This window comes from Thalassovita sp. ABM4_323 (genome assembly GCF_056158665.1).
This window is the reverse complement of the sequence record NZ_JBSWTS010000007.1, coordinates 3,085,132-3,140,716: the sequence shown is the minus strand read 5'-3', so window position 1 is coordinate 3,140,716 and position 55,585 is coordinate 3,085,132. Positions and strand designations below refer to the sequence as shown.

53 protein-coding genes, 1 tRNA gene and 2 pseudogenes (2 of these 56 running past the window's edge) are annotated in these 55,585 nt (G+C 60.7%); 21 read left to right on the top strand and 35 right to left on the bottom strand.

Translation table 11 applies throughout. The features are described 5' to 3' along the window. A protein-coding gene (locus tag ACXADQ_RS18020) for a VOC family protein (RefSeq protein WP_475324329.1) crosses the window boundary here: on the top strand, positions 1–388 show its 3' portion. 26 nt of this gene lie to the left of the window's left edge; the window shows 388 of its 414 coding nt (coding positions 27–414); the start codon falls outside the window, past its left edge; its stop codon occupies positions 386–388. 98 nt (positions 389–486) lie between these two features. Here the strand turns inward: ACXADQ_RS18020 and ACXADQ_RS18015 are convergent, their stop codons facing one another. Further along, a complete protein-coding gene (locus ACXADQ_RS18015; RefSeq protein ID WP_475324326.1) occupies positions 487–1,479 on the bottom strand; it encodes a hypothetical protein in 993 nt (330 codons plus the stop codon). A 101-nt stretch (positions 1,480–1,580) separates the two neighbouring features. On the opposite strand from ACXADQ_RS18015, the gene ACXADQ_RS18010 reads away from it, so the two are divergent. Beyond that, positions 1,581–2,093, top strand: a complete 513-nt coding sequence (locus ACXADQ_RS18010; RefSeq protein ID WP_475324322.1) for a hypothetical protein — start codon at positions 1,581–1,583, stop codon at positions 2,091–2,093. Positions 2,094–2,162: 69 nt separating this feature from the next. On the opposite strand, the gene ACXADQ_RS18005 is transcribed toward ACXADQ_RS18010, so the two are convergent. Then, positions 2,163–2,909: an IclR family transcriptional regulator domain-containing protein gene (locus tag ACXADQ_RS18005; RefSeq protein WP_475324318.1), complete on the bottom strand. Its 747-nt coding sequence runs from the start codon at positions 2,907–2,909 to the stop codon at positions 2,163–2,165. A gap of 106 nt (positions 2,910–3,015) precedes the next feature. Between ACXADQ_RS18005 and ACXADQ_RS18000 the strand changes: the two genes are divergently transcribed. Genes ACXADQ_RS18000 through ACXADQ_RS17985 form a run of 4 tightly spaced genes read left to right on the top strand, consistent with a single transcriptional unit; the run spans position 3,016 to position 6,494 of the window. Further along, complete coding sequence (locus tag ACXADQ_RS18000; protein WP_475324315.1) at positions 3,016–3,396, top strand: Rieske 2Fe-2S domain-containing protein; 381 nt, start codon at positions 3,016–3,018, stop codon at positions 3,394–3,396. Further along, positions 3,393–4,616, top strand: coding sequence for an aromatic ring-hydroxylating oxygenase subunit alpha (locus ACXADQ_RS17995; protein ID WP_475324311.1), 1,224 nt, complete (start codon positions 3,393–3,395; stop codon positions 4,614–4,616). The genes ACXADQ_RS18000 and ACXADQ_RS17995 overlap by 4 nt, the downstream gene beginning before the upstream one ends. 3 nt (positions 4,617–4,619) lie before the next feature. Next, positions 4,620–6,017 (top strand): glutamine synthetase family protein, encoded by a 1,398-nt coding sequence (locus tag ACXADQ_RS17990; RefSeq protein ID WP_475324308.1) that lies wholly within the window; start codon positions 4,620–4,622, stop codon positions 6,015–6,017. Positions 6,018–6,020: 3 nt separating this feature from the next. Next, positions 6,021–6,494, top strand: coding sequence for a hypothetical protein (locus tag ACXADQ_RS17985; protein WP_475324303.1), 474 nt, complete (start codon positions 6,021–6,023; stop codon positions 6,492–6,494). 26 nt (positions 6,495–6,520) lie between these two features. On the opposite strand, the gene ACXADQ_RS17980 is transcribed toward ACXADQ_RS17985, so the two are convergent. Further along, entirely contained in the window at positions 6,521–7,651 is a 1,131-nt protein-coding gene (locus ACXADQ_RS17980; protein ID WP_475324300.1) for a calcium-binding protein, read from the bottom strand. A 99-nt stretch (positions 7,652–7,750) separates the two neighbouring features. On the opposite strand from ACXADQ_RS17980, the pseudogene ACXADQ_RS17975 reads away from it, so the two are divergent. Continuing rightward, positions 7,751–7,930, top strand: a pseudogene (locus tag ACXADQ_RS17975) (transposase); the annotation flags it as partial. A gap of 271 nt (positions 7,931–8,201) precedes the next feature. Here the strand turns inward: ACXADQ_RS17975 and ACXADQ_RS17970 are convergent. After that, positions 8,202–9,107: a DMT family transporter gene (locus tag ACXADQ_RS17970; protein ID WP_475324297.1), complete on the bottom strand. Its 906-nt coding sequence runs from the start codon at positions 9,105–9,107 to the stop codon at positions 8,202–8,204. 91 nt (positions 9,108–9,198) lie between these two features. Between ACXADQ_RS17970 and ACXADQ_RS17965 the strand changes: the two genes are divergently transcribed. Further along, a complete protein-coding gene (locus ACXADQ_RS17965; RefSeq protein WP_475324293.1) occupies positions 9,199–9,606 on the top strand; it encodes a winged helix-turn-helix transcriptional regulator in 408 nt (135 codons plus the stop codon). Positions 9,607–10,035: 429 nt separating this feature from the next. On the opposite strand, the gene ACXADQ_RS17960 is transcribed toward ACXADQ_RS17965, so the two are convergent. Continuing rightward, on the bottom strand, positions 10,036–10,440 hold the full coding sequence (locus ACXADQ_RS17960; protein WP_475324289.1) for a helix-turn-helix domain-containing protein: 405 nt from the start codon (positions 10,438–10,440) through the stop codon (positions 10,036–10,038). 74 nt (positions 10,441–10,514) lie between these two features. Between ACXADQ_RS17960 and ACXADQ_RS17955 the strand changes: the two genes are divergently transcribed. Continuing rightward, entirely contained in the window at positions 10,515–11,942 is a 1,428-nt protein-coding gene (locus ACXADQ_RS17955) for an MFS transporter (RefSeq protein ID WP_475324285.1), read from the top strand. Positions 11,943–12,303: 361 nt separating this feature from the next. On the opposite strand, the gene ACXADQ_RS17950 is transcribed toward ACXADQ_RS17955, so the two are convergent. Further along, on the bottom strand, positions 12,304–12,531 hold the full coding sequence (locus ACXADQ_RS17950; RefSeq protein ID WP_475324282.1) for a hypothetical protein: 228 nt from the start codon (positions 12,529–12,531) through the stop codon (positions 12,304–12,306). Positions 12,532–12,588: 57 nt separating this feature from the next. Next, complete coding sequence (locus ACXADQ_RS17945; RefSeq protein WP_475324279.1) at positions 12,589–13,449, bottom strand: dienelactone hydrolase family protein; 861 nt, start codon at positions 13,447–13,449, stop codon at positions 12,589–12,591. Positions 13,450–13,538: 89 nt separating this feature from the next. Here ACXADQ_RS17945 and ACXADQ_RS17940 point away from each other — a divergent pair, with 89 nt between their 5' ends. Both ACXADQ_RS17940 and ACXADQ_RS17935 read left to right on the top strand, forming a co-directional pair. Beyond that, on the top strand, positions 13,539–14,123 hold the full coding sequence (locus ACXADQ_RS17940) for a TetR/AcrR family transcriptional regulator (protein ID WP_475324276.1): 585 nt from the start codon (positions 13,539–13,541) through the stop codon (positions 14,121–14,123). A 112-nt stretch (positions 14,124–14,235) separates the two neighbouring features. After that, a protein-coding gene (locus ACXADQ_RS17935) for an IS3 family transposase (protein ID WP_475324273.1) occupies positions 14,236–15,395 on the top strand; the annotation gives its coding sequence in 2 pieces (ribosomal slippage) (positions 14,236–14,485 and positions 14,485–15,395; 1,161 coding nt in all). 912 nt (positions 15,396–16,307) lie between these two features. Here the strand turns inward: ACXADQ_RS17935 and ACXADQ_RS17930 are convergent. After that, positions 16,308–16,391 (bottom strand) — tRNA-Tyr (locus ACXADQ_RS17930). A gap of 134 nt (positions 16,392–16,525) precedes the next feature. Here ACXADQ_RS17930 and rlmB point away from each other — a divergent pair. Together rlmB and ACXADQ_RS17920 are read left to right on the top strand one after the other, a co-directional pair. Continuing rightward, positions 16,526–17,302 carry a 23S rRNA (guanosine(2251)-2'-O)-methyltransferase RlmB gene (rlmB, locus tag ACXADQ_RS17925; RefSeq protein ID WP_475324269.1) on the top strand — a complete coding sequence of 259 codons (777 nt, stop codon included), beginning with the start codon at positions 16,526–16,528 and terminating at the stop codon, positions 17,300–17,302. Positions 17,303–17,549: 247 nt separating this feature from the next. Then, a complete protein-coding gene (locus tag ACXADQ_RS17920) occupies positions 17,550–18,023 on the top strand; it encodes a CoA-binding protein (protein ID WP_475324266.1) in 474 nt (157 codons plus the stop codon). 5 nt (positions 18,024–18,028) lie between these two features. Here ACXADQ_RS17920 and ACXADQ_RS17915 read toward each other — a convergent pair whose 3' ends face one another. The 5 genes from ACXADQ_RS17915 to hisA form a co-directional block, all read right to left on the bottom strand. Further along, positions 18,029–18,406, bottom strand: a complete 378-nt coding sequence (locus ACXADQ_RS17915; protein ID WP_475324263.1) for a hypothetical protein — start codon at positions 18,404–18,406, stop codon at positions 18,029–18,031. Between the two features lie 160 nt (positions 18,407–18,566). Continuing rightward, entirely contained in the window at positions 18,567–18,875 is a 309-nt protein-coding gene (locus tag ACXADQ_RS17910; protein WP_475324260.1) for a phosphoribosyl-ATP diphosphatase, read from the bottom strand. Continuing rightward, positions 18,872–19,651 (bottom strand): imidazole glycerol phosphate synthase subunit HisF, encoded by a 780-nt coding sequence (gene hisF / locus ACXADQ_RS17905; protein ID WP_475324258.1) that lies wholly within the window; start codon positions 19,649–19,651, stop codon positions 18,872–18,874. Before hisF ends, ACXADQ_RS17910 begins: the two co-directional genes overlap by 4 nt. A gap of 71 nt (positions 19,652–19,722) precedes the next feature. Then, the gene (locus tag ACXADQ_RS17900) at positions 19,723–20,211 is read right to left on the bottom strand and encodes a DUF2867 domain-containing protein (protein ID WP_475324255.1); all 489 of its coding nucleotides are present in this window, start codon (positions 20,209–20,211) and stop codon (positions 19,723–19,725) included. A 128-nt stretch (positions 20,212–20,339) separates the two neighbouring features. Further along, positions 20,340–21,062 (bottom strand): 1-(5-phosphoribosyl)-5-[(5-phosphoribosylamino)methylideneamino]imidazole-4-carboxamide isomerase, encoded by a 723-nt coding sequence (gene hisA / locus ACXADQ_RS17895; RefSeq protein ID WP_475324251.1) that lies wholly within the window; start codon positions 21,060–21,062, stop codon positions 20,340–20,342. A gap of 156 nt (positions 21,063–21,218) precedes the next feature. Here hisA and ACXADQ_RS17890 point away from each other — a divergent pair, with 156 nt between their 5' ends. Both ACXADQ_RS17890 and ACXADQ_RS17885 read left to right on the top strand, forming a co-directional pair. Then, on the top strand, positions 21,219–21,602 hold the full coding sequence (locus ACXADQ_RS17890; protein ID WP_475324248.1) for a DUF2147 domain-containing protein: 384 nt from the start codon (positions 21,219–21,221) through the stop codon (positions 21,600–21,602). A gap of 114 nt (positions 21,603–21,716) precedes the next feature. Beyond that, on the top strand, positions 21,717–22,103 hold the full coding sequence (locus ACXADQ_RS17885) for a DUF2147 domain-containing protein (RefSeq protein WP_475324243.1): 387 nt from the start codon (positions 21,717–21,719) through the stop codon (positions 22,101–22,103). On the opposite strand, the gene hisH is transcribed toward ACXADQ_RS17885, so the two are convergent. Genes hisH through ACXADQ_RS17870 form a run of 3 tightly spaced genes read right to left on the bottom strand, consistent with a single transcriptional unit; the run spans position 22,100 to position 23,855 of the window. After that, a complete protein-coding gene (hisH, locus tag ACXADQ_RS17880; RefSeq protein ID WP_475324240.1) occupies positions 22,100–22,738 on the bottom strand; it encodes an imidazole glycerol phosphate synthase subunit HisH in 639 nt (212 codons plus the stop codon). The genes ACXADQ_RS17885 and hisH overlap by 4 nt on opposite strands. Next, entirely contained in the window at positions 22,739–23,326 is a 588-nt protein-coding gene (gene hisB / locus ACXADQ_RS17875) for an imidazoleglycerol-phosphate dehydratase HisB (protein ID WP_475324237.1), read from the bottom strand. It abuts the gene before it with no gap. 58 nt (positions 23,327–23,384) lie between these two features. Next, on the bottom strand, positions 23,385–23,855 hold the full coding sequence (locus ACXADQ_RS17870; RefSeq protein WP_475324233.1) for an Lrp/AsnC family transcriptional regulator: 471 nt from the start codon (positions 23,853–23,855) through the stop codon (positions 23,385–23,387). 127 nt (positions 23,856–23,982) lie between these two features. Here ACXADQ_RS17870 and putA point away from each other — a divergent pair, with 127 nt between their 5' ends. The 4 genes from putA to ACXADQ_RS17850 all read left to right on the top strand — a co-directional run bounded on the left by putA (position 23,983) and on the right by ACXADQ_RS17850 (position 30,827). Next, positions 23,983–27,510, top strand: a complete 3,528-nt coding sequence (gene putA, locus ACXADQ_RS17865; RefSeq protein WP_475324229.1) for a bifunctional proline dehydrogenase/L-glutamate gamma-semialdehyde dehydrogenase PutA — start codon at positions 23,983–23,985, stop codon at positions 27,508–27,510. Between the two features lie 172 nt (positions 27,511–27,682). Continuing rightward, positions 27,683–28,693 carry a C4-dicarboxylate TRAP transporter substrate-binding protein gene (locus ACXADQ_RS17860; protein ID WP_475324226.1) on the top strand — a complete coding sequence of 337 codons (1,011 nt, stop codon included), beginning with the start codon at positions 27,683–27,685 and terminating at the stop codon, positions 28,691–28,693. Positions 28,694–28,782: 89 nt separating this feature from the next. Beyond that, complete coding sequence (locus ACXADQ_RS17855) at positions 28,783–29,427, top strand: TRAP transporter small permease subunit (RefSeq protein WP_475324222.1); 645 nt, start codon at positions 28,783–28,785, stop codon at positions 29,425–29,427. Continuing rightward, the gene (locus ACXADQ_RS17850; RefSeq protein ID WP_475324218.1) at positions 29,427–30,827 is read left to right on the top strand and encodes a TRAP transporter large permease; all 1,401 of its coding nucleotides are present in this window, start codon (positions 29,427–29,429) and stop codon (positions 30,825–30,827) included. Before ACXADQ_RS17855 ends, ACXADQ_RS17850 begins: the two co-directional genes overlap by 1 nt. A 47-nt stretch (positions 30,828–30,874) precedes the next feature. Here ACXADQ_RS17850 and ACXADQ_RS17845 read toward each other — a convergent pair whose 3' ends face one another. The 6 genes from ACXADQ_RS17845 to ACXADQ_RS17820 all read right to left on the bottom strand — a co-directional run bounded on the left by ACXADQ_RS17845 (position 30,875) and on the right by ACXADQ_RS17820 (position 36,206). Next, the gene (locus ACXADQ_RS17845; protein WP_475324215.1) at positions 30,875–31,954 is read right to left on the bottom strand and encodes a DUF1513 domain-containing protein; all 1,080 of its coding nucleotides are present in this window, start codon (positions 31,952–31,954) and stop codon (positions 30,875–30,877) included. A gap of 1 nt (position 31,955) precedes the next feature. After that, positions 31,956–32,963 carry an imelysin family protein gene (locus ACXADQ_RS17840; protein ID WP_475324212.1) on the bottom strand — a complete coding sequence of 336 codons (1,008 nt, stop codon included), beginning with the start codon at positions 32,961–32,963 and terminating at the stop codon, positions 31,956–31,958. Beyond that, positions 32,963–34,453 carry a di-heme oxidoreductase family protein gene (locus ACXADQ_RS17835; protein WP_475324209.1) on the bottom strand — a complete coding sequence of 497 codons (1,491 nt, stop codon included), beginning with the start codon at positions 34,451–34,453 and terminating at the stop codon, positions 32,963–32,965. The genes ACXADQ_RS17840 and ACXADQ_RS17835 overlap by 1 nt, the downstream gene beginning before the upstream one ends. A 106-nt stretch (positions 34,454–34,559) precedes the next feature. Next, a complete protein-coding gene (locus ACXADQ_RS17830) occupies positions 34,560–35,831 on the bottom strand; it encodes an imelysin family protein (protein ID WP_475324206.1) in 1,272 nt (423 codons plus the stop codon). Between the two features lie 31 nt (positions 35,832–35,862). After that, positions 35,863–36,024 (bottom strand): hemin uptake protein HemP, encoded by a 162-nt coding sequence (gene hemP / locus ACXADQ_RS17825; protein ID WP_475326102.1) that lies wholly within the window; start codon positions 36,022–36,024, stop codon positions 35,863–35,865. Positions 36,025–36,029: 5 nt separating this feature from the next. Beyond that, positions 36,030–36,206: a hypothetical protein gene (locus ACXADQ_RS17820; protein WP_475324202.1), complete on the bottom strand. Its 177-nt coding sequence runs from the start codon at positions 36,204–36,206 to the stop codon at positions 36,030–36,032. A 198-nt stretch (positions 36,207–36,404) separates the two neighbouring features. Here ACXADQ_RS17820 and mnmH point away from each other — a divergent pair, with 198 nt between their 5' ends. Continuing rightward, complete coding sequence (gene mnmH / locus ACXADQ_RS17815) at positions 36,405–37,472, top strand: tRNA 2-selenouridine(34) synthase MnmH (RefSeq protein WP_475324198.1); 1,068 nt, start codon at positions 36,405–36,407, stop codon at positions 37,470–37,472. Here the strand turns inward: mnmH and selD are convergent. From selD to ACXADQ_RS17750, 13 genes and pseudogenes are all read right to left on the bottom strand, one after another. Beyond that, positions 37,438–39,612 carry a selenide, water dikinase SelD gene (selD, locus tag ACXADQ_RS17810; RefSeq protein WP_475324195.1) on the bottom strand — a complete coding sequence of 725 codons (2,175 nt, stop codon included), beginning with the start codon at positions 39,610–39,612 and terminating at the stop codon, positions 37,438–37,440. The two genes, mnmH and selD, sit on opposite strands and share 35 nt — an antisense overlap. A gap of 102 nt (positions 39,613–39,714) precedes the next feature. Beyond that, the gene (locus ACXADQ_RS17805; RefSeq protein ID WP_475324192.1) at positions 39,715–42,375 is read right to left on the bottom strand and encodes a molybdopterin-dependent oxidoreductase; all 2,661 of its coding nucleotides are present in this window, start codon (positions 42,373–42,375) and stop codon (positions 39,715–39,717) included. Between the two features lie 89 nt (positions 42,376–42,464). Beyond that, a pseudogene (locus ACXADQ_RS17800) lies at positions 42,465–43,706 on the bottom strand (NAD(P)/FAD-dependent oxidoreductase); the annotation flags it as partial. Next, positions 43,703–44,179: a globin family protein gene (locus tag ACXADQ_RS17795; RefSeq protein WP_475324189.1), complete on the bottom strand. Its 477-nt coding sequence runs from the start codon at positions 44,177–44,179 to the stop codon at positions 43,703–43,705. The gene ACXADQ_RS17795 and the pseudogene ACXADQ_RS17800, both read right to left, overlap by 4 nt. 6 nt (positions 44,180–44,185) lie before the next feature. Continuing rightward, complete coding sequence (locus tag ACXADQ_RS17790) at positions 44,186–45,892, bottom strand: ABC transporter ATP-binding protein (RefSeq protein WP_475324186.1); 1,707 nt, start codon at positions 45,890–45,892, stop codon at positions 44,186–44,188. 5 nt (positions 45,893–45,897) lie between these two features. Continuing rightward, entirely contained in the window at positions 45,898–46,992 is a 1,095-nt protein-coding gene (locus tag ACXADQ_RS17785) for an ABC transporter permease (protein ID WP_475324182.1), read from the bottom strand. Between the two features lie 76 nt (positions 46,993–47,068). Next, a complete protein-coding gene (locus ACXADQ_RS17780; protein ID WP_475324177.1) occupies positions 47,069–48,436 on the bottom strand; it encodes a CmpA/NrtA family ABC transporter substrate-binding protein in 1,368 nt (455 codons plus the stop codon). Between the two features lie 261 nt (positions 48,437–48,697). Then, a complete protein-coding gene (locus tag ACXADQ_RS17775; protein ID WP_475324172.1) occupies positions 48,698–49,870 on the bottom strand; it encodes an ABC transporter substrate-binding protein in 1,173 nt (390 codons plus the stop codon). Continuing rightward, on the bottom strand, positions 49,867–50,451 hold the full coding sequence (locus tag ACXADQ_RS17770) for an ANTAR domain-containing response regulator (protein ID WP_475324168.1): 585 nt from the start codon (positions 50,449–50,451) through the stop codon (positions 49,867–49,869). The genes ACXADQ_RS17775 and ACXADQ_RS17770 overlap by 4 nt, the downstream gene beginning before the upstream one ends. Before the next feature lie 134 nt (positions 50,452–50,585). Continuing rightward, a complete protein-coding gene (nadC, locus tag ACXADQ_RS17765; protein WP_475324163.1) occupies positions 50,586–51,437 on the bottom strand; it encodes a carboxylating nicotinate-nucleotide diphosphorylase in 852 nt (283 codons plus the stop codon). Beyond that, on the bottom strand, positions 51,434–53,014 hold the full coding sequence (locus tag ACXADQ_RS17760; RefSeq protein ID WP_475324159.1) for an L-aspartate oxidase: 1,581 nt from the start codon (positions 53,012–53,014) through the stop codon (positions 51,434–51,436). The genes nadC and ACXADQ_RS17760 overlap by 4 nt, the downstream gene beginning before the upstream one ends. A 15-nt stretch (positions 53,015–53,029) precedes the next feature. Then, complete coding sequence (gene nadA, locus ACXADQ_RS17755) at positions 53,030–54,082, bottom strand: quinolinate synthase NadA (RefSeq protein ID WP_475324156.1); 1,053 nt, start codon at positions 54,080–54,082, stop codon at positions 53,030–53,032. Between the two features lie 106 nt (positions 54,083–54,188). Then, the gene (locus ACXADQ_RS17750; protein WP_475324153.1) at positions 54,189–54,668 is read right to left on the bottom strand and encodes a MarR family winged helix-turn-helix transcriptional regulator; all 480 of its coding nucleotides are present in this window, start codon (positions 54,666–54,668) and stop codon (positions 54,189–54,191) included. 146 nt (positions 54,669–54,814) lie between these two features. Between ACXADQ_RS17750 and ACXADQ_RS17745 the strand changes: the two genes are divergently transcribed. Further along, positions 54,815–55,585, top strand: the 5' portion of a protein-coding gene (locus ACXADQ_RS17745; RefSeq protein WP_475324149.1) for a cupin domain-containing protein. 267 nt of this gene lie beyond the right edge of the window; only the first 771 of its 1,038 coding nucleotides appear in the window; its start codon is at positions 54,815–54,817; its stop codon lies beyond the right edge, outside the window.

The window sequence follows — 55,585 nt, the reverse complement described above, 5'->3', positions numbered from 1 at the left end:
CAACGTGAATGACCTGAACGAGGCGCGCGCCTTTTATGGCGGGCTTCTGGGCGCGGCCGAGGGGCGCAGCACCGACACTTGGGTCGATTTCGATTTTTTTGGGCATCAGTTGAGCCTGCACCTGGGGCCGCCTTTTGTTACGGCTGAGACGGGCAAGGTCGGCGATCATATGGTGCCGATGCCGCATTTGGGGGTGGTGTTGGAGATGGCGCATTGGAAACAGCTGGCGCACCGGCTGCAATCGGCGGATCTGGACTTTGTCATCCCGCCCTCCGTGCGGTTCCAGGGGCAACCGGGCGAGCAATGGACCATGTTTTTCCGCGATCCGTCAGGCAATCCGATCGAGATCAAAGGGGTTGCCGATCTGGATCGCTTGTTCGAGACCTGATCCAAAGGAGCGCTGCGCGCGCTTTATATCTCGTCGTTGCCCCTTTGGGGCGCCTCCTCGGGTGGGGCCCGGCCGCGATGGTGTGGGAATGGTTTGGCTTAGCGCATCCAGAACCCGTTTTCCTTGATGCGTTTGCGGATGGCGCGTTCGGTCCGGGGCAGGGCGGATTGATCAAACAGGGCTCGGGTTTTTTCTCCGCGTCCGTGATAGACCATATATTTGATCGGGTCGTATTGTTTGAGGACTTTTTTCACCGCGTTGGGGCTGGCGATGTGTTCCAACACCTCGATGACCTTGTCGTTTTCGCGGGCGTAGAGCAGGGGGAACAGCCGGTAGTGGCAGGTCACGTTGCCATCCAGCAGGCCCGTGGGCAGTGTGTCGCGGCCACCGCCAAGGCTGTGGATCACCAGAGGCAGGGCGACCTGGTCCAGCCAGGGCCACAACGGTTGGCACACCAGTTCGGGGGGCGGCGCGTCACGGATTTCGGTGGCGTAATGCAGGAAGCGTTCGCCAAATTCGACCGGGCATTTGTAGAAGAACCAGCCGGCGTTGAAATAGAGGTAGCGGCGCCAGTATTCGTCGGGTTGGCTAAGGTCCAGCGAGCTTTCGAACTCCAACCCGAAGCGATCGTAAAGCGATTTCCAGATGGCGGTGTAGCCGGGGCCGTAGAGCTCGATCTTGGGCCAGGTGCCTTCGACTTTTTGCGAGGCGCCGGGGCGATCGAAATCGAAGGGGACGTTCATCAGATCATCCAGCACCAGCGTATCAGTGTCAAAGAACACGAAAGGTTCGCCCTTGGGCATCGCCAGCAGGGCCTGGATCTTGTTTCCGTTGGGATAGCCTTCGCCAAATTCGGGCGTGTCAAAGGGGACAATCTCGGCGCCCAGGCTTTCCAGCAGCTTGATCACGGATTTGCTGCGCAATGTGGGGGATTTTGACCAGAGCGGGCTGTGATTGGGGGTGGCCACGATCAGCCGACCCTGAAAGCGCGGGCTTTGCTGACGCAGCGAGGCGGCGAACAATATGGCTTCGTATTGCAGGCGATTGGCCTGCCCGACGATTACGATGTTAAACGGTGTCTCACTGGTCATGCGCCCGATACTACCCTGTCGTTCCCCGATTTTTTTGCGCTTTGTGATTTTCGTGGCAGTATGGTCGAAGGGTTGAGGATTTAAAAGAAGAGGATTTCATCATGTTGGATTGGTTGCTTTTGGGAATTGCCGCTGCGGCCGGTGGCGGCACTGGTGGCAGCGCAGGAGGGAGCGCCGGGCTGGGCGATGCGGGTATGGCAGAGGCGGTTGTCGAATCCGCTCCGCTGGTGCAGTTCGAGGCCGAGGATCAGACGCCTTCGGGCAAATTCACCACGGCCGGTGAAATCAAGATGATCATGACCGCGACCAAGCCCCAATGGATCGCGGTGCGCCTGTATGAAGGGCAGGATATTCTGTATTTCACGCAGTTGTTGTCGTGGCGCTGCGGGCTGCATCAGATCAAATACTCGGTGAATGGAGGCGCGATGCAGGTCTATGATATGCCGCCCTGCCATCTGGACATGGCGGCACCGAACGCGATGATCGACAATGATGCGATGCCGATCATGGGGCTGGCCCCGAACTCGGTGCAGTCGGTGGAAGTCGAGATTCTGTATGACGATCTGAGCACAGACAGCGCCAGCTATCAGCGCGGGCAAATTCTTATCCCCTAGAGGCCTCAAACACGCCTGTCGCCGACCAGAGTTCTCGGGCATCCCGTTTGATGCGCCATATAACAGACGCTACGAGCGCAAGCCCATCGCAGCGCGCCGCAGAATGTCCAGAATGCGATCCACCTCGTGCTCTTGTGCGAACTGGTTGGCAGTGGCGGAGGTGGACAGAACCGCCTGGGTGCCCGAGATATCCCGGATAGGCACCGCCAGGCCCGAAGCGCCGATTTCAAACTCGGCTGTGCTGAGCGCGAACCCCTGTTCGGCACAGCGCAGGATTGCCGCGCGAATGCTGGCGCGGTTCATCTGCGTGGCTTCGGTGTATTTTTCCAACGGACAAGCTTTGATCAGGGCGTCACGTTCCAAGGCTGGGCAGTTGGCCAACAACATGCGACCGACAGCGGTCGGCAACAGGGGCAGGGTGCTGCCGATTGAAAACCCAAAAGAGCGACGCGCGCTGGCCACGGCCGAACGCGCGATATAGATGGCGCGGGTGCCATCGCGCACGGCCAGGGCGATCTCGCCGTCCAGTTCTTCCGCAAACTGGTTCAGCACCGGCTGCACTGAGCGCCCGATGCCCTGCGCGGTCAGATATCCGCCGGCAACGGCCACCACTTTGGGGGTCAGGTTCAGGAACTTGTCGCGTTTGGACAGGTATCCGCTGCTTTCCAGGGTCAGGCACAGGCGGCGGGCGGTGGCGCGATCAAAGCCGGTGATCCGAGCGATCTCGGCCATGGTCAGATCGGTGCGCCCATCCGCAAAGCAATCCAGGACAGCAAGGCCCTTGGCAAATGTCGACGCGCTGGCGTTGTCACTCATGTTGACGGATGCCCTTCTGAAAGATATGTTCAATTAACGCATTAATGTGCGATAATCGCACAAAATGCGAAGTGACACAACCAGAATATGGAAGGTCCACGACAAAATGACAGACGCCGCCCCCTCCGCTGACAGCTGGCAGGTCATCGCGAAATCCTCGGATCTGGCAGGTGCCCGCCCTTTGGTTCCCATCGATCTGAAGGGCAAGCGCTATGTGTTGTTCCGGGACGACGAGGGCCATCTGGGCCTGATCGGGCGGCATTGTCCGCATCGCGGCGCGGATCTGTGTTTTGGACGGTTGGAAGACAACGGCCTGCGGTGTCCCTTCCACGGGTGGCACTTTGATCGCACCGGCCAATGTGTCGAACAACCCGCCGAGCCGGAGGGGTCCAAGATGTATACCCAAATCAAAGTTCCCATGATCCCCGTGCGCGAAGAGGACGGTGTGGTTTACGCTATGATTTCAGAACAAGAGGCCGTCGCATGATCAGCCAAGAGTTGAACGACCAGATCACCCGTATTGGACCGGGCACCGAGGCAGGCGCGGTACTGCGCCACTATTGGCAGCCCGCCGCGCTTGTTGACGAAGTTGAAAACGGATTTCCAGTTGCCGTGAACCTGATGGGGGAACGTCTGGCGCTGGTTCAGGGGGCGGATGGCAGCCTGGGCCTGGCCACCCGGATCGTCCCCACGGGCGCCGCCCCCACCGATTGCCCCCCTGCCGCTGAGATCGAGATTGATCCCGCAGGCCCCACCTACCAAGCGACTGAACGCAAAGGCATTATCTTCGCCTATATGGGCCCCAGCGAGGCGCCGCCTTTTCCAAATTTCGATTGCTTTCGTGCGCCCGACAGCCATGTCTTTGCCTTCAAGGGGCTGTGGCGTTGCAACTGGTTGCAAGCGCTGGAGATTGGCATCGACCCCGCACATGCTTCGTTCCTGCACCGCTTCCTCGAGGATGAGGACCCCGCTGACAGCTATGGCAAGCAGTTCCGCGATAAAGCCGCGCATACCGATATCCCGATCACTCAGGTTCTGCGGGAATATCCGCGCCCGGATATCAGCGTCGATGAAACCGATTATGGGCTCAAGATCACCTCTCTGCGTCACCTGAAAAACGGCCAGACACATGTGCGGGTGACCAACCAGGTCTTCCCCGAGGCGATCTGCATCCCCATGTCGCGCGAGATGACGATCACTCAGTGGCACGTGCCGGTGGACGACGAAAACTGCTATTGGTTCACGATCTTCACCAGCTTCCAGAACCCGGTTGATAAGGATCTGATGCGCGCCCAGCGACTGAAAGAGCACAGCCTGCCCGACTATGCGCCGCTGAAGAACGCCGAGAACAACTATCACTACGATCCCCAAGAGCAGGCGACCCAGACCTATACAGGCATGGGCATGGACATTAACGTGCACGATCAGTGGGCGGTCGAAGGCATGGGCGCCATTCAGGACCGAACCCAAGAGCATCTGGGTCTCTCGGATGTTGCAATCATTCGCTATCGTCGCATCCTGCGGAAGGCGATTGCGGATTTGGCCTCGGCGGGCGCTCAGGCGCTGCCAATGCAGACGGCGGCAGCGGAGTTGATTGTCGGGCCGTTGTCGAATGACGCCGTTGCGCAAACGGAACAGTGGCAACAGGCCAGCCATGCCGCAGATATGGCGCGTCGCGCGGATTGTCCTTGGGACGCTTCGGTATAGGGGATGCCGGTGAAAACAGATCGTATCGCGCAGGTTCTGGCGCAAATCGAGGCCGAAGGCATCGAAACCGTTCGGGTGATGTTCGTGGATCAGCACGGCATCCTGCGGGGCAAAACCATTGTGGCCGAGGCAATGGCCTCGGCTTTCAAATCGGGTATCGGGATGCCCTCGACCTTGCTGCTGAAAGACACCGCGCACCGCACGGTCTTTCCAGTCTGGAGCGCGGATGTCGAGGTTTCGGATCAGTCCTTTGGCGGGGCAGGGGATGTGATCCTGCGCCCCGATCCGTCGCAGTTCTATCCGCTGCCGTGGTCCCCGCATTCCGCCATCATCCTGTCTGACGTCGAGCAACGGGGCGGCCAGCCGGTGCCGATATCGTCCCGCTCGGTTCTGGCGAGTGCAGTTGCGGCACTGGAAGAGGCCGGCTATCGCGCGACCTTTGGCCTGGAGGTCGAATTCCAGGTCTTCCGCGTGACTGACCCGGCCTTGGATCATTCCCAGGCCACCATGCCGCCCGCGCCGGTGCAGACCCAGAACCTGACGCAGGGCTATCAATATCTGACAGAGACCCGCTATGCCGAGGCCGAAGACCTGCTGGACGCGCTGCGCCGCATGGCCCAAGGGCTGGGACTAGAGCCGCGCTCGATGGAAATCGAGATGGGGCCCAGCCAGTTCGAGTTCACCTTTGCCCCCTCGGACCCGCTGACCCAAGCCGACCGCTTTGTGCTGTTCCGCACCATGGTCAAAGAGGTCTGTCAGGCCCGTGGGTTACACGCCAGTTTCATGGCGAAACCCGGTCTGCCCAACGCCGCCGCCAACGGCTGGCATATGCACCAGTCCTTGCAGGATCTGTCGGGCGCTTCGGTCTTTATGCCCGGGCCGGATGGGGCCCTGACCCCGCAGGCCAGCAGCTGGATCGCCGGATTGCTAGAGCATGCCGAGGCCTGCTGCCTGATGACCAACCCGACGGTGAACAGCTACAAGCGGTTCACACCGTTCCAACTGGCGCCGAACCTCATCCAATGGGGGCGGGACAATCGCGGCGCGATGATCCGGGCCTTGCTGACACCGGGCGATGCGGCCTCGCGGGTTGAAAACCGGGTGGCGGACACGTCGGCCAACCCACATTTCGCACTCGCCGCGCAGATCCTGGCGGGGCTGGACGGGCTGACGCGCGGGCTCCAGGCACCTGCACCCACGGAAACGCCCTACGAAGGCGCGGCACGGCTGCCCATCAGCCTTTTGGCCGCCATCGAAGCCTTCGAGGCCAGCGATTTGGTGAAATCCGCGCTGGGCACGGGCTTTCAGTCCTACCTCAGTACGCTCAAACGCGCGGAATGGGATCGCTATTTGATGACCGTATCCGATTGGGAGCACCAAGAGTATTTCGGGCTGTTCTAGGGTATGACGGCAGCAACGATAACAGCGCTATATCCCTTCGAAGACGTCATCGACGGGTATTTCCCGCTGCAGGCCTCGTTGGATCAGATGATGGACCGGTTGGGTGTGTCGCAAGCCGTGGTCGAGATCAGATTTGCGCCGATCATGGACATTCCGAACCTTGCGCCGACTGATCCCGTGCCGTTGAATATTCGCGCGGGTCGGGCTGGAATTATCGATCAGCTTTGCCTGTCGATCCAAAATACCGATGGCGAAATCAGTGTCACCGGGACGGGGGATTGGCGTTGGTTGGATGGCGAGCACTGCACGGGTCCGTTCGATCCCATGACGCGCCTGGCCGAACCCGCGTTTCTGTTGGGTTGGAGCCTGAGCGCAATCTCGCATACCGGGCGCAGAACACTGAAATTGGGGTCAAATACGACGATCGATGCGCTGCCCACACGGCTGCGCGATCTGGCCGCTGGTCTGGTCAGCTAAGGGACAGATCAGGGCGGAACCGGTCGTCAGGTGATGAAGATACTTCCCGCCGTCAAGATCGGGGCCCCCTTGAACACGGCCACATCAACCGCAGCTCCCGCACCATCGCCATCCGCGTCATAGCGCAGCGTGGTGCCGTCGAACAAGAAGCGGTGGTCGGCGGTCTGGGCGGTGTCGCCCAGATGAAAAGCCTCCGCATCCAGCGCGCCGCTGGGCAGCTCGGTCAGGCTGCGCTTGAACAGCAGCCGGTCGTCGCCCACACCGAAATCGGTGATCGTGTCGATGTGGTTGGGGTTGAAATCGGTGGCAAAGACGAACGTATCATCCCCGGTGCCGCCGGTCATCGTATCCGCCCCGCCAAGGCCGTTAAGGTTGTTGTTATAGGCGTTGCCGGTCATGACATTGTGCCACTCATTTCCCACGGCGGTGAGGTTCTGCACCGGATTTCCGGTCTTGCCGATCATGTCCTGGATACGGATTTCCTCCATCCCCTTATCCATCCGGAAAGAGCCATGGGCGATGACAATGTCATGATCGAAGTAATTGTAGCTGCCAAACCTACTGTTATCCACCGCGACATCCCCCGGAGTGCGCAGATGGAACGTGTCGTTGCCACCACCGCCATAGAGGGTATCGACACCACGACCGCCGTCGAGGATGTTGTTGTCGAAACTGCCACGGATTTCATTATCGAGCCGGTTGCCCGTGCCGTACACCGCGCCTATGACGAGCCAAAGTCGTTCAATGCCAATACCATCTGTTGACAAATTGAAATCGATAAAGCTGATAACCAAGTCACCACCAGCTTCTCCCATGGCCCAACGCTCCCGCTCAACCACGACGTCACCAACGTCGTCGACGAAATACTCGTCATCGTTCGGGCCTCCGCGCATCAGGTCAGCACCAGTCCCTCCAGCCAATTGGTCCCGGCCCAATCCGCCGACCAGGGTGTCGTTGCCTTCTTCTCCGGACAAGACCGAGAATATCAGCTCCGTAAAGCGCCCGACCCGAAGAACGTCGTCTCCAGCGCCACTGAAAATTCGATTGTCCTGGCCACCGTAACCCCGGATGTCATCAGCAAGCGGTGTGCCGTGCCATTCGAAGTAAAGCAAACTTCCATCGGCACGGTTCACACGCTCAACAGTTGCTCCGGCCATATCCTAAATTTCCTCATTTGCATTTTTAAAATGCTTAAGATTACTTTAAGTTGACGCCACGTGGTTGGCAACAATGTGAGGCTGAATTGACCTGAGCCCCTGAATCTCCTCCAGTTTTGTGTAGAGTCCCCCCAACTTAAGGACGGACGAAAAAAGACGCAATTCACTGACGAACAGATCATTCAGATGATCAAGGAACAGGAAGCAGGCGAGAAGACGGCTGACGTGTGCAGGCGCCATGGGATCAGCCAAGGCACCTTCTACAAATACAAGAGTAAGTAGGGCGGCATGATGCTTGAAGAGACACGCCATGTCTGCTTCCGGCCCAAAGCCGACCTTCGCGCGACCTGAAGCCGCCGCCTTGCAGCGTGCCGAAAGCGGCCGTTGGCGACTAAGCGCAGCATCGTCCAACCCGTGAAGGTCAGCAACGCGGACTTTTCTTCCGTTGTAGGCTCCGAATCCAAGGTCGGCTTTTGCTATCCGCCCAATAGAGACACCTGCTGGAACGTCTGCTGAAGATCGTGACGGCGACGGACAGGGCTTGCCGTGGTCATGTTTGGCGTCTCCGCCCTAGCAACCCCGCGCTCAGCCCGATCCCCGCCAGCACCAGCGCGAGACCCAAGAGCAGCACGGGTTTGATCGCCTCGCCCAGAAGCAGCCCACCGAGAATAACGGCGGTTATCGGGTTCAGCGCAATGTAGATTACCGTAGTGGAAGGCGGCAGCCAGCGCAGCGCCCATGTGAAAAGTGCGAACTGTACCGCACCCGCGAAGGTCCCGAGGAAAATCAACGCGGCCCATCCGGTTCTGTCAATTGCGGGCCAAGTCGGGCGGCCTGAGGTGACAAACGACAGTCCGAGCAGCGCGGTAGCCCCGAACATCATAGCCAGCGAGGTGACGAAAAGCGGGCCATGCGCGCGTAAGCTGGAACGGCTGAACACGGAGTAGAGCGCAGCGCAGAACACGCCTGCGAGCATGTAGAAATCGCCGCGCCACAAGCTCGCTTGTGTTTCGCCGAGGGCGGCTGGGCCGAAAACGACAGCCACGCCTGCAAAGGCGAGTGCGACCGCCAAGAGCTTGCGCGCGCCCATCGCCTCCCGCCCGAAGAGGGCGGCAACAATCAGGGTTTGGATCGGGACGGTTGCGAGGCCGACAGCCCCGCGTGCGGCGGGTACAATTTCCAATGCCGCATTGAAGCCCCAGGTGAACAGGCAGAAGAACAGCACGCCCAACACGGCGATCATCCCGATGTCGCCCGCTTTCAGCCGGTGCGCGGGCCAGAGCATTGGCAGGACGGGCAGGAAGCAGGCCGAGCCGATCAAGTACCGCCAGAAAGCCAGCGAGATCGGGTCGATGTCCCCGACAACGAACCGGGTGGCGACGACGGCCGTGCCCGCGCTGAGGGCAGCTATCGCGGCAGCGGCATGGGCCAGGACCGTCCTTTTTGAATCTTCCATATCCGCTGTCTCTATTTAGTAACTTCACTTTTGCAAGTCACCTTATGTCAGAGTGGCTTCTATATTGCAAGTGACTATGTTATGAGAGGGCATGGCCCACACAAACCGACAAAATGACAATGAAAACGCGCCCGACTTCCGCTCGCATTGCTCTATCGCGCGTAGCCTCGACCTGATCGGGGACAAGTGGACGCTGCTGATCGTCCGGGATTTGATGTGGCACGATAAGGCGACCTTCCAGGCGCTTCAAAACAGCGAAGAGCGGGTGCCGACGAATATCCTCTCAACCCGCCTTAAGAAGCTTGTCGAGCTAGGTCTCGTGAAGAAGGAACCATACCAGAACCGGCCGGTTCGATACCGTTACGAGCTAACCGAAACAGGATGCTCGCTGGAGCCGGTTCTGTTATCACTTATGTCCTGGGGTCACGGCAATCTCGGCGGTGGGCGCTACGATCCCGTGACGGGCGAGAATACGCCGCCGCTATCATCAGCTTCGTAAGGCGCAGATGGGTCCACCCATGGTAAAATGGATTGTTTACCTGTTCGGCCGTTCTGACAGCGTCGTTCTGCGTTTCGGAAAGCTCCGGCGAGCTGGCCAGGAACCTTAAAAATCAGCGTGCGGCGACTGGTGTGGATCACTGAAGCAGTCATTCCTTCACCGCGCAGCATTGGTCAAAATGGGCTCCAAGCCGACTTGCGGCGGTGCAGCAGCAGGTCTGCCGCAATGCGGCAAGCCTCGCGAGATGCCCGATGTCCGCTCCCAGCCCGAAGCTGCCGTTCGGCGATGCTCCCAAATTCTGCGACCGCAGCCCGTATTTCCGACATTCGCTGCAAGCGCATAATCTGGGCCTGGTCGAACTCACAGTCTGCGGACAAATGGAGGCTTTCGCTGCACATGCTCCAATGTCTGCTCCGCGATTTCCGCATTTCAATTGGATTTAACTCGGGTGGCAACTTTCAACAGTTTCTGGAAACGAGAACATTCAAAATGGTCCTCATAGGGGCAGTTCGCAACATGACGCATCATGTCGGCAAGAATGACCAATCGTTTGGCTTGATCTTCCAGATTGCTGGCCTTGTCGATCAGCGCGTCGCGAGGAATGACTGTTGCTCCGGGTCGGTTTAGTACTGATCCTATCTCTTCTAGCGTGAACCCAGCCGATTTCGCGAGGCTGATCAGCGCCAGCTTCTGGAGAACTTCTGGCTCGTATTGGCGGCGCAGCCCGTTGCGAGCAACCGCACCTATGAGATTTCTTTTTTCATAGTAGCGCAGCCCCGAAGTGCTCACCCCTGACTGATCCGACACCTCTGAGATATCCAGAAGCTTGTCCATACAAACACCTCTTGACTTGAACTTAGCTTCAAGTCGTAGGCTCTGTATTCAGTTTTTGCAATGGAGCAGTTTGGATGAACGAATCTTCCACATCTTCAGATCGAGAAAAGACATTAGCGGTTCTGTCTGGCCCCAGCCTTTCGATTGTTCTGGCGTCGCTGGGGATCAGTACTGCTGCTGTCACATTGCCAGAGCTGTCGGACGGCTTCCGGAATCATGGCATGAACTCAGCCTTGGTGGTTTCTGCCTACATCCTGGCGACCACAGCTCTCATCGTGCCAGTCGGGCGCGCAGGTGATCTCTTTGGGAAGCGCACTATGCTTGTCGTTGGTCTGTGTCTCTACATTTTGGGTGCGTTCCTTGCGTTCAAAGCGCCCACATTGCCGATGTTGATTGCCAGTCGATTTATCCAGGGCATAGGAGCTGCCGGAATGATGTCGATGCCATTGGCCCTGGTCCGCGACTTTGTTCCCTCCAGCCAGGTCGGGCGTTGGATGGGAGCGCTAGGAACAATGTCGGCGATCGGCACAGCCTCTGGCCCTGCCGTTGGAGGCGCTGTTGTGGCTGCTTTTGGCTGGCGAGCCGTTTATCTGTTGCAAATACCGTTGGCCGTAGCAGCACTTATCCTTTGCTTGCTCTATATACAAAAAGCTAGACGTACCGACGAATACAAGGGAATTGACCTTCCCGGCGCGAGCGCTTTGGCCGTTTTTCTGGCGGCCCTGACCTTCGTCGTTTCCGATTTGGCTGATGGTTTTGATGTTGCGAGCGCGATGATCACAATTGCCGCTGGTGGCGCATTCCTTGCGTTCCTTTGGATTGAGAAACGTTCCAGGTCGCCAATTGTCCCGCTTGGTTTGCTGCGGTCTGGGCATCTGCGCGTCAGTCTCGCCATGAATGCAATCGTATCGCTCATCATGATGGGTATTTTGGTGGTAGGTCCGTTCTTTTTGACGGAGGGGCTTGAGTTAACGACAGCCCAGATGGGTCTGGCGATGTCTGTCGGTCCGATCATGTCCGCCTTCAGTGGCATTCCGGCGGGACGAATGACGGAAAAAACTGGAGTCGATCGCGCCGTTCTCTTTGGTGCATCAGCGATGGTAGTAGCGACCGGCATGATGGCGGGTCTCCCTTATTTATTCGGGCTTGCAGGTTTCGTCCTGGCTTTCGTGATGCTTGCGCCGAGCTATCAGGTTTTCTTAGCCGCCCTGAACACGTCAGTAATGATGCAGGTATCAAAACAAGATCGAGGCGTGGCCTCGGGTATTCTCAATCTAAGCCGTAACTTTGGGTTTATCCTGGGAGCAGGCACTATCAGCGCCATTTTCTGGTCTCTGGCACGTGTCGGAGGCAACGCAGGCAATTCAACAGTTCAAATCAGCGCGGCAATGGCAGGAACATTTGCGATTTGCTCTGTGCTAAGCCTCGGTGTGCTTGCCCTCGCTGTCCTCTTGCACCGAAACCAAAACAGGATTCCGAGAATTGAAAACGGACATTCATAGAATGTCGCAGCAACTGGTACTTTGAGGCTCAAAGCCGCATTGCGACGGCGCAGCAGCAGCGTCGCAGCGAAATCACAAGCCAGCTCTGCTGCTGGATGACGGCAGTCAGCCCGAAGCGGACATTAACACGGATCGCAGAAAACGGCAGGTTTGAGCCCATACCACCAAATGCTGCGTAGCGTGAGAATTGACGAAAAGCGCCACTAAACAGACTTCCAATTCCGCAGAATCTTTGCCTGCTCATCCACCAAGTGCCTCAGGAGCGCGCACCCTGTGTCGCGAGCCGCGCTGGTCAGCAGGACGACCTTTCCCGTGAGGTCGATCCTATTAAGCCGCATGTTCAAACTCCCGAAACCCGTTTTCATATGCAGGAATAATCTCGACCATGTGCCAATACAGCGTTGAAAAAAGAGGCGTATGGCAGGCGCTCAATCGCAAAATGGTAGATCTGTGGCGTTACAGCCTCGAAAACGGCAACATCGCTGACCCGGGCGTTGAAAGCTTCAACATCAAAAAAGCATAAAGTGACATCACCGGTAGGGATGGCCGCAGCCAACGCTTTCTCACCGCTGGTGTCTTTGAAGCGCAAGCCATTCAGGCTTGCGCTCTTAGCATAAAGAAAACAGTAAGTTTCATGACCCGCTGCTTACTCGACCTCCAAGTTGCGCTTGAAAAAGTCCACGGCATGAGCGTGCGAGCGCTGTGTTAGAGCGGGGTCATAACGCATTTGCACAACTCCTCCGGTTCCACGATGGCTGTACGGATCGTCCACCAATCGGTCACTACCTGGTTTGTCAAAGCTGTGGTGTGCCCCCTTCAAGACATGAACCTTTACTCGTGTCTGTTCATCGGCAGTAAGTCGGGAGACCAACTCCGGACAAGTCGCAGGATCGTCGTCATAGCCGTCTTCGCTGCCGGTCAAAATTTCCACCGAAAGCGTGTCGAGCCGGGCAAAGTCATATCCAGGGACTGTCCCGTAAATCCAACAAACCGGATAGACGGGCATTGCCGCGGCGAAATTTTCACCATCGTGACTGTAGGTGGCGCTGTACTCCTCCGTTGCTACGAGCATCGACGCGACGCCACCAAACGAAAACCCCATCACTCCAATCTGGGCAGGCGAAATTTCCATTTCGTCAATGAGCCATTGTCGCGCTCCATAAACGTCAGGCAGCGTTTCCATAACAGTATTGGGGCGATCTTTTTGTCCGGATATTCCACGAGCAGACCATTCATCAATTGCTAGAGAACCAATCCCAGCTTCGGCCAGTGCATTCTGATAGCCCTCCTCACGCAGGCTAGGTCCGCCTGAGCCGTGCAAGACAACAACAAACGGCACATTGCGCTTGCCTTCCGGAAGCATGACACGTCCGGCAATTGTCAGTGGTGTTTCATGCAGGCTTAGAAACTTTACATACCGCACCGCATGCGGCTCTTCGGCAAATGTGATTGTAGGAGATGAGGCCGCTAGCAAAAACGATGTTAGCACTGTGAGGCGGTAGGTCATTGGTCATCCTGTTCTGTTGTGATTACATCCAGAATTAACTGATCAATTGCTCACATTCTCAACTCGCATTTCGCAAAGGCAGACGACCGATGGCCCATTCCCCGAGAAAGAAAGCCCATCAGGCACGCGCGCAGTTAACACAGGCGGCAATCGTCGAGGCGTCTGCTCGCATTTTGGAAAATGGAGGGCGCGCAGGGCTCACTACAAATCATATTGCAGAACGCGCGGGCGTCAGCATTGGAACGCTTTATCAATATTTCCCAAACAAGGAAGCAATTGTCGCTGCCCTCCTGCGGCGCGAGCGCAGTGTTCTTCTAAACACCGTGAAAACCATCTCGGAACATGCTGATGTGCAAACGCCACGGGTCGCTGTTGCAAACCTTATTGATGCAGCATTGACCCACCAGTTTGCCCGCCCCGCTCTGGCTCTCGAATTGGAATATTTCGAAGCGTCACTCGACGTTGAGCACGAAGCGGTGGAATTGTCGGAAAAGTTGGCCGAAGAGGTGGTATCTATTATTCAGAGAATGAAGCCTGACGCTAATCTGACCACCGCAAGAGATGCTGTCGCGATATGTCAGGCCATCGTGAATGCCGCGGCGCTAGCGGGCGAAACCAACCGCGTGTCAGTTGGTGAACGTGTGAAAAAAGCCATTTGGGGATATCTAAGTTGAGCGGCGGTTCTATAGGTCTTAGCTACCGCTCACAACAAAGCAGCTGACCTGCCCCCCGAAATCTCCCGCACTTTAATGTAGAGTTTGCTCAACCTCTTGAAGGAGCAAACAAATGCGAAAGAGCCGTTTCACTGAAGCCCAGATCATTGGGATGATCAAAGAACAAGAAGCCGGGATTCCGACGGCGGAGGTGTGCCGCAAGCATGGCCTGAGCCAGGGCACGTTCTACAAATTCAAATCCAAGTATGGCGGCATGGAAGTGTCTGATGCGGCCAAGCTGAAGGCGATGGAGGACGAGAACGCCAAGCTTAAACGTCTGCTGGCCGATGCCATGCTGGACAACGTTGTGCTGAAGGATTTGCTGGGAAAGAGTTGACGACGCCGAATGAGCGGCGAGAGGCAGCGCTCAGGGCGATGCGGGATCATGACATCTCGCAACGCCGGGCCTGCCGACTTGTCGGTGTCGATCCGAAGACGGTCCGGCGTGAACGCCCGCCGGACAATCCTGAGATACGCAAGGAGATGAAGGCCGTCGCGGCCAAACGGCGTCGGTTTGGCTACCGCCGGATCGGCGTGATGCTGGAGCGCGAAGGATACGTGATGAACCACAAGAAGCTGTATCGGCTGTACACCGAGGAGAAGCTGGGCGTTCGGCGACGGCGTGGACGGAAACGGGCGCGTGGGTCTCGAACACCAATGCCAGAGGCTTTGAGGCCAGGCGAACGTTGGTCGATGGACTTCCTGTCGGACACGTTCGGGGCATCACGCCGGTTCCGCATCCTGGCCGTCAATGACGATTGCTGCCGTGAGAACCTGTGCCTGATGGCCGACACCAGCATCTCGGGTGCCCGGGTTGCGCGTGAGTTGGATGCGCTTGTGCGTATCTATGGCAAGCCTGCCAGCATTGTCAGCGATAACGGGACTGAGTTCACAAGCCGGGCAATCCTGAAATGGGCGAACGACAACGGCGTCGACTGGCACTACATTGATCCGGGCAAGCCACAGCAGAATGCCTTCATCGAGTCATTCAACGGCAGCTTGCGCGACGAATGTCTAAATGAAGAGATGTTCGAAAGTCTGGATGATGCGCGTCGAAAACTGGCGCTCTGGCGGTACGACTACAACAACGTCAGGCCGCACTCATCTCTCGGAAACAAAACGCCCGCAGAAGCGCGCCGAACGCTTGAGCAATTTGAGAGCTCCGCGTCCGGCGCGCTTGCCCAAATTGACGACCAAGACTATGAATACCAGACCCGCAAACTCTCGTTATGAATGAGGGAGCCTCGGGGGGCAGGTCACCTAAAGAAAAGAAACTTTGGTAACCCAGCCGGTTCATCCAAAGCCGCCATTGGTGATTACGCAGCGAAAGTCAGCAAATGTCCGCAGTGCGGCCATCTGGACCATCCCAAATGCTGCGGTCGCACGAGCGTCCGCTTTCGGGAAGTTGGGGGGCTGGATTATTGCTCAGTCGAACGGCAGCTAAGGGCCGAGCGCGTGACTTTGCAAAGGTCGCTATCTGCGCATAGCTGTCATTGGCGCGCGGCGCAGCATGTGGGTATCGGTCCGCCAAGGTTGGAATGTCCGCTTTTGCATTTTTCGCCCAGAACCTTCGCAGAGGCAGCTAAGGTCCGGAAACCGCCCTTCCTGGCGCAGTTACTTCATACATCCTGCATAAGCCCCGCCGCTGTACTTCGGCCAATCCACCGCCTTGCCGGCCCGAACCAATTCACAGGCCAGATCCGCACCTCCGGGAAGACGGCAACGCGCGACCAGGAGCCCGTAGCGTCCCACATCCACCACATCGCAGACAAGCGGCTGTCCATCGACCAGCTAGACCAGAGCCTCATTCGACGCTGGTCCGCCTTCGGCCTTCAATTCGGGCGCGTTGATTCCCCATAGGCGAACCCGCAGATCCTCACTGCGAAGGGTGTCGCCGTCGGTAACGGTGACGGCCGCCAGAAAGAGAACTACGCTGACCATGGAGCCAGGGTTTCTCACATAGATTTAAATTTGGTGGACCCGTGCCGCAGAAGTGATTCTACAACTCGGAGTTGCTGCGCGCGATACTCGGCGCGATCCGCTGAATTGCGGGACACTCGGTTTCTAAGTGTTTGAATTCATTTGCCCCGATTTCAAACTCTGCGGGACACCCCACCATCAAAAAACAAGGGAAATTTAGTTTTATGGTGGGCGACCCTGGAATCGAACCAGGCATGAGTCTCCTCGGCGGAGTTACAGTCCGCTGCCGCACCTTGCAGCCCGTCGCCCGTGTCCAAGGCGTCGCCTTGGAACGTGTGGGGTGATTACAAGCGTCGCGCAGGGGCGTCAACAGGAAATTTCCTTGCGATTGACCGGGAGGAAGCGCATTAACGCCCCAAGCATGAAATCAAGGGGTAAGGGCGATGAAAAAACCCAAATGGGTCGTCGAAAAAGAGCAGGCGAAAAAGGCATCCGCGGCTGAAACCGTGTGGATGTTTGGCCTGCATGCGGTGCGGGATGCGCTGCAAAACCCCAATCGTCAGCGCCTGCGCCTGGTGGTGACGAAAAACGCCCATGACAAGCTGGCCGAGGCCATCGCCGCCAGCGGCATGACCCCAGAGGTGGTGGATCCGCGCAAATTCAACGTGCCGCTGGATCCGAACTCGGTGCACCAGGGCGCAGCGCTGGAGGTGAAGCCGCTGGAATGGGGCCGGATGGAGGATGTCTGTGTTGGTAAGCCTGATTTGCCTCCGCGCGTTGTGCTGCTGGACAAGGTGACAGACCCGCATAACGTGGGCGCGATTCTGCGCTCGGCCGAGGTGTTTGGGGCCTGCGCTGTGATCGGTACGCGGCATCACTCGGCGCCCGAAACCGGCGCATTGGCCAAAACCGCCAGCGGTGCGCTGGAACGCCAGCCCTATCTGCGGATTCGCAATCTGGCGGATGGAATCGTGGCCCTGCAAAAGATGGGCTATATCGTTCTGGGCCTGGCTGGCGAGGCCGAGCAGACCATCGAAGAGGCGCTAGAGGGCAAACGAGACCGTCCCGTTGCCCTGGTGCTGGGGGCCGAGGGGCCGGGCCTGCGCCAGAAAACCCGCGAAACCTGTGATGCGCTGGTTCGCATTGATTTTGCGGGCGGATTTGGGTCGCTGAACGTGTCCAACGCGGCGGCCGTGGCGCTGTATGCAGCTCGTGGATAGGCTTGGGTGCTAGATTTTGTGCCTCGTGCTGTCATTGTTAACGGGATGTTCACGACTTCTTTACAGGCTCTTTTAAACTGATCATGCGTCCCTATCTAGAGGTGCAGGAGCATGGGGTCGGAACCCCCGTGGCTCATTCACTGTCCCTCGTTCCGCGACTTGCACCCCGGGCTGACCCCGGGGTGTTTTTTTGTCCGCACCCAACGAAACCCTAGGCAGGGCAGGCGCGGCACGTTAACGCTTGGGTATGAGCGAGACCTACAGTGACGATCATCTGAAAACAATTCTGAAACGCACGCGCCGTGTGGCTGTTGTGGGTGTTTCGATGAACCCGGTGCGGCCGTCCTATTATGTGGCACGCTATCTGGGTTTGAAGGGCTATACCGTGATCCCAGTGAACCCGGGACATGCAGGCAAACGGTTGTTTGGCCAAGAGGTCGTGGCCAGCCTGTCAGACATTCAGGGTGGGGTCGATATGGTGGACATTTTCCGCCGCTCCGAGGCCGTGCCACCCATCGTGGACGAGGCGTTAGAGGCTTTCCCCAAGCTTCAGACCATCTGGATGCAAATCGGTGTCGAGCATGCACAGGCTGCCGAAAAGGCGCGTGCGCGTGGTGTGGATGTGATCATGAACCGCTGTCCCAAGATCGAATACCAGCGCTTGTTTGGCGAGTTGCGCATGGGCGGATTCGCGACCGGGGTGATTTCATCTAAGCTGTGAGGCGGTTATTTGCGGCCACCTTTGCCGCCTTTTTTACCCTTGCCACCTTTCTTACCCTTACCGCCTTTCTTGCCTTTGCCGCCCTTTTTGCCTTTGCCGGCTTTCCCACCGCCACCATTGCCGGTTCCCGAGGCGCCGCTGCCACTGCCTTCGCCGCTTCCAGTTGCGCCGCTTCCGCTGCCGCCGCCGGTTCCCGAGCTGCCAGTGGATCCGCTGGTTTGACCGGCCGAGGCCATGGCTGTGGTCAGCTCGTTTGACAGTCCTGAGACGCTGGTTTCAACGGATGATGCAACAGCCACTGCCAAGCCAACCAGTCCGGCTGTTAAAACGACCCAGTCAGCACCGACACTTCCATCGTCTTCCTTTACGAATCCTCTACGCATTGCATTTCTCGCCTAGCAGTTTCTCCTGCGTTTCCCATTTCCTGTTGAGTAAAACTTTACCTAACGGAAAGGGCAGAAGCGTGCAGGTAGTATGGCGATATTGTGATACGTGTTTTGGGTTGTTTTGACTGTGCCTTTGACCGTGCCAAGGAGGCGGCGATTACTTGCGCGCGGCCTTTTCAGCGATGCCCGAGGTGCCCTGACGGCGGGCCAGTTCGTCCATCACATCTGACAGGGGCACGTCGCGCGATTGCAGCATCACCAGCAGGTGAAACAGAACATCGGCGGCCTCGGAAGTCAGGCGTTCCTTGTCGCCCTTGATGGCTTCGATGATGGCCTCGATGGCTTCTTCGCCGAATTTCTCGGCGCATTTTTCGGGGCCTTTGGACAGCAGTTTGGCTGTCCAGCTGGAGCCAGGATCAGCCGCCGCGCGGGCAGCAACGGTTTGGGCCAGGTCGTCGAGTGTCATTCGATCCTCATGGGGATGCCCGCGTTCGCCATGTGGTCCTTGGCCTCGCGGATGGTGTAATCACCGAAGTGAAAGATCGAGGCGGCCAGAACAGCGCTGGCGCCGCCGTTTGTGACGCCCTCGACCAGGTGATCCAGAGTACCCACACCGCCCGAGGCGATTACGGGGATGTCCACCGCATCCGAGATGGCGCGGGTCAGCGGCAGGTTGAACCCGGCGCGGGTGCCATCGCGATCCATCGAGGTCAGCAGGATTTCCCCAGCACCTTTTTCAGCGACCAGAATGGCAAATTCCACGGCGTCGATGCCGGTGGGTTTGCGGCCGCCATGGGTGAAAATCTCCCAGCGGATGCCGTTGCCGTCGGCATCGGTTTCCACGGTTTTCGCGTCGATGGCCACAACGATACACTGGCTGCCGAACTGATCGGCGGCCTCGGCCACCACATCGGGGTTGGCGACAGCGGCCGAGTTGAAGCTGACCTTGTCCGCGCCCGCCAAAAGCAGGTTGCGCACGTCCTGCACGGTGCGCACGCCGCCGCCCACGGTCAGGGGGACATAGCATTGCTCGGCCGTGCGCTGGACCACATCAAACATGGTGCCGCGGTTTTCGTGGGTGGCGTGGATGTCCAGAAAACAGATCTCGTCTGCGCCGGCGGCGTCGTAGGCCTTGGCCAATTCCACAGGATCGCCGGCATCGACCAGATCAACAAAGTTCACGCCCTTGACGACGCGCCCATCGGCGACGTCCAGGCAGGGGATGATACGGGTTTTCAGCATCCAAGGCCTCTTTTGCGGTTCCCCTGCGGTTTAGGGCAGTTCCAGCGCAGAGGCAATGCGGCAGCCGGAAATCAGCCGTTCTGTTGCAGCTGGCGGCTGGCACGGGCCACCTGGCGCAGGGCGTTGCGTGAGATCAGGATGTGAAAGGGCATGACTACGGCCAGATAAATCCGCCCCAGCAGGTTATTGCGATGCACCCAGGTCGCCATGTAGATATGCCCCTGATCGCGCAACAGCGCGATGCGGAAATTCAGGTGATTGTCATCGATCCCCAGGTTCAGCTCGGACTCCGAGCGATGGGTGATCGGAAAAATCTCTGTGTCCTCGGTGGTGCCGGTTTTCAGGCCCAGCGGCGCGACCAGGGTGTTGCGCAACTTCAGCAGAGCACTGGCCCAACCGGGCATCTTAAGCGCGGTTTCCAGGGCCGAGTCCAAATCCATTTCGCTGCGGCAGCTGTAGCAATCGATGAAATCACCCGGGGCGAAATGGGTCCATAAATGCGCGTGATCGGGCAGGGTACTGGTACTGACTTGGGGCTTGGGCGTCATGGAGGCAGTCATTGGGGGGCGTCATGGGGTTGTTGGGGTCTGCCCATATCTAAACCAACTGGTTTAGTTTGACGCAAGGGGCAGGGTGACGCAGTGCGAGGGGCGGCTTGTGGCCTGGCCGCCCAATCACGGTGCCCCGTTTAGGCCTTGAGCAGCGCCAAAGCCTCGGCCAGGTCGATCGCGCCATCATACAGCGCGCGGCCCGAGATGGCGCCGTTCAGAGGCGCGCCGCAGGATTTCAGGTTACGCAGATCCTCCAGCGAGGAAACGCCCCCACTGGCAATCACGGGGATCGAGACCGCATTGGCCAGGGCTGCGGTTTCGGCCACGTTGGGGCCTTGCATGGCGCCGTCGCGGTTGATGTCGGTGTAGATGATGGCCGCGACGCCTGCGTCCTCGAAGGACTTGGCCAGATCGGTGGCGTTGACATTGGTTTCCTCGGCCCAGCCCTTGGTGGCGACCATGCCATTGCGTGCGTCAATGCCCACGGCCACGTGGCCGGGGAATTCTTTGCAGGCTTCGCGCACCAGATCGGGGTTTTCCACCGCCACGGTGCCCAGAATCACGCGCTGCAAGCCCTTGGACAGCCAGCGTTCGATCGTGGCCATGTCGCGGATGCCGCCGCCCAATTGGGCTGGAACCTTGGTTTGGGCCAGGATTTCTTCGACCGGTTTGGCGTTCACGGGTTCGCCTGCAAAAGCGCCGTTCAGATCCACCAGGTGCAGCCATTCGCAGCCTGCATTCACGAACTCCAGCGCTTGCGCGGCGGGGTTTTCGTTGAAGACCGTGGCCTTCTCCATCTCGCCTTTGTACAGGCGCACGGCGTTGCCGTCCTTCAGGTCAATCGCGGGATAGAGGATCATGGTCCGGGCCTTTCTGTCACTATGCTGCGCGCGGTTTTGCACGAGCAGCGGGGAATTGCAACTTTCCGCCGCTTTGTCAGGGCTTCCGTCATGTCAGGCTTGATCGGAATCGCCTGTGCGGGTCAGGATCAGGGCAACACTCAGGGAGGAAATCTGATGAAAACATATGTTCTGGCCGCTGTGGCCTCGGTTCTGATGTCGGGCGCTGCGCTGGCTGATCCGGTGCTGGGTGTGTGGAAAACCCAAGTGGATGACGGGGCCTATGCCCATGTCACCATGTCGACCTGCGGTGCCAAGATATGCGGCGTGATCTCGCGGACGTTCAATGCGAGCGGGGAATACAGCTCGCCCAATATTGGCAAGCAACTGGTGTGGGATATGGAGCCCAAAGGGGGCGGTGCCTATCGCGACGGGAAAATCTGGCAGCCGTCCAAGGATAAGATCTATAGCTCAAAGATGGACATGTCCGGCAACACGCTGAAGGTCAAAGGCTGCATTGGCCCGATCTGCAAGAAACAGACCTGGAGTCGCGTGAATTAATGGCAACCGGGGCCAAGCCGGGCCAGATTTCACCGTTCCGTCATACTGAATCCCCCAAACTGTGCTAGGATAATCGCCGTAAGACAGTTCCAAGGACCCCCAAGGACAAATGTCATGCGGCGCTTTTTCTACGTGATTTGGATGATCTTGTTTGCCTCGCCGGCGGTGGCCGAGCCCTTGGTCGGTCTGTGGCTGACCAAGCCCGATGCCAAAGGGCAGGTTGCGCATGTGCGCGCCGAACCCTGTGGGGCGGCGCTTTGCGGCACGATCATCCGCGCGTTTGACCAGCAGGGGGTCTTGGTGAGCACGCCCAATGTGGGGCGGCGGATTTTCTGGGATGTGCAGCCTGTGTCAGGCGCAGAATATCGCGGCACTGGCTGGCTGCCCCTGCGCGACATGACCTTCAAGGCCAGGCTGCGCGTGGAGCAGGACAACTTGATCGTCAGCGGCTGCATCGGTCCGATTTGTCAAAACCAGACCTGGACGCGGGTGGCGCATTAAGGCGCCCAGTTCAGGAAGTTCGCGATCATGTGCAGGCCGGTTTTCTGGCTTTTCTCGGGGTGGAATTGCATCCCCACCAGATTGTCGCGCCCGACGATGGCGGTGATCTTGCCGGCGTAATCCACATGCGCCAACAGATGCGCCGGATCGGCCACCTTAAAGTGGTACGAGTGCACGAAATAGGCGTGATTGCCCGTCTCGATCCCATCAAACACCGGGTGCGGCGTGTCGATCAGCAGATCGTTCCAGCCCATATGTGGCACTTTCAGGCTGTCATCAGAGGGCGTGATCTTGTCCACGTCCCCGCCAATCCAGTCAAAGCCGGGCGTTTCGGTATATTCCAACCCGCGGGTCGCCAGCATCTGCATCCCGATGCAAATCCCCAGAAAGGGTTTGCCCTGACGGGTCACAACCTCTTCCATGGCTTCGAACACGCCGCGATGGTCGAACAGGGCCTCGCGGCACGCAGGAAACGCCCCGTCACCAGGCAGCACGATGCGATCGGCGCGGCGGATCACCTCGGGGTCCGAGGTCACGATGACCTCGCCCGCGCCGGTTTCGTTCGCCATCCGTTGGAATGCCTTCTCGGCCGAGTGCAGGTTCCCGCTCTCGTAATCCACAATGACTGTGGTCATTTACAGCGCTCCCTTGGTCGAGGGGATGGCATCGGCCTTGCGCGGGTCAGTTTCGACCGCGATGCGCAGGGCGCGGGCCACGGCCTTGAACGCCGCCTCGGCCACGTGGTGGGCGTTAAAGCCATGCAACTGGTCCACGTGCAGGGTGATCCCGCCGTGGGTGCTGAAGGCCTGGAAAAACTCGCGCACCAATTCGGTGTCAAACGTGCCGATCTTGGGGGCTGCGAATTCCACGTTCCAGATCAGGTAGGGGCGCGCCGACAGGTCCAGCGCGCAACGCACCTGGGCATCATCCATCGGCAAGTGACATTCGCCATAGCGCCGAATGCCCTTTTTATCACCCAAGGCCTGCGCCAAGGCCTGACCCAGGGCAATGCCCGTATCCTCGACGGTGTGGTGATCATCAATGTGATAATCACCTTTCGCGCGGATGGTGAAATCGATCAAAGAGTGACGCGCCAACTGGTCCAGCATGTGGTCAAAGAACCCGACGCCGGTCTGGTTGTCATAGGCCCCGGTGCCATCCAGGTTCACCGTGACGGAGATATCCGTCTCGGCCGTCTTGCGGGTGATCGTGGCTGTGCGCATATCGCTCTCCAAATCTGTCGCGGCTCTTATAGGCGCGCCGTGCCCAATGGCCAAGCCCTTACAGGGCTGTATCTTTCACCGATTGCATGGACACATGGGTCGAGGTCGACCCCACAAAGGGCAGCGCCGAGATCACCTCGCCCAGCACGCGCCGATAGCTTTGAATGTCGCTGGTGCGGATCTTCAGCAGGTAATCAAACGAGCCCGCGATCATGTGGCATTGCTCGATTTCCGGGACGTCCTGAACGGCGTCGTTAAAGGCCCCCAGTGCCATTTCTGTCGTGTCCTTCAATTTGACCTCGGCGAAGGCCACGTGTTCAAGGCCCAGCTTTTGCGCATTCAGAACCGCGCGGAACCCTTGGATGAAGCCATCCTCTTGCAGGCGTTTCAGCCGCACCTGACAGGGGCTTTTGGACAGGCCGACCTGTTTCGCCAATTCGGTCACAGGGATACGTCCGTCCACCGACAGAACCTTTAAAATCTTCAAATCGATGCGATCCAAATCGTCGTTGAATTCTATTTTTGGCATTCGATGGTCCTGAAATATTGTCAAACTACAGGTGATACGGCCTTGATTTTCGTATTTTTAGGCAAATCGACTTTGCGTGATTTGCTAGTCTGGGGTCAAGTCATCATCAGCAAGGGAGCTGCCAATTATGTGCGCGTCGAATATCGCTGCCAAAGATTTCACCGCCGACACCCCGTCGGTGACCCGGTTCCGTACGGCGCTGAGAAAGCAGCATCATGCCCCCGAAACCCAGGTTCTGTCGGATTTGATCGCCCAGCATGGGCCCTCCAGATCGTTGCGCCAGACCGCCTTTGCGCAGGCCACTTTGTTGGTGCGTAATCTGCGCGCGGATGGGGATATGGGCCTGATGGAGGTGTTTCTGTCCGAATACGGGCTGTCCACCAACGAGGGCATCGCCCTGATGTGTCTGGCCGAGGCCCTGCTGCGCGTGCCCGACCGCGAAACCATTGACGAACTGATCGAGGACAAGATCGCTCCCTCGGAATGGGGGGCGCATTTGGGGCAGTCGTCCTCGTCGCTGGTCAACGCGTCGACCTGGGCGCTGATGCTGACCGGCAAAGTCCTGAAAGAGGACGAACAGCCTGGCATCGCCGCCACTTTGCACGGGGCGATCAAACGTCTGGGCGAACCGGTGATCCGCTCGGCTGTTGCCCGCGCGATGAAGGAACTGGGGGCGCAATTCGTGCTGGGTCAAACCATTGACGAGGCCCTGAAACGCGGCAAATCCCGCGCCAAACAGGGCTATACGTTCTCCTATGACATGCTGGGCGAGGCCGCCCTGACCGCGCGGGACGCCGACAAGTACCACGCGGCCTATCTGGAGGCCATCACCCGTCTGGGCCGCGAAAGTGGCGCGCAGGACATTCGCCAGAACCCCGGCATCTCGATCAAGCTGTCGGCGCTGCATCCGCGCTATGAGGTGGGGCAGGCGGACCGGGTGATGGCCGAACTGGTCCCGGCGACCCTGGACCTGGCCCTGGCCGCGAAACAGGCCGGCATGGGCCTGAACATCGACGCAGAAGAGGCCGACCGGCTGGATCTGTCGCTGGATGTGATCGAGGCCGTCCTCTCAGATCCACGCCTGGCCGGGTGGGATGGATTCGGCGTGGTGGTGCAGGCCTATGGCAAACGCGCGGGCGCGACGCTGGACTGGCTGTATGGCCTGGCCCAACAGCTGGACCGCAAAATCATGGTCCGCCTGGTGAAAGGCGCCTATTGGGACACCGAAATCAAGCGAGCGCAGGTCGAAGGTCTGGGCAGTTTTCCCGTCTTCACCCGCAAACCCGCGACAGATGTGTCCTATCTGTGTTGCGCGGCCAAGCTGTTGCAAATGACTGACCGCATCTATCCGCAATTCGCCACCCATAATGCGCACTCGATCGCCACCATACTGCAAATGGCGCATGACCCGCAAACCTATGAATTCCAGCGGCTGCACGGCATGGGCGAAGGGCTGCATGAGCTGGTCAAACAGCAAAACGGCACCCGGTGCCGGATCTATGCGCCGGTGGGGGCGCATCGCGATTTGCTGGCCTATCTGGTGCGCCGCTTGTTAGAGAACGGGGCGAATTCGTCTTTTGTGAACCAGATCGTGGACCCGGATGTTGCCCCTGAAACCGTGGTCGCTGATCCCTTTGACGCGCTCGAGTCGTTGGGCAATGGGCCCGCCCCCGGTGTGCACGCGCCCGCAGATTTGTTTGCGCCCGAGCGCCCAAATTCGCAGGGATGGGATCTGCATGATCTGCGGGATCTGGCCCAGATCGAAACCACGCGCGCGCCTTTCAATACCGCGCAGTGGCGGGGCAGCCCCCTGACGGTGTCCGATGCCAGCGCGGGCGACACGCGCCAGGTGCAGAACCCTGCGCAAGCCTCTGATATCGTGGGGGATCTGTCAGAGGCCACAGCTGACGCGGCCGCGCAGGCCATCGCAGATGCGCGCCCCTGGGAGGTCCCGGTAGCAGAGCGCGCGGCGGCGCTGAACCGGGCAGCGGACCTTTATGAGGCCAATTTCGGCGAGCTTTTTGCCCTGCTGGCGCGTGAGGCGGGCAAGACCCCCAATGACGCGATCGGAGAGCTGCGCGAAGCCGTGGATTTCCTGCGCTATTATGCAGCGCAGGCCGCGAAGCTCGAAGCTCCGGCACGGGGCGTTTTCACCTGTATCTCGCCCTGGAACTTCCCGCTGGCCATTTTTACCGGTCAGATCGCGGCGGCCCTGGCGGCGGGCAATGCGGTGCTGGCCAAACCGGCCGAGGCCACCAGCCTGATCGCCTGGCGCGCCACGCAAATGCTGCATCAGGCGGGCGTTCCCCTGGCGGCCTTGCAACTGCTGCCGGGGCAGGGGGGCGTGCTGGGCCCGGTCTTGACCAGCAGCCCGGAGGTGAACGGTGTGTGCTTCACCGGCTCGACGGCAACGGCCCAGCGGATCAACCGCTCCATGGCGCAGGGGATGGCACCCGACGCGCCGCTGATCGCGGAAACCGGCGGGTTGAATGCGATGATCGTGGACAGCACCGCGCTGCCCGAACAGGCGGTGCGTGATATCGTGGCCTCGGCCTTTCAGTCGGCGGGTCAGCGATGCTCGGCCCTGCGCTGTCTGTATGTCCAAGAGGACGTGGCCGACACCCTGCTGCCGATGCTGTATGGGGCGATGGACGAATTGGCGCTGGGGAATCCCTGGAGCCATTCGACCGATGTTGGCCCCGTGATCGATGCACGCGCGCAGGCGGATTTCGCAGCCTATATTGCGGCCGCGCGGGACCGTGGCGATGTGCTGAAACAGCTGCCCTCGCCTGAAACCGGCCATTTCATCGCGCCTACCGTGATCCGCGTCGAGGGAATCGCGGCACTGGAGCGTGAAATCTTTGGCCCAGTGCTGCATGTGGCGACCTTCAGGGCGCAGGACATCGACGCTGTGGTGGACGCGGTGAACGACACGGGCTTTGGCCTGACCTTCGGCCTGCATACACGGATCGACAGCCGGGTCGAACAGATCGCCAGCCGGCTTCGTGTGGGCAACCTTTATGTGAACCGCAACCAGATCGGGGCCATTGTTGGCTCGCAACCTTTTGGCGGCGAGGGCCTGTCGGGCACCGGCCCCAAGGCAGGTGGTCCGGCATATTTGCCCCGGTTCACCCAGACAGAGCGGATCGCCAAGCCGGCTGGCTCGGGCACGGTGGTCGAGGTCTCCAGGGTGCAGCGCGCGCTCGAAGCCATGGCCGAACACATTCCGGCCAAGCTGAGCGCGCAGGACCTGCCCGGTCCGACCGGGGAATCCAACCGTCTGTCGACCTATGGGCGTGGAGTTGTCCTGTGTTTGGGGCCCTCGGCCGAGGACGCGGCCAGGCAGGCGCAGATCGCGCGCGACAATGGATGTCCGGCGCTGGCCGTGGCGCCAGGCGTGTCGCCCGAGCTGGGCTTGGATGGGATGCTGCCGCGCGGCGCGTTGGAACATCTTGCGCCGCTGGCCTTGGTGGCGCTGTGGTCGGACGAGGCTGATACCCGCGCCGCGCGGCAGGCGCTTGCGGCCCGTCCCGGTGCGCTGATCAGCCTGGTCTCGGGTCAGGATCTGGCTGCGCGCTGCCGTCTGGAGCGCCACATCTGCATCGACACAACAGCCGCCGGAGGGAACGCGCAACTGCTGGCGGCCTCGGGGTAACCCTGCGGAATACCGTGAGATTACGGGGTCTTCCTGTCTGTTGGGCGGTTCTGCATACCCACTTTCCGGTATGCGGAACTGCTTTTTGCATGAAATCCTTGGCAGGGTGAAACACCTGTACTAGCCTCTTCCCTGTTGCGGTGGTGAACGTGCCGCGTACGGGAGGAAAAACATGAAAAAACTGATGACCAAGGCCGCTTTGGCGGCGCTTGCTGTTGGCTTTGCAACCGAGTTTATGGCGACGGAATGGAACGTCTCGGTCTGGGGTAAACGCCGGGCCTTTACCGAACATATTGAAAAACTGGCCGAGCTGGTCAGCGCCAAAACCGGCGGCGAATTTACCCTGAATATCAGCTATGGCGGCCTGTCCAAAAACAAGGAAAACCTGGACGGGATTTCCATCGGCGCGTTTGAAATGGCGCAGTTCTGTGCGGGCTATCACCGCGATAAGAACCCCACCATTACCGTGCTGGAGCTGCCGTTCCTGGGCGTGAATACCCTTGCCGAAGAGGTGGCCGTGGCCCGCGCGGTTTATGCCCATCCGGCTGCTCAAAAGGACCTGGCGCGCTGGAATGCGAAACTGTTCATGCCCTCGCCCATGCCGCAATATAACATCGTTGGCACCGGCGAGCCTCGGGATACTCTGGACAAGATGAACGGCATGCGCGTGCGTGCGACGGGTGGTATTGGTCAGGCCTTCAAGACCATCGGCGCCGTGCCGACATCCGTGACCGCGACCGAGGCCTATAACGCCATGGAAAGCGGCGTGGTGGACACGGTGGCCTTTGCGCAGCATGCCCATTTTGCCTTCCGCACGATTGATCAGGCCACCTGGTGGACCGCCAACCTGAACCCCGGCACAGTGAACTGCCCGGTTGTGGTGAATACCGATGCCTATGACGCGCTGTCGGATTCTGAACGCGCTGCGCTGGACGGCTCGATCGACGAGGCGCTGGACCATTACCTGGCCAACTATGGCGCGCTGCTGGAGAAATGGGACTCCGTACTGGCCGAGAAAAACGTGGCCAAGGTCATGATTTCCGAGGCCGAGCTGGATAAATTCCGCGCCGCGGCCGCTGATCCGATCCGTGAAAAGTGGCTGGCGGACATGACCAAACAGGGCATCGACGCGCAGGGGCTGTATGACACCGTCATGACCACCCTGGCCGAGACCCGTAAATAAAATCTAACCGCCCGAAGGCTTTGGCTCTCGGGCGGTTTCCGTTCCAGATACGGCAATAGGCCCTCAAAGGGCTCCAGAGAGGGGGACGCATGGCTGGCTCATCCGCTGTGCTTGAGGACGGCTCGACCCTGAGCCGCCTGGACCGATCCTTGCATCGGATCGAAAAATTCCTGGCCTTGATCAGCGGATTGGCGGTGTTCTCGCTGATGGTGCTGGCGGTCATTTCCGTCGGCGGACGCAACACGATGAATATGCCTCTGCCCGGATACGTGGACTGGATCGAGCAGATCATGCCGCTGATCGCCTTCATGGGCATCGCCTATACGCAGCGCGATGGCGGGCACATCCGCATGGACATCCTGGTGGGGCGGCTGAGAGGCCGTGCGCTGTGGGCGGCCGAGTTCATCACCGCGCTGGCCACGCTGATCCTGATGGCGCTGCTAGTCTGGGGCAGTTGGGAACATTTCCAGCGCAGCTTTGATTTCGCGGCCCCGCTGTGGAGCCGTGACAGCTCGATCGACATTGGTATCCCGATCTGGCCCGCGAAATTGCTGGCCCCGGTGGCGTTCAGCGTGCTGTGTCTGCGGGTCGTGATCCAGCTGTGGGGCTATGGGCGCGCCTTTGTGTTGGGGCTGGTCGAGCCTGTCGCGGTGCCGCTGGTTCTGTCTGCCGCCGCCCAGGCCGCCGAAGAGGCGCAGCATGTCGGTGGCTTTGACGACGAGGAGACCCGCTGATGGAACCGATTGATATTGGCCTGTGGGTCTCGGGGTTCTTGTTGCTGATGGTGGTTCTGGGGATGCGCGTGGCCTTTGCCGCTGGCATCGCCGGGCTGGTCGGGCTGACATGGATTTTCTGGAACAAGTTCGGCTATGACCCGTCCCGGTTCCTCAAGGCCGCAACCATCGCGGTGAAAACCGCCGGGCAGGTGCCCCATTCCAAGGTCAGTTCGCAGGCGCTGAGCCTTATTCCCACCTTCATCCTGATCGGATACCTGGCCTATTACGCGGGCCTGACCAAGGCCCTGTTCGAGGCCGCAAAACGCTGGGTCGGATGGCTGCCCGGCGGGCTGGCCGTGTCGACGGTGTTCGCGACGGCGGGGTTCGCAGCGGTCTCGGGGGCGTCGGTGGCGACGGCGGCGGTGTTCGCCCGCATCGCCATCCCCGAGATGTTGAAAATCGGCTATGACAAGCGCTTTGCCGCAGGGGTCGTGGCCGCTGGCGGCACGCTGGCCAGCCTGATCCCGCCCTCGGCCATTCTGGTGATTTACGCGATCATCGTCGAACAGGACGTGGGCAAGCTGCTGCTGGCGGGTTTCATCCCCGGCGCGTTTTCAGCCATCGTCTATGGTGCGTTGATCGTGGGCATGGCGCTGACGATCCCCAATTTCGGCCCGCCCGTGCGCGGTTTTACATGGAAGGAGCGTCTGGTCTCGATCCCGCCGGCCTTCCCGATCTTCTTTGTGGTGCTGATCATCATCTTCTTCATCTACAACCCGTTTGGCGGTGATGCCTGGGGCACCCCGACCGAAGGCGGCGCACTGGGCGCCTTTGTGGTGTTCCTGATGGCGCTGTATCGCGGCATGCGCTGGGGGCAGATGAAGGACGCACTGCTGGAAACGGCGAAACTCAGCGCGATGATCTTTACCATCATTTGGGGCGTGCTGATCTATGTGCGCTTCCTCGGCTTTGCCGATTTGCCAGGCGCTTTCTCGGACTGGATCACCAGCCTGGAACAATCGCCCATGCTGACGCTGATCTATATCCTGTTGGCCTATGCGGTGCTGGGGATGTTCATGGATGCCATTGGGATGCTGCTGCTGACCCTGCCGGTGGTTTATCCGGCGGTGATGGCCCTGAACGGGGGCGAGTTCGTCAGCGCCGCCGACAGCGCCTTTGGCATGTCCGGGCCGATGTGTGCGATCTGGTTCGGCATCCTGGTGGTGAAAATGGCCGAGTTCTGCCTGATCACCCCGCCCATCGGGCTGAATTGTTTCGTGGTGGCCGGGGTGCGCGATGATCTGAGCGTCCAAGACGTGTTCCGCGGTGTGACCCCGTTTTTCGTGGCCGATGCGGTGACGATTGCGCTGTTGATCGCGTTCCCGGCGATTGTGCTGTATCTGCCCGGATTGGTTTAAGCCCAAAGGGTCCGGCGGTGTCGCCGGGCCTGTTCATCCGGGGCCGATCACACAGAAATCAGGTGGTTGTCCCAGGCCAGTTTTTGCTGGCTCAGCACCTGCGTTTCGTGTCCCGCGAACCGGATCACCCGCCCTGTGCCCGCTGTCGCGACAAAGCCCGTGCCCAGCCTGTTCAGCCCGCAGACATCGGGTTCGTCCACATGCCAAGCGAAGGCGCCGGTTTCCGCGTCAAAGGCATGGATCATTCCGCCGCGCGGGCTTGAGATCGCAACCTGCGCCCCATTCCCGGCAAAGCTGATCGAGCCCGCATAGCCCTTCATCCCGGCATGCAATTCAGCACTGGCTTTGCCCAGGATGGGCGGGTTGCCACTGCCCGGCCGGTACAGCCCCACCAGCGGCGGGTGGTCGGTGCTATTGCCCTGCCATTGCATGGCAAACCCCACCAGCCCGTCGTCGCGCACCGCAAGGTGGCGGATCGAGTTCAGCCTTAGCGCCGAGTCCAGCTGCGTGACCTCGCGGATGTCGCCCTCGGCGCCGATCAGCGTCAGATTTGCGCGCATGGTCGGCAGGTTCAGAGGGGTGCGTCCGCTTTCGGGATGGGTGTCGATCCCGCCATTGGCGATCACGAACTGATCACGTCCGGGCAGGCGCAACATGTCATGCGGCCCAACCCCGCCCGAGCTGAAATCCCCCACACGCTTGTATCCGCGCGACCGATCCCAAACGGCGATGCGCCCTGTGCCGGACTCGTAATCGTTTTCCGGGGTGAACAGCAGCCGACCATCCGCTGAAAACACACCATGCCCGTAAAAATGTCGTCCCTGAGGGCAATCAAGCTGCGCCAGAACAGTGCCACGCGCGCAGTCAATCACCTGCGCAAAGGTCCCCGGGCGGCGGGCAAAGGCCACCACCTCGGCCGCTTCGGGGTGAGCCGCCGCCGCATGGCCGCGCCCGGGCAGGGACACGCGAAACAGGGCATTGCCCTGAGCATCCAGTCCAAACAGAGCAAAGCCAGCAGCGGTTTTCGCCGCCGACAGAAAGCGCGGTCCCCCCAGATCCGCCCAGCTGACCGCGGGCGTCATGCCGGCCGCCAGCAACCCAGCCAAGAAACCGCGCCGTGTGGTCATCTTAATCCCCATCCAAGGCGTTGAACCCCGCCGCGACGCCCAGCTTGGCACCGATATCGGCCAGTTGCTGTTCACGAAGCAGGTTTATGGTTTGTTGCAGGATCTCGATCTGCAGGCGCGTCGCGGGATCCTCGACCCCGGCAAAGACCGGATCCTTCAGGTCCTCAGCCTGGCTGATGGCCAGATCGAACGCGGTCCCGACCTCGCGGGTCAGGTCTTCATCCCCTGCTGACAGGATCAAGGCCAGTTGGCGCAAGGCGTGCAGCGACAGGACCACATGATGCAACGAGCGGCCAGACCGGCGGGCCTCGGCGCGTTTGGGGCGGGGTTTGTCGAACGTACCCAGAGGCCGCCCCAACCGGGTATCCGAGGTGAATTGCAGCCCAGTCGACAGGGCCTTGAACAGTTCCTGGCGCACCTCTTCGGCGTTGCGATAGGGACTGTAATCCTGGCCAGGGGTCTTCATCAGCGCGCCATAGCTGCCTTGCCAGTCCTGCGCGATCGCGTGACTGGTGGTCGCGATATCTGTCGCCAGCGCGCGGATCAGCGCACAGGCATAGGCCGGATCGGACCTGAAATCCGGATCATACAGCAGGAATTCCAGCGCATAGAATCCGCGCGCCGCGATCGAGAGCGACGCAACCCCCTCGGGCGTGGTGATGATCGGATCGGTTTGCGCAATGATCTGATGCAGGGCCTTGGGCGTCTTGCCCCGGCTGTCGGGCCAGAAGGCCAGCGCAAAGGCGCGGTTGTCCCGCTCGGTCGGACCAAAGCGCAGATGGCTGATAGTAATCCAGCGATCAAAGGCCAATCCCCAGGCGCGGCGCAGCGTCTCTGACTGAGGGTCGCAGTCAGACTGCGCGGTCTCGGCCATGCGGCGGGTGCTGTCCTCGAGCGCAAGGAAACCGGGCAGAACATGGGTATCAATTGCGGTATCCGCCACCGAGCTGTCGGCCCAAAGCGGCAGGGGCAGGGCGACCGACGCCGCGATCAACAAAGGTTTCAGCATCACAAGCTTTCCAAGAAGGCAATCAGCGCGGCCCGATCCGGGGCGGGCAGGGTGGCAAAGCGATCACGGGCGGGCTGGGCTTCGCCTCCATGCCACAGGATCGCCTCGCTCAAAGAGCGGGCCCGCCCGTCATGCAGGTAGAACGCGGCCCCCAGGACCTGTTTCACGCGACCCATACCCCACAATGGCGGGGTGCGCCACTCGGAACCTGAGGCACGGCTGGCCGGTCTGCCATCAGCCAGCCCGGGCCCCATATCGTGCAACAGGAAATCCGAATAGGGCCAGATCATCTGAAACCCGCGCGGATCGTTTTCGCGCCGCTCGGTCACATAGGCAGGCGTGTGGCAGGCCGCGCAACCAATATCCAGGAACAGATCCCGCCCGGCCAGCACCGTTTCAGGCGCCGCCGAGCGGGCCGGCACAGCCAAGGAGGCCACGAACTGGGTGGACAGATCCAGCCCTGTGTCGTCCAGCTCGGTCCCGCGCACGTCCTGATCCCCGTGCGGCGCGGAGCGGCAGGCCTGTTGCGCCTCGGTGCAATCGCCCCATGGATCAGGGAACAGAGGGGTCGAAATTCCGATGTCATGGGCAAACGCATCGGCCACCTGTTCGCGCAGGGTCGGGGTTTCGGCCTTCCAGCCATAGCGGCCCAGCATGGGCTGGCCGGTCTGGCGCGAAATCACGATGTTGGCGCGGCCACTGATGCCATCGCCATCCACATCTTCGGGATCGGCGCCACCCAGAATATCCTGCGCGCGGATCGCATCAATCAGACCCATCCCTTGCAGGCTGGGCCCAAGGCGCGGGCTGACCATTGTGTCGGGCGACAGCGGCGCGCCGGTATCATAGTAGGGCGCGCGCAGGCTTACCCGACTGCCGTCGCCCAGCGTCACCACCCGTTCGACATAGCGCACCGTGGGCGTGCCCTCGGCCGTCAGACCGGCGATGCTTTTAGGTTGCAGCTGTCCGCCGAAGCTGGGATCGGGCCTGGTCGCCAGATAGTCCTGAATCGCTGCGATCTCAGGCCCGCCGGGGACCGACAGACGTAGCAACACGCCCACGGGCAGCGGGCCATCCGCCTGGGGGCCTCGAGCGCGCCCCATGCCGGGATGGCAGGCCGCACAGTTGCGCGCATTATACCGGGGTCCCAGCCCATCCGAGGCCTTGGTCGAGGACGGAGAGGACACCCAGAGCTTTTCGAACATGGCGTGTCCCAGTGCAACGGTCAGCTGTTCGTCAGCACTCAGGCCGGGCATGGGCTGGGACAGCGCTTGCGCTCCCAGATCGCCATGTAGCGTAGTTTTTCCGCCGGGATTGGATTTAAACGGGTTCACCTGTCCGGGAACCAGCGCCATGGCCTGGGAGATCCGCGCGGTTTCAGCGGCGCTGCGCGTGTCCCCGGCCCATGCCGGGCCGGGATGGGCAAGCGCTATATACAGCGCGAGGGCCCCCATGACAGAGGGCAGACAGCGGTTCAGTGGCTTTGGCATTTTCAGAGAGCAGGGCATCGGAGGCTGGCTTGTGCTGGCATGTGCTTGCATAAAAAACCACCCCCGGCCGTGCGACAGACACGTTGGCCGGGGGTGGCAGGGCGCATTACTGGAAGACAGCGTTGGGGTTGTCCAGGCTGTCCGAGCCCTCGACCGCCAAGGCGTCCAGACCCAGAACCGTAACGACGCGTTCGATCGATTTGGTCTGATCGACCAGACCGTTCACGCCGCCCATGATCAGGGCCTCGCCTTTTTCGTTGCCACGTTCCAGCATCTGGTCATAGGCATAGCCCCCATCTGCGGCGGCCTTCAGCGCGCCCAGGGCGGTCATGGTGGTGGCCAGCTTGGCCTTCATCTCGGCGTCCAGCGCGGGGTCTTTGGCGGCAACCAGATCGGTCAGCGCCGGGCCGGTCACAACGGTGCCATCGATGCGGGTGTAGCTGCCCAGATAGACATTCTGGATACCCTGACCATCATAGAAATGGCTGTTATGGGTGTTGTCCGAGAAGCAGTCATGCTCTTCCTCGGGGTCATTCAGCAGCAAGCCCAGACGCATCCGCTCGCCAGCTTGTTCGCCATAGGACAGGCTGCCCATGCCGGTCAGGATGGCGCTCAGCCCGGCGGTGTCGTCGGCCAGAACCTCGGCGCGGGCGGCGCCACCTTCGGCCCATTGCGCCACCATCCATTCCAGATCGCTGATCAGCAGGTCGGTGGCCGCGGTCAGATACTGGCCACGCCGATCACAGTTGCCGCCCGTACATGAGTCACCCGCTGCGAAATCCGATGCCGGACGATCGCCAGCGCCGGGACCCGTGCCGTTCAGATCCTGGCCCCAGAGCAGGAATTCAATCGCGTGATAGCCGGTGGCCACGTTGGCCTCGACACCGTCTGCCTCTTGCAGCGCGTTTTCCAGCAGGTCCGGCGTGATGGTCGAGGCATCAACCTCTTTGCCGCCCAAGGTGAATTTCGGGGTCGCGATGACATTCAGAACGGCATAGTCGTTCTCGTCCGAGGGACCACCATAAGACGCGTCCACATAGTCGATCAGACCCTCGTCCAGCGGCCAGGCGTTCACCTTGCCCTCCCAGTCATCCACGATGGCGTTGCCGAAACGATAGACCTCGGTCTGCTGGTAAGGGTTGCGCGAGGCCAGCCAGGCGGCGCGGGCCGCGGCCAGCGTTTCATCCGACGGGTCGGTAATCAGCGCTGCAACGGCAGCCTTCAAAGCCTGGGCCGTGGTCAGGCTGTCCTCGTATTTCGCCAGGGCGATGTCCGCATAGGTGGTCAGGACGTCCGAAGCTGCGGGGGTCTCGGCCCATACGCTGGTGGCGGACATGCTGGCTGCCAGGGCCGTCGTGGCCAGGATGGTGCGTTTCATGATCTGTCTCTCTGTTGCTAGATCGGTTGGGTTATTTGGTTAGGATCAGCTTGCCCGCGCGGGTGATCCGCAGGCTGTAAACCTGATCGCCCAGGATGATGCGGGCCTGGGTGCCGCCTTTGGTCAGGTCCTCGGCATAGTGCACGGGCAGACCTTCAAGAATATCGGTGGCGCCTTCGCGGCTCATACGCATATTCGTCATGGGCGGATCTCCGAATGCTCGAAACGGTCCAGCAGCCATTCCAGACAGATACCGGCGGACATGCCGGATTCGGTCATCAGTCGGCGGATCGAGGGTTCACGGATGGATGTGTCATTGGCCAACCCGCTGGACCGCGGGGTTTGTCCGGCCACAAAGATTTGCGCGTTTCTCATTACGGACGTCCCATTTGTATGTTCACTACATTCGGGCTGACCGCAGGCGCGGCTGGCTGGATGTCTTTTAACTGACTAAATAAGTCGGAATAGTCAAGTTGAGTTTTTTACTAAGTTAATTATTTTCCCCCTGACGTTGGGTCCTGCGCGAGAATCGGGCGCTCTGGCCTGTGGCGACGCGCTGACGTACAAAGAGGCATGAAACACACGCTCACCTCGCTCAACGATCTGAAAACACTGCCCTTTGACGACATCATCGACGTGCGCGCCCCGGCCGAGTTCGCCGAGGATCACATCCCGGGGGCGATGTCCTTGCCGGTTTTGTCGGATGCCGAGCGCGCCCAGGTCGGCACCGTCTATGTGCAACAGGATCCGTTTTTGGCGCGGAAATTGGGGGCGGCTTTGGTGGCGCGCAATGCGGCGACTCATCTCCAGGGCCCGCTGGCCGATCGTCCCGGAAGCTGGCGTCCGCTGGTCTATTGTTGGCGCGGCGGGCAGCGTTCGGGTTCGTTCGCGTCAATCCTGGCCCAGATCGGCTGGCGGGTTGGGCTGGTCGAGGGGGGCTATAAATCCTACCGCCGCCTTGTCGTACGTGCGCTGTATGAGCACCCGCTGCCGTTTCGTGTGATCCTTTTGGATGGTGGCACGGGCACTGGCAAAACCCGCCTGTTGGCGCATCTGGCCGCGCGGGGCGAACAGGTTCTGGACCTGGAAGCCCTGGCGCAGCATCGCGGCTCGTTATTGGGCGGTCAGCCCAGCGATCAGCCGTCCCAAAAGCGCTTTAAATCCGAACTGGCCATGGCACTTAGCGCACTGAACCCGTCCCGCCCGATCTATATCGAGGCTGAAAGCAACAAGATCGGTGCCCGGATCGTGCCGCCCTCCCTGTGGCAGGCCATGCTGCGCGCCGATCATGTCCGGATTTCGGCCTCGCTGAATGCACGCGCAACGTATTTGGTCGCGTCCTATGGGGCGCTTTTGCAGGACCCGGCGCTGCTTGAGGAAAAACTCGGCGTGCTGGCGCGGTTTCACGGGCACGGACTGGTCGCGCAATGGCAAAAGATGGCGCGCATAGGGGATTTTGAGCCCTTAGCTGTGGCGCTAATTCAGACGCACTACGACCCCAGCTATCGGCGCTCGTCACGGCGGGTGCGCGCCCCTTTACTGGATCTGTCGCTGGCATCGCTGCACGAGGACGATTTGAAACAGGCGGCCTCGCAGATTGCGGCGCTTAGCGGCACATCAACCGGGCTGGCCCCTCGATAATCCGTCCAATCCGGGCAGCGGGAAGTCCCTGCGCCTGCAACCGGGACAATATCTGATCCGCCTGATCTGGCGCAACGGCCGCCAACAGCCCGCCTGCGGTTTGCGGATCATGCAAAAGCGCAGCTTTAGCACCTGAGGCTTGCAGGACTGGCGCGTACTTTAGATTCTCTTCGTAAAGGGTTGATTTTACACCATTCGAGGACAGCTCTACCGCACCTTGGTAGGTTGGAATATCTTCCAAATAGATATCGGCGCCGACATGTGACGCGGTGCATAGCGATTGCAAATGCCCAGCCAGCCCAAACCCGGTCACATCCGTCATGGCATGGGCCTGGCGCAGGCCCTCTGCCGCCTTGTCTTGCGGTTGGGCCATCGTATTCAGAAGGCGCGCGACGTCTCGCCCGCGCGCCTTGCCCTGCATCTGAGCTGCCAAAACCACGCCAGAGCCCAACGGTCGGGTCAGGATCAGCACATCTCCGGGCTGCGCCCCGGCATGGGTGATGGGCGTGTCCACCAATCCGGTAATGTTGAATCCGATTGTCATTTCAGGGCCTTGCGAGGAATGGCCGCCAACGATCTCGGCCCCCGAAGCGGTGAAAATCTCGGCAGCTGCGGAGGTGATTTCACCCAATGTGCGGGCTTGAAGCGCGGGTGACATCGGGGACAGGATGATCGACGTCAGGACCGCCTGTGGCGTGGCGCCCATCGCCCAGATATCCCCCAGAGCATGCACCGCAGCGATGCGCGCCATCAACGCCGGATCCTCGGTGAAAGCCTTCAGGTGGTCCGTGGTCAGGACCTGATTTTGCCCGTTGATTTGCAGAATCGCGGCGTCGTCTCCGGCGCCGCTCAGCACATCCGCGCGCTGGCTTTGGGGCAAGGACGACAGTGCTGCGCCGAGCGCTGAGGGCGAGAGTTTCGAGCCGCAGCCACCACAAATCGGCTGTCCGTCCCCTATGGCATCGTCGACGCCAAGCGTTGCCAACGGCGGGGATTCTACGTGAGGCATGTCCGGTAAGTCCCTAAACATGCGCATGAATTTCTGATCGATGTGGTTCTTGATCCGCCACAGCCAAGGGCCTTGCCAGACGCGGCCCCACTTTTCGGCCAGTGCGGATTTTCGCCCCAGTGAAATGAGCTTGAGATAGTCCTTTTGCGGTTTGAACGCCCGCATTTCCTGTCCGCTGAGCGCCGCGCGCAGGTTGTTGTACAGGATCGGAGCAGCGCGCACGGCGTATACGCCTGCTTTGGGCCGCGGGGCATGGGCCAGATGCGCGCAATCTCCGACAGCGAACAGGTCTGGATGGCCCGAGACTTGCAGAGTCGGATCCACGATGACGAACCCTTCGTGCAGAGGTAATCCAGTGTCTGCCAGCCACGATTGCGGCCGCGCCCCGGCGACACCGATCGTTAGTCCAGCTGCGAGGGTTTCGCCCGTGTCCAGCGTCGGTCCAGTAGCGCGTATTTCAGATATAATAGTATTATTTCTAATGCTTACGCCGCTTTCCTCAAGTGCCAATTGAAGATGGGGGCGTGGGGTCGGGTCAGCGCCAAGGATCGTCTCTTCGGCCTCGATCAAGGTAACATTCGCAGTGCCCGTCGCCTGGCGCAAGGCATGGGCCATCGCCAGCGACAGCTCGACTCCGGCGACGCCCCCGCCAATCACCGCTACGGGCTCGGCGTGTCCATCCCGGCGCGCGGCCTCGACATAGTGCGCCCAGGTTTCGGCGTAGATATCCAGCGGTTTGGCGCCAATGGCGTGTTCAGTGAACCCCGGTATTTGCGGCAGCTCGGAGGTGATGCCAACATCGATCGAGGCAACGTCATAGGCGATCTGCTGACCGCCCTCCAGGGTGATGGTTTTGGCCGCAGCATCCAGGCCCACAGCGCGATCCAATATGACGCGCGCCCCGGCGAAACGAGCCAGGCGGACAAGGTCAATCTCCAGGTCCTCGCGCGTGTAGTGCCCCGCGATATGGCCGGGCAGCATCCCTGAATAGGGCGCGGTGGGGCCCGGATTGATCACCGTCAGACGAGTGCCGGGCAGGGGCTGCATGCCCCATTTCAGTAGCACCAGCGCATGCGCATGCCCACCACCGATCAGCACCAGGTCGCGGGTCAGGGGGATTTGCGTCTGCATGGCTGGCATCCTTGGGTCCGAACTATTCCATTCCCAAGATGTATCCTGCCCAGGGCCAATGCGCTATGGGGCAGTCGGATTTACCGGCTCACATAATTGCGATTATTCTGCGGCTTGCTGCACCTTAAGCGAGGCCAGAAGACCCGCCAATTCCGGTCGGCACGAGCCGCAGTTGGTCCCGGCATTCAGCGCGGCCCCGATCTGCTCGACGCTGACCAGCTTCTGTTCGGTGATCGCCGCCAGGATCGTGTTCACACCCACATCAAAGCAGGCGCAGACGATTGCGCCCGGATCAGGGCGATCCGCCGAGGGACGACCCGCCAGGGCCCCATTGGGCGCCTCGCCGATCATGCCGGCCATATGGTTGCGCGCGACCTCGACCGGGGTGGGGGCCGCGAACAGTGCGCCGACCAGACGCCCATCCTCGATCAGGGCGATGCGGGCGGTGCCCTTGGCCGGGTCCAGCACGGATTGCACCTGCGCATTGGGCGCGCTCAGCAGGGTGCGGGCGTAGGCCTCCCAATCTGCGGGGATCTGAGAATCGGCCAGCTCGACCCGCCAGCCGTTGTTGCTGCGGGCACTGGCCCAATAGTCTGTCTGTGATTTCGGCTCGTCCAGCGACACGGCAAAGCCGTACCACGCGGCCTGATATTTGCGCACCTGCGCGACCGAGGCTTTGGATTCGGGCTGGCCCGACACCGGATCGGTATTCGGGGCCACCAGCGCATCCACCCGACCCGCCGAGGCATATTGCGCGGTCCAGTGCATCGGGGCAAAGACCTGACCGGGCTGCACACGATCCGTGATCAGCGCGCGCAGCAGCGCGGTGCCAAAGGGGTTCTGCACCTCGACGATATCGGCCGGGGCCAGACCCAGATCGGCGGCGTCATTGGGGTGAATTTCCAGATAGGGCTCGCCCAGGTGCTGGGATAGGCGCGCAGATTTTGCGGTGCGGGTCATGGTGTGCCAATGATCGCGCACCCGGCCGGTGTTCAGACGGAACGGCGTCTCGGCCGAGGGCGTGGACTGCGGTCCGCGATACTGGATCGGCAACATGCGCGCCTTGCCCGAGGGGGTAAAAAACTGCCCGTCACCAAAGAACCGCCCGCCCGTGCGAACAGCGGTGACGGGCCAGTAGACGGGTTCCAGCGTGTCGTATTCTTCGTCCGTCAGGGCGCTGAGGCCCGAGATATCGAAATCCTTGCCCAATTGGCCCGCGATACCGGACAGGGCGGCGTATTCGCGGAAAACCTCGGCCTGGGATTGGTAATCAAAAGCATCGTGCCAGCCCATGCGGCGGCCCACATCGGCCATGATATCCCAATCGTGGCGCGCCTCGCCCGGGGCGGGCAGGAAACCGCGCTGGCGCGAGATGCAGCGTTCCGAGTTGGTCACGGTGCCGTCCTTTTCGCCCCATCCGGTGGCAGGCAGCACCACATGCGCCAGCTTGGCGGTGTCGGTGTCTGCGGTCAGGTCGCTGACGACCACGAAATCGCAGCCCTCGATCGCGGCCTTCACCGCGTCGGCATCGGGCATCGAGACGACGGGGTTGGTGCACATCACCCACAGGGCCTTGATCCGCCCATCACCTACGGCCTGGAACATGTCCACGGCCTTGGCGCCCGCGGCCTCGGGCATTTCGGGGGCGTTCCAGAAGGTTTTCACCGCCGTGCGATGCTCGGGGACCTCCAGATCCAGGTGACACGCAAGCATATTGGCCAGCCCACCCACTTCTCGGCCGCCCATAGCGTTGGGTTGGCCTGTGACCGAGAAAGGGCCCATACCGGGCTGGCCGATCCGGCCGGTGGCCAGATGACAGTTCAGGATCGCGTTCACCTTGTCCGCACCGGCGGTGGATTGGTTCACACCCTGAGAATAGACCGTGACCACCTTTTCGGTGCCGATCCACATGTTGCAGAATTTCTGAATCTCGGCCTCGGACAGGCCGGTGACCGAGGTGTCACAGCTGCTGGCCGCATCAAGCGCGGCGTCAAAGCCTTCGACATGGCTGCCGACGAAATTGCTGTCGACCGCGCCTTGTTCCTGAATTTCCACCAGCAGGCGGTTGAACAGGGCCGCATCCCCACCCGGGGCAATCGACAGGTGCAAATCCGCCAGATCCGAGGTCGCCGTGCGGCGTGGGTCGATATTCACGACCTTCATCTTGGGGTTGGCCTTTTTCGCGGCCACGATGCGCTGGAACAGCACCGGGTGGCACCAGGCCAGGTTCGAGCCCGTCAGCACCACCAGATCAGCGGTTTCCAGATCGGTATACTGGCCGGGCACGGTGTCGGTGCCAAAGGCGCGTTTGTGACCAGCGACGGACGACGCCATACACAGGCGCGAATTCGTGTCGATATTGGCCGAACCGATAAAGCCCTTCATCAGCTTGTTGGCGACATAGTAGTCCTCGGTCAGCAGCTGACCCGAGACATAAAAGGCGACGCTATCGGGCCCGTGCTGGGCGATGGTGTCTTTGAATTTCTGGGCGACCAGATCCAGCGCGCTGTCCCAATCGGCAGGGGCGCCGTTCACTTGCGGGCCGAGCAGTCGGTCATCCAGCCAGGTGGTTTCCCCCAGCGCGGTGCCCTTTGAGCAAAGCCGCCCCAGGTTGGCCGGATGATCCGGGTCGGGCTTGGCTTGCACGCCGCCTTTGCCATCGGGGCTGATGATCACGCCGCAGCCAACACCGCAATACGGACAGGTCGTCTTACAGCTGGGCGAGGTCTGGTCCATGGTCGGCAAGATGCGCACGTTCTGCATTGGTCTGTCCCTTTGTGCCCGTGGCCGGGCGGTCTTGGTCTGCCGGCGCCAGGGCCGGGTCGTTCGGTTTGTGCCCGCCGCTAGGCGGTCAGGCTGCACTGGCCGCCATACGGATCGGCCTGCGGGCCGCCCTGAAAGCCGGGTCCAAAGATCAGCATGTCCCGGATCGAGGCCACATCCTGGCCGTCGCGGATCAGGTTGTAGAACCAGCCACCATCCGAGGTGTCGCCATACATCACGGCGCCGATCACTTTGTTTTCCTTAAGAATCAGACGCTTATAGAAGCCCGAGGCATGGTCATGCAGGATGATATCTTCGCGGTCCTCGCCGCTGGCGAAATCGCCCGCGCTGAACAGATCGCAGCCGGTGACCTTCAACTTGGTCGAGACTTCCTTGTTCACAAAGCGCGCTTCGATCCCCAGCAAGGTTTTGGCAACCACCTCGGCCTGATCATAGAGCGGGGCGACCAGCCCAAACAGCTGTCCGTTATGTTCGACACATTCGCCGACGGCCAGAATATCCGGGTCCGAGGTGACCATGTGATCATCCACAACGACACCGCGTTCCACCGTCAGGCCGGTGTCCGCTGCCAATTGCGTGGATGGGCGGATGCCTACGGCCATCACCAGCAGATCGCAGGGCAATACAGTGCCGTCCTCCAGCTCCAGCCCGGTGACCTGACCATCTTGGCCCAGAATTTGTTTGGAATTCGCGTTGCACAGAACGGTGATGCCCCGTGCTTCGAGCGCCTGTTGCAACAAAGTTGCGGCGGCCGGGTCCAGCTGACGCTCCATCAGATGACCCATGATATGGACGACGGTCACTTCTACCCCGCGCGAGCGCAAGCCCGCTGCAGCCTCCAGACCCAGAAGACCTCCTCCAATCACGACGGCCTTTGCGCTGGGTCTCTCTCCCAGGGCGATCATCCGTCTAGTATCTTCCAAGTCCCGATAGGCGATCACGCCGTCCATATCGTAGCCGGGTAGGGGAATCATGAAGGGGTTGGACCCCGTACCCAACACAATCTTGTCATATGACACTTTGCCGCGTTCACCAAGCACCTCTTGGCGAATCGGGTCGATCGACAAGACTTTCTCGCCAAATCGGCAGTTTATCCCGTGTTCTTCATACCAATCATCGTCATGGGTAACGATTTCTTCGTAGGTTTTTTCGCCGGCCAGCACGGGCGACAACATCAGTCGGTTGTAATTCCCGCGCGGCTCGGCGTTGAACAGGGTGATGTCATAGGCATCGGGGGCCTCGGACAGCAGGCGATCCAACACCCGTCCCGTGGCCATCCCAGCACCTATGACAACAAGCTTCTGCCTCATGCCCAGAACTTCCAGAAGGGTTTCTTGGGTGCTGCGGCCGCGATGGCCTCGGGGGCAGGGGTGGCCGGATAGGCGGCGTCTTTCATCACACCGCTCAGAGTGGTGTAGGCGCTGACCCAGGCCTCTTTCACCTCGGGGGTGAAGGCATCGCCCAGGCCCTTTTCCAGGGTGCGCAGCAACGAAGCGCCAACCGCGTCATAATCAGCAGGCTGCACCCCGTAATCCACGTGCTTGACGGCCAGCTGTTGGGCGACAGGAACGATTTTGTCCAGATCCTTCAACCCGTTCACCACGACGGCCAGGGTTGCCATCAGCTTGGACCCTTGTTCCTTCATGTCGGAATGAGAGAAATAGGGTTTGACCTGAGGGGCGGTTTCGAACAGGTCGGCATAGAAAATCTCGGCCGCAGTGTCCTTGATCGGAACAACCTTGGCAAAGCTGTCCTGTACGAGGGAAATCGTCTTGTCGTCCATAGTGGCTTACTCCGCTGCTATTGGTTTTGTTGGTTCTTTCTTCTTGGGTTTCGCGCCGTGTTCGTATTCTTCGAGGAAATCGAGCACTTCTTGGCGGAAATTGTAGTAATCGGGGTGTTCCAGCAGCGCCTTGCGCGAGCGCGGGCGGGGCAGGTCAACGTCAACGATTTTACCGATGGTGGCCTGCGGGCCGTTGGTCATCATGACCACGCGGTCAGCCAGAAGGATCGCCTCGTCCACGTCGTGGGTCACGCAGATGGCGGTCACCTTGGTGCGTTCCCAGACTTCCATCAGAACTTCTTGCAGCTCCCAACGGGTCAGGCTGTCCAGCATCCCAAAGGGTTCATCCAGCAGCAGCAGTTTGGGCGACAGGGCAAAGGCGCGGGCAATGCCCACACGTTGTTTCATCCCGTTCGACATGGAATGGGCGGGGCGGTCCATGGCGTCGGCCATGCCCACGCGCTCCAGGTAGTATTCCACCACGTCCTGACGCTCGGCCTGGCTGGCCTTGGGGTACACTTTGTCCACACCGATGGCGCAGTTTTCACGCGCACTCAGCCAGGGGAACAGGTTGGGCGACTGGAACACCACGGCGCGTTCGGGATCAGCGCCTTCGACGTGGCGGCCATCCAGACGGATTGCGCCTTTGGAGATGTCATTCAGCCCCGCAGCCATGGTCAGCACGGTGGATTTGCCGCAGCCCGAGTGGCCGATCAGCGAGATGAACTCGCCCCGGTTCATTTTCAGGTTAAAGTCCTCGACCACGGTCAGGGGGCCTTTGGGCGTGGGATAGACCTTGTGCAACTGGCTGAAGTCCAGGAAGTTGCGCTCGATCATGCCCTTTTGCGCGTCCGACACGGCCGAGGGCAGGTTCGGGTCCACCTCCAGCGCGGATTTCGCGTGGATCGGTTCGACATTGGGCAGGATGCGGCTGCCTTCGGCCTTGGCCTCGATCCCGACATCCATCAGATAGCTGGTGACCTCGGCGCGCAGCTTTTTAAAGCCGTCGTGGTGGTTCATTTCCATCCGGTCGCGAGGGCGGGGGATGTCCACCTTGAAGGCATCCCCCAGCGTTCCGTCAGGGTTCAGCGGGATGATGCGGTCGGCCAGAATGATCGCCTCGTCCACGTCATTGGTGATCAGGACACAGGTTTTCTTGTCGGCTTCCCAGATATGTTCGATCTCGTCGGCCAGGTTGGCACGGGTCAGCGCGTCCAGTGCAGACAGGGGCTCGTCCAGTAGCAGAACCTCGGGGTTCATCGCCAGGGCACGGGCCACGTTCACACGCTGGCGCATCCCGCCCGACAGTTCTGCGGGACGACGGGTTGTGGCGTGGCTCAGCCCCACCATCTTGACGTAATGTGCGACTTTCTCGGCCTTTTCTTTCTTACCCATGTTGGGAAAGATCGTATCGACCGCCAGACCCACATTGCCGTTCACCGTCAGCCACGGCATCAACGAGTAGTTCTGGAAAATCACCCCGCGTTCCGGGCCAGGGCCGGTGATGGGCTGACCCTTGAAGGTGACCTCGCCCTTGGTGGGGGTATCCAGACCAGCCATCAGGTTGATCAGGGTGGTTTTGCCGGTGCCCGAGAAGCCCAGGATGACCAGAAACTCGCCTTCCTCTACCTCGAGGTTGATGTTCTTCAGCACGTGGTGAGCGTTTGTCCCCTCACCAAAGCTTTTGTGGACGTTTTTGAAGCTAATCGACATGTTGATCACCGGTTATTCGAGAAGGTGAACAGCGATTGCAGGGCGTACATCACGCGGTCCAGCAAGAAGCCGATGATACCGATGGTGAACACGGCCACCATGATCTTGGCCAGCGATTGCGAGCTACCGTTCTGGAATTCATCCCAGACGAATTTGCCCAGACCGGGGTTCTGCGCCAGCATTTCAGCGGCGATCAGCACCATCCAGCCAACACCCAAGGACAGACGCAGACCGGTAAAGATCAGCGGCAGGGCCGAGGGCAGCACCAGCTTGGTGATCTTGGTGTAGGTGCTCATTTTCAGAACCTTGGACACGGCGACCAGGTCTTTGTCGATCGAGCTGACACCCAGCGCGGTGTTGATCAGCGTGGGCCACAGCGAACACAGGGTCACGGTGATGGCCGAGATCAGGAAGCTTTTCGAGAACATGCCGTCATTGGTAGCGTACACGGCCGAGACAACCATGGTCACGATCGGCAGCCAGGCCAGCGGCGACACGGGTTTGAAGATCTGAACAATCGGGTTCACGGCGGCGTTGGCGGTCTTGGACAGACCAGCAGCGATGCCAACCGGAACGGCGACGATGGTGGCGATCAGGAACCCGAAGAACACGGTTTTGATCGAGGTCCAGATCTGCTGGTAATAGGTGGGTTTGCCGGTATAGGCGCGCTCTTTGACTTTGTCGGCCTTGCCAGCTGCGATCAGCTTGGCGTTGCGCGCGTCCTGGCGTTCATAGAACGCGGCGGCTTTGTCTTGTTCGCGCAGGTGGTCGGCGTGCAGGTTTTCAACCTGTTCCCAGACGGCGGCGGGGCCGGGGATCGCACCCAGCGAGGTTTGCACCTTGGGCGCCAGCGTGCCCCACAGCAGCAAGAACACCAGAATGGCCAGCAGGGGAACACCCAGCAGCTGCCAGATTTCCTTGCCTTGGGCACGGGGGTTGTCGCCTGCGATGGCTTTCAGGATCGGGGTGATCCAAGCAAGGCCCAGTACCTTGAACCAGGCATCCATCTTGTTGATGCGGGTGAACATCCGGGCGCGGCGGGCTTCCTTTTCGGCAGCCTTGTCAGCCTCGGAGAGGGATTGGGGGTCAATTGCGGTCATCTGTCTGATCCTGCGGGGTTTCGCGGTTAAGGGGTGGGGCCGGGCGCAAGGGGAGCAGCCGCCCGGCCCGAGGGCGTTAGCCCTTCACTTCGCTGCCTTCGACAACCTGGGTGCCTTTCAGGCCGATCGGCAGGCTGTCCAGGTAGGCGTTCGGGGCTTTGCCGTCATAGGCGATGCCATCGATGATGTCCTCGGCCGGGGTCGGGGCCTTGTAGCCATCGGTGTCAAAGTCGAACATGTCCTCGGTGGCCAGGCCGTCGTCGATCAGGCTTTTTGCGGCTTCCAGGTAGATCGAGGGCTTGTAGACCGACTTGGCGACTTCATCGTACCAGCTGTCAGGCTTGGCTTCGGCGATCTGACCCCAGCGACGCATCTGGGTCAGGTACCAGACAGCATCCGAGTAGTAGGGGTAGGTCGCGTTGTAACGGAAGAACACGTTGAAGTCGGGCACGGCGCGCTTGTCGCCTTTTTCGTACTCAAAAGTACCGGTCATCGAGTTCGCGATCACGTCGTAGTCAGCGCCCACATATTCCGAGCGGCTCAGGATTTCCACGGCCTCGGGACGGTTGGCGTTGTCGTTCTCATCCAGCCACATGGCGGCGCGGATCAGAGCCTTGGTGATGGCAATAGTGGTGTTGGGGTTGGCTTCCTGGAACTCTGCCGACAGGCCAAAGACCTTCTCGGGGTTGTTTTTCCACAGCTCATAGTCGGTGATGACCGGAACGCCGATGCCTTTGAACACGGCCTGCTGGTTCCAAGGCTCACCCACGCAGTAGCCATAGATGGTGCCGGCTTCCATGGTGGCAGGCATCTGCGGCGGAGGCGTCACGGACAGCAGCACGTCGGCGCCGATCTGACCGGTCACGTTTTCAGGCGAGTAGAAGCCCGGCTCCAGACCGCCAGCGGCCAGCCAGTAGCGCAGTTCGTAGTTGTGGGTCGACACGGGGAACACCATGCCCATGTTGAAGGGCTTGCCTTCGTCCTTGTACTTCTCAACGACCGGCTTCAGGGCCGAGGCGCTGATCGGGTGGATCGGTTTGCCGTCTGCGTCATGAGGGATGTGTTCCTTCATCTGGGCCCAGATTTCGTTCGACACGGTGATGCCGTTGCCGTTCAGGTCCATCGAGAAGGGGGTGATGATGTGCGCCTCGGTGCCGAAGCCGATGGTCGCCGCCAGGGGCTGACCGGCCAGCATATGCGCGCCGTCCAGGGTGCCCGAAATCACGCCGTCCAGCAGAACTTTCCAGTTTGCTTGCGCTTCCAGGGTCACGAACAGGCCTTCGTCCTCGAAATAGCCTTTTTCATAGGCCACAGCTAGGGGGGCCATGTCGGTCAGTTTGATGAAGCCGAACTTCAGTTCGTCCTTTTCGACGTCCAGCATTTCTGCAGCCGCGGGGGTCACCAGCATGGTCGTGGCTGCCAGGATAGAGGCGATACGTTTCATTCTCAGTCTGTCCTTCAATCAACGCTCCGAAAAGTCGGAACAACAAAAAAGCCGCTGACACACTCTGCCTATGCAGAGGGTCGAGCGGCTTTGCTCAGGGTTTCCCGGGTCATCGGGGAATTTCGGTCGACGCAACGCCCTTGTTACGCCTTGGACCCCATCATGAGGGGGATTCGTGCGGTGCAGCAAGGGGACAAGCCGTGTTTTCCCGGGTTTTGCTGCAATGCGGCGATTGGATTGCCGCATTTGCACATTTTTTCATCACGCGATCTGGTCGGGGTCGAAAATACGACCATCGAAAAAACGATCGGGCGGCAGGATCAATGACCCCGCATTGGTCGCCACGGCGGTGTCAGCGCCCAACGAGCCTTCGATTTTGTCCGACGCCCCCGGCAATTCCGCCGAGGTGTTGCCCAGATGGGTACGGTACAGATCAGGACGGAACACATCGCGTGCGGTCTGAATGGCCTGGGCCCGATCCAGCCCCATACGGCCCGCGATTTGCGCGCCGATCCAACCGGCCTGGCTTTTCCAGGGGAAGGTCGCCGCCCCCGAGAAGAAATCCAGGAAATAGGGGGTCTCGCGTTCCTCGCCCCGCGCCGAGATCACCATCCGCCCGGTCAGCGCCCGGTCGATCACGTCCGGTGCCACCGAGATATATTCGCCGCGCGACAGAATTTCCGCAGCCGTCGTGCGCGCACCATCCGTGCCCAGCCACCGCCCAGCCCGCCACACAGCGCGCAGCAGACGACCAGACAGGTCTGGATCGGACTGAGTCCACTCGTGCCGCACCGCCAGTACCTTTTCGGGCGAGAAATTCCACACGGCCGACATGGGCAGCAACAGCTCTCCGGTGCCGTTTTCCACAGTGATCGAGCCCCAGGGTTCCCCCACGCAGAACGCGTCAATTTCGTCATTGGCGATCGCGTTGGCCATCAAGGGCGGCGGCACCGTGCGGATATCCAGCGATTGCGGCGCGGCAAAGCCCAGCGAGTTCAGCCAGTAATACAACAGCTCGGCATGCATCGAGAACGGGAAGGGCACGCCAATGCGCAGCCGCTTGCCCGTTGCGATCAGGGCTTGCCCTGCGGCTTGGGCATTGTTGAAGTCAAACCCGTGCCCCTGATCGCGCAATTGCGCAGCCAAGGCGTTGCTGACCCCAAAAACATTGCCATTCACCGACATGACCGACAGCGCGTCCAGTCGGGTTTTCACGCCGCCCAGACCCAGGGCCATGGCCACGGGAACAGGCGACAGCATATGCGCGGCCTCGATCTGACCCAGCGCCAGAAGGTCGCGCAGGGTGGACCAGCTGGGCGCGCGGCGCAGCTCCAGGTTCAGGCCTTCTTCTTCGGCAAACCCCAATTCGCGGGCGATAATCAGCGGGGCCGCATCGACAAGGGCGATGAAACCGGCGGTCAGCGTGACGCTCATGACAACAGCCCCGCAGCAGTGACCAGTGATTTGGCAACGTCGATCAGTTTTTTGCCCTGATCCATCGCGGTACGGCGCAAAAGGGCATAGGCCTCGTCCTCGGAAATGCCGCGGGCCTTCATCAGGATGCCCTTGGCACGGTCCAGGGTTTTGCGTTCCTCCAGCGCCAGCTTGGTGGCCTCAAGTTCCGTGCGCATCCGCTGGAACATGTGAAACCGGGTGATCGCAGCATCCAGAATGGGCTTAATCCGATCCGAGCGCATCCCGTCCACCACATAGGCGGACACGCCAGCCTCGATCGCGGCCTTGGTCAGCGCGTCATCGCTGCGGTCTACGAACATCGCGACGGGTCGGTCCAACGGCCCCGAGGCGATGGCGAGTTCCTCGAGGGAATCGCGCGACGGATCGGTCATGTCGATCAGCACCACGTCAGGATCGCCCTGCGCAATACGGCGGGCCAGGCCGGATTCCTCGGCGATGACCGAGATGTCATAGTCGCCCGACGCCTTCAGGCTGTCGACGATCTGCAAAGCACGGTCGCGGTCTTTTTCCACGACAATGATGGATAGGCGGTTTGGCACGTTGGCTGGTCCCCAGTCTGTCTGCGCCCTCGGTTAAGGCCAGTTTGACAGGTCCGAAAGCGAATCCGGGGATATTTCGCGCCAAAAAACGGCAAAAATTCCGCGCGCGATTAAAATTTAGGCGAAAACTTGGGTCAGAAGTCCAGACCCAGATCCAGCGTGCGCACCGAATGGGTCAGTGCCCCGGACGAGATGTAATCAACGCCGGTGGCCGACACTTCGGCGATGCGGTCCAGCTTCATATTGCCCGACGCCTCGAGCACCAGCGCGCCGTTTACCATGGCGACGGCTTTCTCCAGCGTCGGCGTGTCCATGTTGTCCAGCAGGCACACATCCGCGCCGCCAGTTTCCAGAACCTCGGACAGCTGATCCAGTGTGTCCACCTCGATTTCCACCCTTACCATATGCGAGGCATTGGCCTTGGTTGCTTCCAGCACCGGGCGAATGCCTCCGGCGGCGGCGATGTGGTTGTCCTTGATCAGGATCGCGTCAGAGAGCGAAATGCGGTGGTTGAAGCCGCCGCCATGCAGCACCGCCTGTTTTTCCACGATCCGCAGGCCGGGGGTGGTTTTGCGTGTGCAGGTGATGCGGGTCTCGGTGCCCTTGGTTTCCGCGACAAAGGCCGCGGTCAGCGTGGCGATCCCGGTCAGGCGCCCGGCAAAGTTCAGCGCGACCCGTTCGCCCGACAGGATCGAGGCAGCGCGGCCCCGGATCTCCATCAGCGTATCACCCTTTTTGCAAGGGGTGCCGTCGGGCAGCAGGGTTTTCACCTCCAGCTCGGGGTCGGTCAGGCGAAAGGCGATGGCAGCCACTTGCATACCGGACACCACGCCATCCTCGCGCGCATTGATGCGGGCGTTATAGGTGGTCTCGGCCGGAATCACGGCGCGGGTGGTGACGTCACCATACTGGCCCAGGTCCTCCATCAGAGCATTGCGCACCATGGGTTCCAGGATCAGATCGGGCAGGGGGGCGAAGTGGGTCATTGGTCGCTTTCCACGGCAGCGGCGCGAATGCTCAGCGCCTGGTCCAGAGTGATATGGGTGCGCTCGGCGCGTTCGGACAGGTCGGGGAAATCACTGCGGCAATGGGCACCGCGCGATTCCTCGCGTTGCAGGGCGGCCGCCGCGATCAGCGTCGCGGTCGCGGTCATGTTCAGGAAACACAGGCATTCCGGATTGTCGCGTTCCAGCCGGTCAATCACACGCAGTGCGCGGCGCAAACCGACGGCATCGCGCACGACGCCCACGTTATTCGTCATGCAGCGGCGCAGGGTGTCGATGGCGTCCACGGGGGGCGTGGGGCCGCCTTTTTCAAAGCTCAGCGCCACGGGCGCGCCATTCGCGCCTTCGGCCAGCGTCGAGCGGATGCCACGGGCGCAGTGGCGGGCATAGACCAGTGCTTCGAGCAACCCGTTCGAGGCGAGGCGATTCGCGCCATGCAGCCCGGTCGAGGACGCCTCGCCACAGACCCACAGATTGCCTAGGGACGAGCGCCCCTCGGGGTCGGTATCAATCCCGCCCATGTGGTAATGCGCGGCGGCGGCGACGGGGATGGGCTCGGCGACAGGATCGATACCAGCGCGTTCACACGCTTCGGCCACGGCGGGGAAATGGGTCAGGACCTTTTCGCCCAGCACCTCGCGGGTGTCCAGCATGGGGCGGTTGCCGGCCTGGGTCTGGGCATAGATTGCACGGGCCACAATATCGCGCGGAGCCAGCTCGGCGTCGGGGTGTTCCGACAGCATGAACCGGGTGCCATTGCGGTTGATCAGAGTGGCACCTTCGCCGCGCAGGGCCTCGGTGGCCAGGGGGGCGGGGTCTTCGCCCATGTCGATGGCGGTGGGATGGAACTGCACGAACTCGGGGTCTGCAATCATCGCGCCCGCGCGCGCAGCCATGCCGATCACCTGGCCACGGATGCGCGGCGGGTTCGTGGTCAGCTTGAACAAGCCACCCGAGCCACCGCCCGCCATCAGGATCGCCGGACCGCGCAGCAGGATCGACTGCGAGCGATCATCCCCCGAGGTTTCAACCTCGACGCCGGTTGCGACGCCATCCTGGACCTCGAGCGCCGAGGCCATCACACCTTCGAGCACCTGAACCGAGGGGGTGTCGATCACCTGCGCGATCAGCGCTTTCATGATCTCGGCCCCGGCCTGATCGCCCTTCACGCGGACGACACGAGCAAAGCTGTGCGCCGCCTCGCGCGACAGCACATAGCCGCCGTTTTCATCGCGATCAAAGGGCGTGCCCAGCTTCGTGAGGTCGATGATATGTTCGCGCGCTTCCGAGGTCACCAGATCAGCGATTTTATGATCCACGGTGCCAGCGCCGGCATTCACCGTGTCACTTGCATGCGATTTAGGGCTGTCCAAGCCGTCCATCGCGGCAGCCACGCCGCCTTGAGCCCAAGCCGAGGACGCGCCTTCGCCCAGCTTTTCGGGCGAGATCATCACAACAGGGGTCGGGGCCAGATCCAGCGCCGCATAGAGCGCCGCCATCCCAGCCCCCACGATAATGACACGATCTGTCGTGACCACCTGCTTTGGACGATCCGCCATTGGCCTAAACGGTCCTTAGATACCCAGCTCGCGCGAGAGATCGATCATGCGGGTCACGGCCAGTTTGGCCTTTTCGGCCACGGCCGGGTCCACCTCGACTTCGCCGGACATGGTGTGCAGCGCGTACAGCACCTTTTCCAGCGTGATCTTTTTCATATAGGGGCACATGTTGCAGGGGCCGACGAAATCCACCTCGGGCAATTCATCCGAGATGTTCGAGGCCATCGAGCATTCCGTCACCAGCATGGCCTTTTGCGGCTTTTCATCGGTGACGTATTTGATGATCCCGCTGGTCGAGCCCGAGAAATCCGCCTCGGCCACCACATCGGGAGGGCATTCGGGGTGGGCGATGATCCGGGTATCCGGGTTCCATTCGCGGAAATCGCGCAGGTCCTTGGCGGTGTATTGTTCATGCACGATGCACGAGCCTTCCCACCAGACGATGTTCTTTTCCGGCACCTGGTTGGCGATATTCTGCGCCAGGTACTGGTCGGGCGTCATGATGATCGTGTCCTCGGGCAGGGCAGCCACGATCTGGGCCGCGTTCGACGAGGTGCAGCAGATATCGGACGCCGCTTTGACCTCGGCCGTGGTGTTCACATAGGTCACGACGGGCGCACCGGGGTATTTGGCGCGCATCTGGGCGATGCCCTCGGCGGTGACGGATTCGGCCAGGCTGCAACCGGCCTCCATGTCGGGGATCAGAACCGTTTTCGACGGGTTCAGGATCTTGGAGGTTTCGGCCATGAAATGCACGCCGCATTGCACGATCACGTCGGCTTCGACCTCGGTGGCCTTGATGGCCAGCTGCAGGCTGTCGCCCACGAAGTCGGAAATGCCGTGGTAAATCTCGGGCGTCATGTAGTTATGCGCCAGGATCACCGCGCCGCGCTTTTTCTTCAGCGCGTTGATGGCGACCACATAGGGTGCGTAAATGGCCCAGTCGGCGGGTGTGACCACCCGGTCCATCTTGGCGTAAATGTCCATGTTGGCTTGGGCAAGCTCCACGGACGGAGCGAGATCATAGTGCTCTGCCAGGTCGGCGCGCACGGTCGAAAGATCGAGCAACCAGCTATCCTCCAGCTATGGTGTGCTGTGACGTGAAGCTGCTACATAAGGCGAATTTTTAGCGTTTTCCAGCTAAATGCGGCGCTGCGGCGGTTTTTTCCCCAGCCTACGGGCCTTTGGGGAACAGCAACGGGGCGCGGCTGCGGTTGTTGCCGGCATCTGCGGCCTTGCGCATCAGCTGCAGCAGCTGTTCGGTTTCCTGATCATCCAGACCAGACAGGATTTCGCCCTGCAGGGCGTGAACGATGGGGGTCGCCGCATCCAGCACGCGCCGACCGTTGTCTGTCAGGCTCAGAACACGGGCGCGCCGGTCCTGCGGGCTGACCTTGCGGGTGATTAACCCCTTGTTTTGCAAGCGATCCAGTACCGATCCCATGGTGACGCGATCATGCGCGATCAGCCCGGCCAGCGTGGCCTGATCGACTTCGGGATGGTCCGACAGGGCGGACAAAGCGCCGAATTGCACCGGGGTCAGGTCCAGATCGGCCTCTTTCATGCGGGCGGTAAACACCGAGGTCGAGATTTGGTGCAGCCGTCGGATCAACAGCCCGGCCATGGTGTAAATATCGTTGGTCGTTGTACTCAACTGGGGCGGTTCCTTTGCTGTGTCGGTTTTAACCGTGCAGGCGCAGAAGTTCACTATCACATCCTGAAGATATTGACGAGTACACTAATGATAAGTAGACTTCCTATAAATCGGAATCACCCGAAACACCAAGGGAGGGGAGCCAGATGGGCGAAACATTGGGAACATTAGAGGAGCTGCCGCAGGACTATCGCGATGCGATGACCGCTGCGGGGGTTGCGCCACTATGGCCGATGATGCGCAACGTGCTGCCCCATGACCGGCCCAACCCGACCACCCGGCCGGGTTACTGGAATTACGAGGCTCTGCGCCCCTTGCTGCACCGCGCGGGCGAACTGACCCCCGTGGAAAAGGCCGAGCGCCGCGTGTTGGTGTTGTCCGACCCCGGTCGCGGGGCCGGGGCGATGCAGGCGACGGCCTCGATCTATCTGGGGATGCAACTGCTGCTGCCGGGCGAGGCCGCGCCGGCGCATGTGCACACGCCCTCGGCTGTGCGGATCATTGTCGAAGGCAAGGGCGGATATACCGTTGTGGACGGCGAACGCCTGCCCATGGAAGAGGGCGATCTGGTCCTGACGCCTGGCGGGGACTGGCATGACCACGGCCACGACGGCGATGAACCCGTCGTGTGGCTGGATGCGCTGGATCTGCCGCTGTTTTACTATCTCGAAGGTTCTTACGCGGTCGAAGGCCCCTTGCAGGCCCAACGCAACCGACCAGATGCGGGGCAGGTGGAGTATCTGTCCTCGGGGCTGGTGCCCAGCCGCAAACGCGGGTCTGGTGCGCGCAAATACCCGATGGTCCGCTATCCCTGGACCCGGACCGAGGCTGCGCTGCGCGAACTGGCGAAATACACCGATGACGATATTGCCGAGCTGGACTTTGTGAACCCGGAAACCGGGGCAGATGTTCTGCCG

Excerpts from the sequence above, each read along its gene's own strand:
- ACXADQ_RS18015 (WP_475324326.1), bottom strand. The coding sequence starts at position 1,479 with ATGACCAGTGAGACACCGTTTAACATCGTAATCGTCGGGCAGGCCAAT.
- ACXADQ_RS18010 (WP_475324322.1), top strand. The coding sequence starts at position 1,581 with ATGTTGGATTGGTTGCTTTTGGGAATTGCCGCTGCGGCCGGTGGCGGC.
- ACXADQ_RS18005 (WP_475324318.1), bottom strand. The coding sequence starts at position 2,909 with ATGAGTGACAACGCCAGCGCGTCGACATTTGCCAAGGGCCTTGCTGTC.
- ACXADQ_RS18000 (WP_475324315.1), top strand. The coding sequence starts at position 3,016 with ATGACAGACGCCGCCCCCTCCGCTGACAGCTGGCAGGTCATCGCGAAA.
- ACXADQ_RS17995 (WP_475324311.1), top strand. The coding sequence starts at position 3,393 with ATGATCAGCCAAGAGTTGAACGACCAGATCACCCGTATTGGACCGGGC.
- ACXADQ_RS17990 (WP_475324308.1), top strand. The coding sequence starts at position 4,620 with ATGCCGGTGAAAACAGATCGTATCGCGCAGGTTCTGGCGCAAATCGAG.
- ACXADQ_RS17985 (WP_475324303.1), top strand. The coding sequence starts at position 6,021 with ATGACGGCAGCAACGATAACAGCGCTATATCCCTTCGAAGACGTCATC.
- ACXADQ_RS17980 (WP_475324300.1), bottom strand. The coding sequence starts at position 7,651 with ATGGCCGGAGCAACTGTTGAGCGTGTGAACCGTGCCGATGGAAGTTTG.
- ACXADQ_RS17970 (WP_475324297.1), bottom strand. The coding sequence starts at position 9,107 with ATGGAAGATTCAAAAAGGACGGTCCTGGCCCATGCCGCTGCCGCGATA.
- ACXADQ_RS17965 (WP_475324293.1), top strand. The coding sequence starts at position 9,199 with ATGGCCCACACAAACCGACAAAATGACAATGAAAACGCGCCCGACTTC.
- ACXADQ_RS17960 (WP_475324289.1), bottom strand. The coding sequence starts at position 10,440 with ATGGACAAGCTTCTGGATATCTCAGAGGTGTCGGATCAGTCAGGGGTG.
- ACXADQ_RS17955 (WP_475324285.1), top strand. The coding sequence starts at position 10,515 with ATGAACGAATCTTCCACATCTTCAGATCGAGAAAAGACATTAGCGGTT.
- ACXADQ_RS17945 (WP_475324279.1), bottom strand. The coding sequence starts at position 13,449 with ATGACCTACCGCCTCACAGTGCTAACATCGTTTTTGCTAGCGGCCTCA.
- ACXADQ_RS17940 (WP_475324276.1), top strand. The coding sequence starts at position 13,539 with ATGGCCCATTCCCCGAGAAAGAAAGCCCATCAGGCACGCGCGCAGTTA.
- rlmB (WP_475324269.1), top strand. The coding sequence starts at position 16,526 with ATGAAAAAACCCAAATGGGTCGTCGAAAAAGAGCAGGCGAAAAAGGCA.
- ACXADQ_RS17920 (WP_475324266.1), top strand. The coding sequence starts at position 17,550 with ATGAGCGAGACCTACAGTGACGATCATCTGAAAACAATTCTGAAACGC.
- ACXADQ_RS17915 (WP_475324263.1), bottom strand. The coding sequence starts at position 18,406 with ATGCGTAGAGGATTCGTAAAGGAAGACGATGGAAGTGTCGGTGCTGAC.
- ACXADQ_RS17910 (WP_475324260.1), bottom strand. The coding sequence starts at position 18,875 with ATGACACTCGACGACCTGGCCCAAACCGTTGCTGCCCGCGCGGCGGCT.
- hisF (WP_475324258.1), bottom strand. The coding sequence starts at position 19,651 with ATGCTGAAAACCCGTATCATCCCCTGCCTGGACGTCGCCGATGGGCGC.
- ACXADQ_RS17900 (WP_475324255.1), bottom strand. The coding sequence starts at position 20,211 with ATGACTGCCTCCATGACGCCCAAGCCCCAAGTCAGTACCAGTACCCTG.
- hisA (WP_475324251.1), bottom strand. The coding sequence starts at position 21,062 with ATGATCCTCTATCCCGCGATTGACCTGAAGGACGGCAACGCCGTGCGC.
- ACXADQ_RS17890 (WP_475324248.1), top strand. The coding sequence starts at position 21,219 with ATGAAAACATATGTTCTGGCCGCTGTGGCCTCGGTTCTGATGTCGGGC.
- ACXADQ_RS17885 (WP_475324243.1), top strand. The coding sequence starts at position 21,717 with ATGCGGCGCTTTTTCTACGTGATTTGGATGATCTTGTTTGCCTCGCCG.
- hisH (WP_475324240.1), bottom strand. The coding sequence starts at position 22,738 with ATGACCACAGTCATTGTGGATTACGAGAGCGGGAACCTGCACTCGGCC.
- hisB (WP_475324237.1), bottom strand. The coding sequence starts at position 23,326 with ATGCGCACAGCCACGATCACCCGCAAGACGGCCGAGACGGATATCTCC.
- ACXADQ_RS17870 (WP_475324233.1), bottom strand. The coding sequence starts at position 23,855 with ATGCCAAAAATAGAATTCAACGACGATTTGGATCGCATCGATTTGAAG.
- putA (WP_475324229.1), top strand. The coding sequence starts at position 23,983 with ATGTGCGCGTCGAATATCGCTGCCAAAGATTTCACCGCCGACACCCCG.
- ACXADQ_RS17860 (WP_475324226.1), top strand. The coding sequence starts at position 27,683 with ATGAAAAAACTGATGACCAAGGCCGCTTTGGCGGCGCTTGCTGTTGGC.
- ACXADQ_RS17855 (WP_475324222.1), top strand. The coding sequence starts at position 28,783 with ATGGCTGGCTCATCCGCTGTGCTTGAGGACGGCTCGACCCTGAGCCGC.
- ACXADQ_RS17850 (WP_475324218.1), top strand. The coding sequence starts at position 29,427 with ATGGAACCGATTGATATTGGCCTGTGGGTCTCGGGGTTCTTGTTGCTG.
- ACXADQ_RS17845 (WP_475324215.1), bottom strand. The coding sequence starts at position 31,954 with ATGACCACACGGCGCGGTTTCTTGGCTGGGTTGCTGGCGGCCGGCATG.
- ACXADQ_RS17840 (WP_475324212.1), bottom strand. The coding sequence starts at position 32,963 with ATGCTGAAACCTTTGTTGATCGCGGCGTCGGTCGCCCTGCCCCTGCCG.
- ACXADQ_RS17835 (WP_475324209.1), bottom strand. The coding sequence starts at position 34,453 with ATGCCAAAGCCACTGAACCGCTGTCTGCCCTCTGTCATGGGGGCCCTC.
- ACXADQ_RS17830 (WP_475324206.1), bottom strand. The coding sequence starts at position 35,831 with ATGAAACGCACCATCCTGGCCACGACGGCCCTGGCAGCCAGCATGTCC.
- hemP (WP_475326102.1), bottom strand. The coding sequence starts at position 36,024 with ATGCGTATGAGCCGCGAAGGCGCCACCGATATTCTTGAAGGTCTGCCC.
- ACXADQ_RS17820 (WP_475324202.1), bottom strand. The coding sequence starts at position 36,206 with ATGAGAAACGCGCAAATCTTTGTGGCCGGACAAACCCCGCGGTCCAGC.
- mnmH (WP_475324198.1), top strand. The coding sequence starts at position 36,405 with ATGAAACACACGCTCACCTCGCTCAACGATCTGAAAACACTGCCCTTT.
- selD (WP_475324195.1), bottom strand. The coding sequence starts at position 39,612 with ATGCAGACGCAAATCCCCCTGACCCGCGACCTGGTGCTGATCGGTGGT.
- ACXADQ_RS17805 (WP_475324192.1), bottom strand. The coding sequence starts at position 42,375 with ATGCAGAACGTGCGCATCTTGCCGACCATGGACCAGACCTCGCCCAGC.
- ACXADQ_RS17795 (WP_475324189.1), bottom strand. The coding sequence starts at position 44,179 with ATGGACGACAAGACGATTTCCCTCGTACAGGACAGCTTTGCCAAGGTT.
- ACXADQ_RS17790 (WP_475324186.1), bottom strand. The coding sequence starts at position 45,892 with ATGTCGATTAGCTTCAAAAACGTCCACAAAAGCTTTGGTGAGGGGACA.
- ACXADQ_RS17785 (WP_475324182.1), bottom strand. The coding sequence starts at position 46,992 with ATGACCGCAATTGACCCCCAATCCCTCTCCGAGGCTGACAAGGCTGCC.
- ACXADQ_RS17780 (WP_475324177.1), bottom strand. The coding sequence starts at position 48,436 with ATGAAACGTATCGCCTCTATCCTGGCAGCCACGACCATGCTGGTGACC.
- ACXADQ_RS17775 (WP_475324172.1), bottom strand. The coding sequence starts at position 49,870 with ATGAGCGTCACGCTGACCGCCGGTTTCATCGCCCTTGTCGATGCGGCC.
- nadC (WP_475324163.1), bottom strand. The coding sequence starts at position 51,437 with ATGACCCACTTCGCCCCCCTGCCCGATCTGATCCTGGAACCCATGGTG.
- ACXADQ_RS17760 (WP_475324159.1), bottom strand. The coding sequence starts at position 53,014 with ATGGCGGATCGTCCAAAGCAGGTGGTCACGACAGATCGTGTCATTATC.